The organism is Streptomyces atratus (assembly GCF_040655115.1).
Taxonomy (GTDB): Bacteria; Actinomycetota; Actinomycetes; order Streptomycetales; family Streptomycetaceae; genus Streptomyces; species Streptomyces atratus_D.
On record NZ_JBFAJH010000057.1, the window covers coordinates 1 to 41099 of the forward strand.

A 41099-nucleotide genomic window follows, 5' to 3' on the forward strand; every position below is an offset into this window, starting at 1 on the left:
GCGCTGGACAGCTGGGTGAACCTGAACCTGGTGGAGACGCGGACGTGTCCCGGCGGCGTGGTCCTGACCAGGTACGAGACGAGGCGCTGAGCAGCAGCACCCACGCGTGTCCTGTCGAATTGCATCTGTCGGATAGCGAGCCGTTGACCTGCTGGGATGCCAGGCCGTTTGAGAAGACGGAGGCTCGGGGTTCTCAAACGACCTGGCTTTCGTGGAGGGTGGTTCACAGAACAGCCCAAAGGCGGCAGCAGGTGAGACAGGCCTGCGGGACCCCCGACACCCCGGTGCAACCGGTTGTCAGTGCTGTTCGGCAGGGTGTGCATGTGACGAATCGAGACGAGGAGCGTGGCGCCCCCATCTGGTCTGGACTGCCTTCGACGGCCAGAGAGCTGCTCATGGCAACTGAATGGGGCGCCCTGCAGCATGCATATGGGAGCGCCGAGGACACCCCGCCGTACCTGTGTCAACTCCTGAACGAGGACCCCGAGGTGCAGGCCGAGGCACTGGGAATGCTCGATATGTCCGTGCTGCATCAAGGATCCCTGTACAGCTCCACCCCGCCGGCCGCACTGTTCGTCGCAGCGATCCTGACCCACCCCCAGACTTTGGCCGAGCACGAGAGCTTCTTCCCCTGGGACGACCGGACCCGACCGCTACGGGCCGCACTACTCGACTGGCTCGGCCAGATTGCCCACTCGGCCTCCTACGGCGAGGACCCCGGCAGCGAGGATGAGTACGGGGATGAGTACGACGGCGAGGACGAAGACGAGCTCGAAGCGATCCACGCATGCCGGAGTATCCGACGCGAGCTCTACGACGCGGTCGAACCGTTCCTCGACGATCCGCATCCGGACACCCGAGAGGCAGCCCTCGGAGCGGTCACCCTGCTTCTGAAGGCACCCGACCTTGCCGAGCTCGTTCCCCGCGTCGCCCACCGCCTGCGTAGCGTTCTCGCAGCGGACGGCAGCCGTCGAGAACGCTCCTCCGCAGCTCTGGCCATGGGCGCCTGGGGCCAGGACACCACCGGCCTCCTCAACGATCCTGATCCAGCCGTGCGCACCTGCGCCGCTCTGGCCACCGGATGCGCGCACATGCCACGCGCCACCGCCGTCCTGCTCGAAGCCCTGCAAAACCCGGTCGAGGCAGACCACTGGTTCCCCGACCCACTCCCTCAATTCGACGGCTGGCTCCGCTTCACCCTCCTGAAGGCCGTCCTTGACCGCGTCGACGCCTTCGAAGACCTAGCTCCGGCGGCCATGGCCCTGATACCGCTCGCCAGCGACTACTCCGTCGACCGCGACTGGGGTCCGCTGCTCGTCAAAGCCTTCCCCACCGGCTACAGCCCCGGCCTGTCACTGTCGGCCGCGCAACGAGAGCTTCTGCAAGCCGTCACCGCCAATGACAACTGCTGGGGGAACATTGGCAACAAATTCCGCTGGCTCAGGGAAGCCGGCCTGCCAGAGCAGCGCGACGCCATCCGAGCCCTGCTCTGATGGCTGATGGCGCGGGCAGAGGTGGACGTGGGCGGGTGAGAGGGTAATGACCACGGAAGCGGTGGGGCTGCGGCGGGCTGTGCAGCAGCGACAGGGGCGGCTGATCAGCTGTTCCGTTCGCCGCCCGGGACCATGCGGGCTGAGGAAGTCGGCGAGCGCGGGCAGGGCCCGGGCGAGCTGGGATGCTGGGCGTCCGGAGAGTGTGGCCAGGCGTTCGGGTGAGTGGGGAGTCCAGCCTGCGGTGGTGTTGCTGAGAGGGAAGACTCCGGCGGCAGCGGTCCCAGGAGGCGGGCGAGGCACTCAGGCTTGGGCTCCCCCGGCAGGGCCCGGGACCGGCTGCCGCTGCGGTAGCCGGTCTCCACCTCCAGCAGATGCGCCATCCGGATCCGGGCCCGCGTCAGGTCGTGCTCTGAAAGATCTTCATCACGCTGCCGCTGCCGCCCACTGTTCATCACGGCCTCACCACCGGGTAGATCCACGCGGCATCGTCCAGCGGCAGAGTCAGATCCATCGCCAGTCGGCCGTGCCGGAGCAGGTGAACGGCGTGCGAGCGGGCCACGGCCGGAAGCGAGGTCTCCTTCACCAGTTCGCCGAACCGCCGCGGGCGTTCCCTGGCCAGCTCCAGGAGTTCGTTTTGGAGCCCGAGCCGGTCGGACATCGGGCGCCGCCGCGCGGACAGAGCGTCAAGGCCGGTCAGCACCTGGCGGCGCCAGCCGGACGCCACCATGTAGTGCCATCCCACTGCAACAGCCGCCCGATCCGTCGCGGCGAACTTCACCAGATCCTTGTCTTTGACCAGATGCGTGGGCCGGACGTCGATCAGCAGAGCCGTTTCGGGCAAGAGCACCAGGAAGTCGGGGGTGTGGTCCTGGCTGGCGCCATCCGAGGTGGCGAACTTCAGCTTGAACGGCTGTGACAGCACCTCGGTCAAGGCGCCGACGAAGTCCAGGGCGAGCAGCAGATTCCGCTCGGCCAGGCTCTCGAAGTCATGCATCCGCCCTGTGGCCAGCAGGTACTGCAGTCCGGGGCGGTGCCGCTGCCTCGCCCGCCAGGTAAACCCGCGTACCGGCACCGATGCGACTGCCGGGAAACTCGCCATCTCCTTGACCGGACAGATCACGTCCGCCTGCTCGGTCTTCCACCGCACCGTCCACCGACGCGTCCATCCCGGCCCCATGTCCAAGCTTTCCGCGACTGCTGGATCGATGGGGTACGGCGCAACGAGCTCGCGCAAGGAACAGCTATGCGACCACACCGGGCGGGGCTCGCTTCCCGGCGTGCAGACCGAGGCCTTCATGCCTCCAGCACAGTAGGGCTGCCAGCATCTTGTAGCGGCTTCACGTGAAGACTGTGTAGTGCGACGACGGGACCGCTACCCTGCCCGCCAACTGAGCAGCTCAGTCCCGCCAGGTCATGTGCTCAGCCGCCAGATCGGCTGCACAGTCTCATGAACCGCAGCTTGAACTGTCGCCCGGCTTTGCATAAACCTGCGGCGATGCGTATAGTCATGCCATCGATGAGGAGGATTCCGATGGCGGTACGTGCGGCAGTGGCAGGGGCGAGCGGGTATGCCGGCGGGGAGCTGCTCCGTCTGCTGCTCGCTCACCCCGAGGTGGAGATCGGCGCTCTCACCGGAAACACCAACGCCGGCCAGAAGCTCGGCGCGCTGCAACCGCATCTGCGGCCGCTCGCCGACCGGGTGCTCCAGCCGACCACGCCCGAGGTCCTCGCCGGGCACGACGTCGTCTTTCTCGCCCTGCCGCACGGGCAGTCCGCCGCCGTCGCCGAGCAGCTCGGTGACGAGGTGCTCGTCGTCGACATGGGCGCCGACTTCCGGCTGAAGGACGCCGGTGACTGGGAGAAGTTCTACGGGTCGCCGCACGCCGGGACCTGGCCCTACGGTCTGCCCGAACTTCCCGGTGCCCGTGCCGCGCTGGTGGGTTCCAAGCGGATCGCGGTGCCCGGCTGCTATCCGACGGCCGTCTCCCTCGCGCTGTTCCCGGCATACGCGGCCCAGCTCGCCGAGCCCGAGGCCGTCGTCGTCGCCGCGTCCGGTACCTCCGGGGCGGGCAAGGCGGCCAAGCCGCACCTGCTCGGCTCCGAGGTGATGGGCAACATGTCCCCGTACGGCGTCGGCGGTGTCCACCGGCACACGCCCGAGATGATCCAGAACCTCAGCGCCGCCGCGGGTGAGCCGATCACGGTCTCCTTCACGCCTACCCTCGCGCCCATGCCCCGCGGCATCCTCGCCACGTGCAGCGCGAAGGCGAAGCCGGGCGTGAGCGCCGAGTCCGTACGTACCACCTATGAAAAGGCCTTCGCGGACGAGCCGTTCGTCGACCTCCTTCCCGACGGACAGTGGCCCGCCACCGCGTCCGTGTACGGCTCCAACGCCGTGCAGATCCAGGTCGCGTACGACGAGGCCGCCGGTCGGATCGTCGTCATCAGCGCCATCGACAACCTCGCCAAGGGCACCGCGGGCGGCGCCCTGCAAAGCATGAACATCGCCCTCGGACTTCCCGAGGACACAGGTCTTTCCACGATCGGAGTGGCACCGTGAGCGTCACGGCAGCACAGGGGTTCTCGGCGGCGGGTATCGCCGCGGGAATCAAGGAGAGCGGTAACCCGGACCTGGCCCTCGTGGTCAACAACGGTCCGCGCCGCGCCGCCGCGGGAGTCTTCACCTCCAACCGCGTCAAGGCCGCCCCCGTCCTCTGGTCGGAGCAGGTACTCAAGGGCGGCGAGGTCACCGCTGTCGTCCTCAACTCCGGTGGTGCCAACGCCTGTACGGGCCCGCAGGGCTTCCAGGACACGCATGCCACCGCCGATAAGGCCGCCGAGGTCCTCATCGGTCACAGCGCCGGTGAGATCGCCGTCGCCTCGACCGGGCTGATCGGTACGCTGCTCCCGATGGACAAGCTGCTGCCGGGCATCGAGACTGCCGCTGCGGCGCTCAGCGAGCACGGCGGCGAGAAGGCCGCCATCGCGATCAAGACCACGGACACCGTCCACAAGACCGCCGTCGCGGACGGCGAGGGCTGGACCGTCGGCGGCATGGCCAAGGGCGCGGGCATGCTCGCACCGGGGCTCGCCACGATGCTGGTCGTCCTCACCACCGACGCCGACGTCGATGCCGCCGGTCTCGACTCCGCACTGCGCGCCGCGACCCGCACCACCTTCGACCGGGTCGACTCCGACGGCTGCATGTCGACGAACGACACCGTGCTGCTGCTGGCCTCCGGGGCAAGCGGGATCACCCCGGAGCAGGGCGAGTTCGCGGAGTCCGTACGGGTCGTCTGCGCCGACCTGGCCCGGCAGCTGATCGGTGACGCCGAGGGTGCCTCCAAGGACATCCGGATCGAGGTCATCAACGCGGCGACCGAGGACGACGCCGTCGAGGTGGGCCGATCCATCGCGCGCAACAACCTCCTGAAGTGCGCCATCCATGGCGAGGACCCCAATTGGGGCAGGGTGCTCTCCGCGATCGGCACGACGAAGGCCGCCTTCGAGCCCGACCAGCTCAATGTCGCCATCAACGGCGTCTGGGTCTGCAAGAACGGCGGCGTCGGCGAGGACCGCGACCTCGTCGACATGCGCTACCGCGAGGTGAAGATCACGGCCGACCTCGCCGCAGGCACCGAGTCGGCCGTCATCTGGGCCAACGATCTCACCGCGGACTACGTCCACGAGAACAGCGCGTACAGCTCATGAGTACCGCGAGGAAGCACACCGCACTGCCGAAGGCGCAGATCCTCATCGAGGCGCTGCCCTGGCTGACGCGGCACAACGGCAAGACCGTCGTCATCAAGTTCGGCGGCAACGCCATGGTCGACGAGGAGTTGAAGGCGGCCTTCGCGCAGGACGTCGTCTTCCTGCGGCAGGCCGGACTCAAGCCCGTCGTCGTGCACGGCGGCGGCCCGCAGATCAGCGCCCAGCTCGATAAACAGGGCCTGGTCAGCGAGTTCAAGGCCGGCCTGCGCGTCACCACGCCCGAGGCGATGGACGTCGTGCGGATGGTTCTGGCCGGACACGTCCAGCGCGAGCTGGTCGGCCTGCTCAACCAGCACGGTCCGCTCGCCGTCGGCATGACCGGCGAGGACGCGCACACCATCACCGCCACCCAGCACCGGCCCACCATCGACGGTGAACTCGTCGACATCGGCCGGGTCGGTGAGATCACCGCCATCGACACCGGGGCCATCCAGGCGCTGCTGGACGACGGCCGGATCCCGGTCATCTCCTCCATCGCCCGGTCCGCCGACGACAACCACGTCTACAACGTCAACGCCGACACCGCGGCCGCCGCACTCGCCGCCGCGCTGAATGCCGAGACCCTGATGGTCCTCACCGACGTCGAGGGTCTCTACGAGGACTGGCCCAACAGCGACGACGTGATCAGCCGGCTCACCGCCGGCGAGCTGGAGAAGCTGTTGCCGGAGCTGTCCAGCGGCATGGTCCCGAAGATGCAGGGCTGTCTGTACGCCGTGCGCAACGGCGTCGAGACCGCCCGTGTCATCGACGGCCGGGTCCAGCACTCGATCCTGCTGGAGATCTTCACCGACGAAGGAGTCGGCACGATGGTCGTGCCGGACGCAGAGCCAGGGACAGAGGGGGAAGCATGACCAACGCCGAGCTTTCACAGCGGTGGCAGGGCTCGCTCATGGACAACTACGGCACCCCGCAGCTCTCCCTGGTCCGCGGCGAAGGCGCCCACGTGTGGGACGCCGACGGCACCGAGTACCTCGACTTCGTCGGCGGTATCGCGGTGAACGCGCTGGGTCACGCACACCCCGCCGTCGTCGAGGCCGTCTCCGCCCAGATCGCCTCCCTCGGCCATGTCTCCAACCTCTTCATCGCCGAACCGCCCGTCGCCCTCGCCGAACGGCTGCTGCAGCTTTTCGGACGGACCGGCCGGGTCTACTTCTCCAACTCGGGCGCCGAGGCCAACGAGGCCGCCTTCAAGATCGGCCGGCTGACCGGGCGGACCCATATGGTCGCCACCGACGGCGGTTTCCACGGCCGGACCATGGGGGCCCTCGCCCTCACCGGCCAGCCCAAGAAGCGCGAGCCGTTCCTGCCGCTGCCCGGCGACGTCACGCATGTCCCGTACGGGGACGCGGAAGCCCTCCGGACCGCGGTGACCACCGAGACCGCGCTGGTGATCATCGAGCCCATCCAGGGCGAGAACGGTGTGGTCGTCCCGCCCAAGGGCTACCTGGAGGCCGCCCGGGAGATCACCCGGGCCACCGGCACCCTGCTCGTCCTCGACGAGGTGCAGACCGGTATCGGCCGGTGCGGCCACTGGTTCGAGCACCAGGCCCACCAGAGCGTCGAGCCGGACATCGTCACCCTCGCCAAGGGCCTGGGCGGCGGGCTGCCGATCGGCGCCACCGTCGCCTTCGGTGCCGCGGCCGACCTGTTGAAGCCCGGTCAGCACGGCACGACGTTCGGGGGCAACCCGATCGCCTGCGCCGCGGGTCTCGCCGTGCTCGACACCCTCGCCGCCGGTGGCGCCCTGGACCGGGTGAAGCGGCTCGGCGAGCGGATCCGGGAGGGTGTCGAGGGGCTGGGGCACCCGTTGGTCGACCATGTCCGCGGCTCCGGACTGCTCCTGGGTATCGTGCTCACCGAGCCCCTCGCACCTCAGGTGCAGCAGGCGGCTCAGGGAGCCGGACTCCTGGTGAACGCGCCCGCCCCCGATGTCGTGCGGCTGATGCCGCCGCTGATCATCGGTGACGCAGAGGTGGACGCGTTCCTCGAGGCACTGCCCGGCGCTCTCGACGCGGCACACGGGGACGGACCATCCGGAGAGAAGCGCTCCGGAGAATGAGGCGACGACGATGACCGAGGCGCAGGAATCCGAGTACGGCGGGCAGTCCGTGCCGCAGACCCGCACCGCACGCCACCGCCGGATCGTGGACATCCTGAACCGGCTGCCGGTGCGCTCCCAGAGCCAGCTGGCCAAGCTCCTCGCCGACGACGGGCTGAGCGTCACCCAGGCGACGCTCTCCCGCGATCTGGACGAACTGGGCGCGGTGAAGATCCGTAACACCGGCGGCGAGCTGATTTACGCGGTGCCGAGCGAGGGCGGTTTCCGCACCCCGCAGGCGCCGCTCGGCGAGTCCGCCAAGGAGGAGCGGATGCGGCGCCTCTCCGCCGAACTGCTCATCTCGGCGGAGGCCTCGGCCAACCTCGTGGTGCTGCGTACGCCTCCGGGCGCGGCCCAGTTCCTGGCCTCGGCCATCGACCAGGCCGAGCTGCAGGACATCCTCGGCACGATCGCGGGCGACGACACGCTGATGCTGATCAGCCGCGACCCGGCGGGCGGTCAGGCACTCGCCGACCACCTGCTGCGGCTGGCGCAGAACGGCCGCTGAGCCCGAGCGGGCCTTTCTTCCGGATCGGGACGGACCTGCGGGCCCGGGAAGATCCGGGAGAGGGGCCTGGGCGCCCGGATCAGTAACCAGTGATCGCGGTGGGGCCCGAACGGGTCCCGATCGCGATGTGCGGCCGACGGTCCGGGTCCGCCCAGGCGAGGATCCGGTCCATCGCCGCCGCCGGTACCGAGCCGCAGCCGGCAGTCGCCCCGTCCCCGTTCACATGCAGAAATATGCCCGCACCCCGCCCGCGTACCGGCCGGTCGTAGTTGAATCCGACCACCAGCGCGCGGGCGTACTGCGTCCCGTACGCGATCAGGTGTTCGGCCTCGCTCGCCCGGCAGTCAGCGGGCAGCGGCTCCACCCAGCGGTTGTAGCGGCTCCACCCAGCGGTTGTAGCGGGACGCCTCGTTGTCCTGGCACCACCACGACCGGTCGCCGACCCGGCGGTACGGGTAGTCGGTCCCGGCCGGGGCGGCCTTGATCCCGAAGGCGTACGGCAGGTCGTACAGACCCGTGGGCGTGGTGTTCGTGCCCTGGACCCGCTGCTTCCCCTCGGTCAGCCCCTTCGCCCCGAACCGGGCCGACGCGGACCCCATCCGCACCCACTCCCCCGACCGCAGGTTCCACCAGCTCACGGTCCCCGTGGTGGATCCGGTGCCGGAGGCCTCGGCGGTGATCAGCTGTGTGCCCCCGCCCGTGTCGGCCATCCGCTCCGGTAGCGGCGGCGTGGCGGCGGGCCGCGCCGCGACCGAACCCACGAGGGCGAGCAGAACCGAACCGGTGATCAGTGATATGCGCATGCCCCGGACCGTAGACGCGACTCCACCGGCCCGCCCCCGGGCCTGCTCCGTACGGACCAGTGCCCGGCGGCTCATCCCGCGGCGGGCATGCCCGGCAGCGGGAGCGGCAGCCCCGGGAGGCCGTCGATGCTGGTGGCGATGTGCTCCTTCTTCTCGAAGTACTCGCTGAGTGAGGCGTCGTCCTCGCGGGCGAAGCGCTGGGCGTGCAGCGGCCGGTCCTCGTCGTAGAACATGAAAGGCACGGCGAATCCGCAGGTGTCCCGGATCAGCTCGGCCGTCACCACGATGATCGCGCGCAGCCCGTGCGGTGTGGGGTCGACGCCGGGGAAGTGGGCGAGCAGGCCGCTGAACCGCGGGTCGTCGCGGAAGACGGGCTCGCCGTGGCCATGCACCCGCACGATGTTCGGCGGCCCCTGGAAGGCGCACCACATGAGGGTGATGCGGCCGTTCTCGCGGAGGTGCGCCACGGTCTCCGCGTTGCTCCCGGCGAAGTCCAGATAGGCCACGGTCCGATCGTCGACGACCGTGAAGGAGCCGCTGACGCCCTTGGGGGAGAGGTTGACCGTGCCGTTCCCGTCGAGGGGCGCGGTCGCCGTGAAGAAGATGTGCTGCTCCTCGATGAAGGTCCTGAGCCGACCGTCGATGCGTTCGTACGTCTTTCCCATGGGGCGATTATTGTCGCCGCGTCGGCGGGTGGCGGGGGTATTTCAGGGCGTGGGACGCGTCCCTCGTCGCCTCCTGGGCGGCCCGGTGGCGCGCCGCCGATCGATACCTTTGACAAACCATACGGAGGACTGCATAGTTATACCCATCAGTGATTGCACCGTAAGGAGAAACCCGTGACCGAGCGCGTCGTACTCGCCTACTCGGGCGGCCTGGACACCTCCGTCGCCATCGGCTGGATCGCCGAGGAGACGGGCGCCGAGGTCATCGCCGTTGCCGTGGATGTCGGCCAGGGCGGCGAGGACCTGGATGTCATCCGCAAGCGCGCGCTCGCCTGCGGTGCCGTCGAGGCCGAGGTCGCGGACGCCAAGGACGAGTTCGCCGAGGAGTACTGCCTCCCGGCGATCAAGGCCAACGCCCTGTACATGGACCGCTACCCGCTGGTCTCCGCACTCTCCCGGCCGACCATCGTCAAGCACCTCGTCGCCGCCGCCAACAAGCACAACGCCGGCATCGTCGCCCACGGCTGCACCGGCAAGGGCAACGACCAGGTTCGCTTCGAGGCGGGCATCTCCGCCCTCGGCCCCGACCTGAAGTGCATCGCACCGGTCCGCGACTACGCGATGACCCGGGACAAGGCGATCGCCTTCTGCGAGGAGAAGAACCTCCCGATCGCGACCACCAAGAAGTCCCCGTACTCCATCGACCAGAACGTCTTCGGACGCGCCGTCGAGACGGGCTTCCTGGAGGACATCTGGAACGCGCCGATCGAGGACATCTACGAGTACACCGAGAACCCGGCCGCCCCGCGCGAGGCCGACGAGGTCGTCATCTCCTTCAAGGAAGGCGTCCCGGTCGCCATCGACGGCAAGCCCGTCACCGTCCTCCAGGCGATCCAGCAGCTCAACCAGCGGGCCGGCGCCCAGGGCATCGGCCGGATCGACATGGTCGAGGACCGCCTCGTCGGCATCAAGTCCCGCGAGGTGTACGAGGCCCCGGGCGCGATCGCACTGATCACCGCCCACCAGGAGCTGGAGAACGTCACCGTCGAGCGCGAGCTGGCCCGCTACAAGCGGCAGGTCGAGCAGCGCTGGGGCGAGCTGGTCTACGACGGCCTGTGGTTCTCCCCGCTCAAGCGCGCCCTGGACGGCTTCATCGACGAGGCCAACCAGCACGTCACCGGCGACATCCGGATGACGATGCACGCCGGCCGCGCCGTCGTCACCGGCCGGAAGTCCAGCGAGTCGCTGTACGACTTCAACCTCGCCACCTACGACTCGGGCGACACGTTCGACCAGTCCAAGGCGCAGGGCTTCATCGAGATCTTCGGCCTCTCGTCGAAGATCGCCGCGAAGCGTGACCTCTCCTGACCCCCAGTAGTTACGTCACCGCCTCCCCGACCCTCCGTGCGGGGAGGCGGTCGCACATCCACCCCCTTGCATTTCCGAGGAGCACGCAGTGAGCAACGGCACCGGCAACAGCGACGTACGCCTCTGGGGCGGCCGTTTCGCCGACGGCCCGGCCGAGGCGCTGGCCAAGCTGTCCGCCTCCGTCCACTTCGACTGGCGGCTCGCGCCGTACGACATCGCCGGCTCCCGCGCCCACGCGCGTGTCCTCAACAAGGCGGGCCTGCTCACCGCGGACGAACTGACCCGCATGATCGCCGGTCTCGACCAGCTCGAAGCCGATGTCGCCGACGGCTCCTTCACCGGCACCATCGCCGACGAGGACGTCCACACCGCGCTGGAGCGCGGCCTGCTGGAGCGCCTCGGCAAGGACCTCGGCGGCAAGCTGCGCGCCGGCCGGTCCCGCAACGACCAGGTCGCCACGCTCTTCCGGATGTACCTGCGCGACCACGCCCGGATCATCGGCGGTCTGATCGCCGAGCTCCAGGACGCCCTGGTCGGTCTCGCCGAAGCCCACCCGGACGTAGCCATGCCGGGGCGTACGCACCTCCAGCACGCCCAGCCCGTCCTTTTCGCCCACCACGTCCTGGCCCATGTGCAGTCCCTGTCCCGGGACGCCGAGCGGCTGCGGCAGTGGGACGAGCGCACGGCTGTCTCCCCGTACGGCTCCGGCGCACTCGCCGGTTCGTCCCTGGGGCTCGACCCGGAGGCGGTCGCCGCCGACCTCGGCTTCGAGCACGGTTCCGTCGCCAACTCCATCGACGGCACGGCCTCCCGCGACTTCGTCGCCGAGTTCGCGTTCATCACGGCGATGATCGGCGTCAACCTCTCGCGGATCGCGGAGGAGGTCATCATCTGGAACACGAAGGAGTTCTCCTTCGTCACGCTGCACGACGCCTTCTCCACCGGCTCGTCGATCATGCCGCAGAAGAAGAACCCGGACATCGCGGAGCTGGCCCGCGGCAAGTCCGGTCGGCTCATCGGCAACCTGACGGGCCTGATGGCCACGTTGAAGGCCCTCCCGCTCGCGTACAACCGCGACCTCCAGGAGGACAAGGAACCGGTCTTCGACTCCTGCGACCAGCTCGAGGTCCTGCTGCCCGCCTTCACCGGCATGATGGCCACGCTCACCGTCAACCGCGAACGGATGGAGGAGCTCGCACCGGCCGGCTTCTCGCTCGCCACGGACATCGCCGAGTGGCTGGTCAAGCAGGGCGTCCCGTTCCGTGTCGCGCACGAGGTCGCGGGGGAGTGCGTCAAGGAGTGCGAGCAGCAGGGCATCGAACTCGACGAACTCACCGACGCGCAGTTCGCGAAGATCTCCGAGCACCTCACCCCCGAGGTCCGCACGGTCCTCAACGTGCAGGGCGCGCTGGCCTCCCGCAACGGACGCGGCGGTACGGCCCCGTCGGCCGTCGCCGCCCAGCTCGTCGAGGTCAAGGCCGACCTCGCCGTCCAGCACGCATGGGCGACCGCGAAGAGCTGACCGCGGCCCGAGCGCGGGCGACGAGGTGGGGAGCGGTCGTGCGCTCCCCGCCTCGTCGCGTCCGTAGGGGCGGGCGACCGAACGGCGACGCGGGGGTCCGGGGTGTGGCCGACCACCACGTCACCGCCGAACGGTGAGGACGCCGACACCCGCAACTCGCCGGGCCGATGAGCATCGGTCCGCTCCCGCCGGTGCCCCGTCCGGCCGAAACTCCCGGGCGGCAGGGAAGCTGCCCTGCCGGCCGGCCCCGACCGGGTCTCCGCAGATCCGAGGGGCGAGGTCATGGCCGGACCGGCCCGCTCCCGTCCGGCGAAGGCCCGGTCGACCGTGTCCCGCGGCTGGACGTACGCGAATCCGGCTGAGTTAGGTTGGCGGGGAGCACCCCATCGACGAGGAGCCCACGATGCCCTTCGGACGCCTGGCCTCGGCCACGACCCCGACCGCCCATATCGGGCTCGGCCTGGCCGCGGTCGGCAGGCCCGGCTACATCAATCTCCACCGCGACCGGGACCTGCCCGAGGACCGGAGCGTCGAGGCTCTGCGCGAGCGCACCCATGAACTGCTCGACGCCGCCTATGCCCAGGGCGTCCGCTACTTCGACGCCGCGCGCTCCTACGGCCGCTCCGAGGAGTTCCTCGGCGCCTGGCTGGCCGCCCGTCCCGAGGTACGTGATGTCGTCGTCGGCAGCAAGTGGGGCTACACCTACACCGCCGACTGGAGCATCGACGCCGAGGCGCACGAGGTCAAGGACCACAGCCTCGCCACGTTCGAGCGCCAGCGCGCCGAGACCGAGGCGCTGCTCGGTGACCGGCTCGACCTCTACCAGATCCACTCCGTGACGGCCGACAGCCCGGCCCTCACCGACAAGGATCTCCACGCGCGGCTCGCCGAGCTCGCGGCCGGCGGAGTCAGCGTCGGCCTCTCCACCAGCGGCCCCGCCCAGGCGGACGCCATCCGTGCCGCGCTCACCGTCAGGGTCGGCGGCGAACCCCTCTTCCGTACCGTCCAGGCCACCTTCAACGCCCTGGAGACCTCGGCCGGTCCTGCGCTCGCCGAGGCGCACGACGCCGGGCTGACCGTGATCGTCAAGGAAGCCATGGCCAACGGCCGCCTCGCCGGAACGGATGCCCCCGCGATCGTCCAGGAGATCGCGGCCGAGGCGGGCCTCGGAAGTGACGCGGTCGCGCTCGCGCTGGTACTGCACCAGCCGTGGGCCGGCGTCGTGCTCTCCGGCGCGGCGACGGTCACCCAGCTCGCCGGCAACCTTCACGCCCCGCTCCTCGGCCTCGACGAGGAGCGCCGGTCTCAGCTCGACGCGCTGGTCGAGGAGCCCGAGGCGTACTGGCGCCACCGCGCCGGGCTGCCCTTGAGCTGACCGGCGGCGCACCTGCCGATTCCTTGATCACCGGCCGTTCTGTCACATCGGCGCCGTTCCATGCGTCAACGCGGTGACGGCACGCGACGGAGGAACGGGTCTGTGGACGAGAACGAGTTTCTGGCAGCACGCTTCGAGGAGAACCGGCCCCATCTGAAGGCCGTGGCCTACCGCATGCTCGGCTCGCTGAGCGAGGCGGAGGATGCCGTCCAGGAGGCATGGATCCGGCTCAGCCGCTCCGACGACCGGCAGATCGACAACCTGGGCGGCTGGCTGACCACCGTCGTCGGCCGGGTCTGCCTGGACATGCTGCGTTCCCGTCGGTCCCGGCGCGAGGAGCCGCTGGAGGCACAGACACCCGACGGGCACACCCCCGATCCGGTCCTCGGCCCGCAGCCAGGCAGCGACCCCGAGCAGCAGGCGCTGATCGCCGACTCGGTCGGACTCGCACTGCTCGTGGTGCTGGAGACGCTGGACCCCGCCGAGCGGCTGGCGTTCGTGCTGCACGACATGTTCGCGGTGCCGTTCGACGAGATCGGGCGCATGGTGGACCGCACCCCGGCCGCGGCCCGTCAGCTCGCCAGCCGGGCGCGGCGCCGGGTCCAGGGCGTGGACCTGGTGCCCGACCCCGATCTCAACCGCGGGCGCGAGGTCGTCGAGGCGTTCCTGGCCGCCGCCCGGGGCGGCGACTTCGACGCACTCGTCGCCGTGCTCGACCCGGACGTGGTGGCAGGGTCCGACGGCGGCGCGGGTGGCGCGGGTGCCCCGTCGCTGGTGCGCGGAGCCGCGTCGGTGGCCCGCCAGGCGATGATGTTCGCGCCCTTCGTCCGGTCCTCGCAGATGGCTCTCGTCGACGGGGCCCTCGCGGTCATCTCGACCAGCGAGGGACAGCGGTTCTCGGTCATGCGGTTCACGATCGAGCGCGGCAGGGTCACCGAGCTGTACGTGATCAACGACCCGGCCCGGCTTCCGGAGCTGGATCTGACCGTGCTCAACGACTGAGCAAGGCCCGGGGGCGGACCGGGGCTCAGTTCTCGTCCCGGTCCGCCGCCCACCGTGCGAGCGCGTCGAAGTCGGCGCGTTCCAGCCCGATCCGCGGATCGATCCGGAGCAGCAGCGACCGGCCCGGTCCCTGTCGGTCGATCCACGCCCGGTCCCGCTCGGTCATCTCGTCGTCGACCCACGCGAACGGCCGCCCGGCCGCGTACTCCACGACGTACTGCGTCTTCCGGAGCGTGCCGTCCGGCGCACTGCCGTGTATCGCCGGCCAGTCGATGTACGGCAGCGGCGGCAGCCCGAGATGCGGGCCGATCCACTCGTTGGCCTCGTCCTCGGCCCTGCACTCCCGAAGCTGCCGCGAACTGACAAGTAGCTCTACGTAACCAGCGGAGCTCGGTACTCGGTTCCTGAGCACCGCATTTGTTATGTCAGCACCCATGCTGCCATCAAGGTCGTTCATGGCTGTTACGGTCCTGTCATGACTCGCCGTGATCGCGCCTTGGAGCTTCTGCGTCAACACTCGGCGCTGGCTGGTGTCGCGGCATTCCCGTTCGACTTCGACCTCGATCGCGCCGAGCACGGCGAGGCGGTGCGGCTGGCATCCGGGACGGCTCTCCAGGTGGTGGCTGGAGACGACACCGGTGGGAGCTACTTCGTGTGCTCGAACGGTGAAGTTCTCTATGCCAGCTCCGAGGGCGAGGCCGGCCTGGTCGGCGACAGTGTGGACGAGGCCCTCGAAGTATTGATCGGCCTACCGGGCTGGCGGGACTACACAGACCTCGACCTCCACGCCGACATTGCTGAGCTGGAGGCTGCCGTTGCCCGGACCGAGGAAAGCATCCGTGGCTCCTACGCCTCGCAGCTCGATCTCGATCGCAGCCGACTTCTGGCCGGGCTTGGACTTCGCCAGCTCCCGCAGCTGGAACTGATCCGGCGGCTGCACCGGTCACTACTTCGCACTGAGCCGGACTTCATACTGCTCAATGCGGACGAGGGGTGCGCCTATGCCCTGCTTGACCGGCTCCCGCGCCCGCCTCTTTGGAAAACCGCCCTCGCTCCTGGGCGAGCAGATCTCGTCATGCTTCGCTCGGACCGCACCCGCTGGGCCGAGGTCGCGGACGATCCGGCGCGCCGCGCAACCTTGCTTCGAGCGGCCCAGTACGACCGCCAAACCACCGACCTCCCGCTTCTGCGGGAGGTGCTCCGAGCCGAGGCCCAGCTCGGCCACACCGAAGAGCTACGTCTGGCTGCGGTTCTGGTAGGTCTGCACGGGCACGCCGAGGACTACGAGCTGATCCAGTCGCTCCGTATGGCCAACTCGGACGTCTACTACGGGCTGGGGGGCTTCCCGGAGGCGGCACAGGACTTGAGCGCGTGGGCGACCGCGTTCGATGTCTCCAACCATGGTCAAGACCCGGCGGAAGAGGATGAGCTCGCTTGGGCCGAGCTGGCCCGTCGCCAGGGCCGAACCGAGCTGGCCCGCAGCATCCTGCTACGACTGCTGGATGATGCGGGACCGCGTGACGCACCGCTCCTCGGGCACCTCGCCGGACAGTTCACGAGGCTCGGGGACTTCATCCAGGCTGCACGCGCGCGGAAGCTGCATGCCTCCCTCCAGGACGACCCGCAGCAACGTGGGGCCTCGATGCTCAGCCTCGCCACGCTGCAACGACGGGCCGGCGATGCCGAAGCGGCCTGGAAGTCGTTGCAGCGTGCCGTCGCGGAGCTCGACGGTCCTCCGCCAACGCCCCCTACCGACCAACTCGCACTGGACCTGAACCTCCATGAGCAGGAGCGCCGCACCGTTGCCTGGCGCGGCCTCCGGCTTGGCCATAGAGCTGCTGAGGAGCACTTCCTCGTCGCGCGCGCCGCAGTAGCGACGGGGCTGTCCGCGACCGCGCGTGCAGCACTGGCGGCAGGCATCGCCGTACTGGGCACACTCACGCGCCCAACCGATGATCTCCGCGGGCTAGCCAATGCGGTGACGGAGGAGTTGGAGGGCCGGTAGGGGCGGCGCAGAACACCGGCGTTGCCGTCAGGTTCGGCGAGCAGTGATCTGGGCTGCAGAGTGTGCGCTACATCCCATGCGTTCCCCTGATGTCAGTATTCGAAGTCGGCTGCGCGGATGTCCGCAGTTCCATGCACTGCGGTCTCGTGGCTGATCATTACTCCGCCAGTAGATTCTTTTGGAAGACCGTAGAGCTGTGCCGGACTCCCATACCCACGCTCAGGTACAAGTTGAGTGCGCCGGTTTCTGAGTGCGTCCCGAGGGTGCACGCCTGCCGTCCCTGCTGATGGAAGCTGCGGAACGCGGTGTGGAGCAGGAGACGGGCGATGCCCCGGTTGCGGTGATCGCGGCGGACCGCGACTTGCTCGATGCAGCCCTCGCCGGTGTCTGGGAGATCCAGCGAGATCGCAACGCCGACCAGTTGGCCATCGGCGAACGCCAGCGCTGACATCGCGGGGGCGAAGGTGGGGCGTTCGACGGTGTGCCGGGCCCACTCCTGGTAGGTCTTGCGCCGCTGCTGCCATTCGTCGAAGGCATCCTCGACAACTTGGTGTGCGTCGTGCTCGTCGCCAGGGCCGAACGGCCGGACCGTGATGCCTGCGGGAGGCTCAGGCACGGTCGGTTCCTCCGGCATGCGGAACTCCAGCAGCCATTCGGTCACCATCGGCTCGTAACCGCGCGAGCGCAGCAGTGCGACAGCATTTCTGTCGTTGTCCGGGACGGTCTGGACGATTCGCGTGCTACCCGTCTGCCGGGCGCGGGCCTCGGCCCAGTCCAGGAGCGCACCACCCAGACCGCGGCCGCGGTGCTCGGGGTGGACGTCCACCTCCGAGCGCCGGTTCACCCAAGCCCGAGCGGCCAGCTGCCCTGCCCGGTCGTGGATCAGTCGGGTATCCAGCTCTGGGGCCAGACCCGGTCTGGCCAAGTCGGCGGCGATGCGGCCGAGATCGGTATGCGCCTGCCCGTAGAGCTCCCGCTCGCAAACCGTGACCAAGCGATGGATATCGCCGAGGTCGTCGGCAGTGGTCGGGCGCGCTCGGTATCCCGGCGGCAACCCCAGCATGAGATCTGACAACTGTGGACACTCCTCGCCGGGCGGCAGTACCGGAGATCGATCCCGCCTCATAGCCCAGTGACCAGCGTAAAGAAAGGGGTCCGACACGGTCATCACGATCCCTCGGTCGAGGCGGCGGGGTTCACTTCCGCCAGGTAGCGGTGCAGGGAGGTCTTGGGGATGCCGGTCTTGCCCGCGATCTCGCCGAGGCTGCTGCCTTGCTGCTTCAGCAGCCGCGCGTACTCGATCTTGTCGGCCGGGTGGGCGACGGGGCGGCCGATGCGGCGCCCAGCTGCTTCGGCGACGGCGCGGGCGTGGGCGGCGCGCTCGGCGGTGAAGGTGCGCTCCATCTCGGCGAACAGGGCCAGCAAGAGGAAGGCGATGCGGCCCAAGCCCTCGTCGGCGGTGTTGATCGGCAGGGGGTCGGCCAGTGAACGGACCCCGATCTGCTTCTCGTTGAGCTCGTAGACGAGGTTGAGGACTTCGCGCAGGTTCCTTCCGAACCTGTCGAGCGTGTAGACCACGATCGTGTCACCGGGACGGGCGTAGGCGAGCAGCTCGGTCAAGCCGGGGCGCTCGACGGTGGCCCCGCTCTTCTTGTCGGCGTAGATCTGTTGGTCCGGGATGCCTGCTGCCCCGAGGACGTCGAGTTGGCGCTCCAGACTCTGTTTGGTGGTGGAGACGCGGGCGTACCCCAGTTCGAGGCCGCCGGAGGGGTGACGGTTGTCGGTTCCCATGGGCTCGAACCGTACCGGAAACCGGCTCCGTACGAGCCTTCCGGAACACTTCTTGTGGAACGACTTCCGGAACGTTTGGCGGTGCGATCGGCCCAGGACGCAAGCCGTCTGACGGGGCGTATGATGTCCCGTTCCACTTCCAAGGATGTGGAACGCGGGGTCAGGTAAGATCCACGCGGCCGAGTTCACGGGCGCTGGGAAGGAAGCCGGCGGGGACGCCGACGCCGAACAGGAAGGCGCGCTGTTCTTGAACCGGTCGAGGGCGCGGCAGCCGAGGGTGAGCAGGACCAGGAGCTGCCGGGCGGCGTCACGGTCTTTACGCGCCAGGGCGAGTGCCGCCTCCATCTGAGTCATGGCCTCCTGCCAGGAACTGCGATGCTGTGCAGGCCGGTCGCTTTCGTAGATGTGCCGGTGCTCCGGCCGCAGCGTGGAGGCGAGGCGGCCGGAAGCGATGATGGTCCCATCGGCGACCAGGCGCAGGGCGGTGCCCGCGGCGTGCAGCCGGTCGCGGCGGCCCTTGCGGGTGGTTTGCAGCTATCAGGCCCCAGGCAGGTTGATGATGTAACCGTTGGAGGAGTCCCCGCGCATGGAGCGCGCCAGCTCGGAGACGTGCCTTGCCTGGGCGGCGGAGAGGCGCCGCGCCTCCCACAGCAGAGCCGCGGCGTCGACCGCCTGCGGGGCCGGGGGTGGTGGCACCTCACACAGGTAGACGCCCGTCAGCACAGCCAGTTCCTGGGCGTCGATCCCCAACAAGGCTGCGAAGTCGATCACCAAGCGGGGCGTCAACTCCTTGCGACCGGAGCCGATCACACCGTAGGTGGACGCCGACAGGTGAGTGGGCGTCACGACCGCCAAGGTCTTCCCCATGCCCGTCCAGCTCAGATTGCGGTACTGGAGCATGCGGATGACCGAACCGCCCGGATCGGCAAGGGGTGCGAGCCGCTTCGGGGCGAAGACGGAAAGTCGTTTCTCCTGCGGCAGTGAACGGATGAGCTGCAGGAGTTCGCGCCGTGCCGTTACTGGGAGGCGCGCTGCGTCCATCACGATGTACGGTGCCCACCGCTCGGCCCCGGCGTCCAACGGTGCCATGTCGTCCGGGACCGCCTGTCCCGCGAGGATGATCAGATCGACGGTGTGGAATCCCATAGCGGGCGCGATCCGTCGCAGCAGCCCCTCGCTTGGGGCTTCCCCCGCGAGCACCGCTCGGACCTCGTTTGCCGTCAACCCGGCGCGATCGGCCAGCTCCTGCACGCTGAGCTCTCTGTGGTCCAGCAGCCACGCCAGCATCACGCTGAAACCGGGGTGCCCTGTCATGCCCGCAGCCTAGTCAGACGCGCAGGCGCAGCGTCGCTTTCGCCGGGATCGGCAGACCCAGGCGACCGCTTGTTCGCAAGGGTGTCAGGGGCGCGCAGTGGCCAGGGCGATCATGCGGTGCATGGCGGTCGTCGGAATCGGCGGCCTCCGGAAAGCGCACCTCCACCTCGAAGGACTTCAGCAGCAGCGCGAAGCCCAGCCGGTTCGCCCCCGACTTGTTCCGGAGCCGGTCCTGGTCCTCCTCCAGCGGCGTCCAGGCCTCGATCAAGTCCTCCGGTTCTCACTCATGGCGCGCATGGTCCCGCCTTCCCGCGGGGAGGGGCGACGCATTATTCAGTGAGACATTCGTGTCTCATATGGGTTAGTGTCGTCTTATGACTTTTGACCGTGAGCGGGTGCTGCGCAGCGCCGCCGCCCTGCTGACCCGCAGATCGACCGCCACCATGGACGAGGTCGCCCGGGCGGCGGGTATCGGGCGCGCCACCCTGCACCGGCATTTCTCCGGACGGGACGCCCTGGTCAGGGCATTGGAGAACCTGGGGATCCAGGAGTTCGAAGCGGCCCTGGACGCCGCCGTGCTCGACGAAGGAACATCGGAGGAGGCGCTGCGCCGGCTGATCGCGGCCGTCGAACCGAGCGGCGGACTGCTGTCCTTCCTCGTCACCGAGAACCAGCTCTTCGAGGGCGAGGAGGTGAACGACGGCTGGAACCGGCTGGACGCGCGGGTCTCCGCCTTCTTCCGGCGCGGTCAGGAGCGCGGCGAGTTCAGGATCGACCTGACCCCGGCGTGGTTGACCGAGGCCCTCTACGGACTCGTCTCCACCGGCGCCTGGGCCGTCCAGGTGGGCCGGGTCGCCGGACAGGACTTCCAGTACATGATCGTCGAGTTGCTGCTCGGCGGAGCACGCCGGAGCGTGGAGCAATGACCGGCATCGACCAGCACACGGAGACCTCGGACGAACTGCGCCGCCCCGGGCGGTGGATCGCGCTGGCCGTCCTCGTCCTCGCCGTGCTGCTGGTGGCCGTCGACGCCACGGTCCTCGGTCTGGCGACACCGTTCCTCACCGAGGATCTCAAGCCGACCGGCACCCAGCTCCTCTGGATCGGCGATGTCTACTCGTTCGTCATCGCCGGACTCCTGGTCTCCATGGGCAGCCTCGGTGACCGCATCGGCCGCAAGAAGCTGCTGCTGAGCGGCGCCACCGCGTTCGGTGCGGTCTCCGTGCTGAACGCGTACGCGAGCAGCCCCGAGATGATGATTCTGGCGCGGGCGCTGCTCGGGGTCGCGGGCGCCACCCTGATGCCGTCCACCCTCGCCCTGATCCGCAACCTCTTCAACGACCCGCGCGAGCGCAGCTTCGCCATCGGCGTCTGGGGGGCCATGGCATCGGCGGGCGCGGCCGTGGGTCCCGTCGTCGGCGGATTCCTGCTCCAGCATTTCTGGTGGGGCTCGGTCTTCCTGATCAATCTGCCGGTGATGGTGGTCCTCGTGGTCGTTGGCATCCGCATGATCCCCGAGTCGAAGAACCCGGCGCCCGGCCCCTGGGACCTGGTCAGTGTGGCGCTCTCCCTGGTCGGCATGATCGGTGTCGTGTACGCGATCAAGGAGCTGGCAGCGCACGGGGTGAGCTGGGAGGTCGCCGTCTCCGGCATCGGTGGTGCGGGCGCGCTGTACTGGTTCGTCCGCAGGCAGCTGAAGCTCCCCGCGCCGCTGCTGGACATGCGGCTCTTCCACCACCGGGGCTTCTCGGGTGCGGTCCTCGCCGACCTGCTCACCATCCTCGGCCTGTCCGGACTTGTCTTCTTCCTCTCCCAGTTCCTGCAACTGGTCCAGGGGCGTGGACCGCTGGAGGCCGGGCTCGCCGAACTGCCCGCGGCCGTCGGCGCGGTCGCCTGCGGTCTGATCGCAGGCATGACCGCTCGCCGTTTCTCGGTTCGGTCCGTGGTAACCGCGGGGCTGGCGGCGGTCGGCGTCGCGCTCGCCGCCGTCACCTTCGTCCACCAGGAGACCGGCTATCCGCTGATCGGTCTGCTGCTGCTGGTCGTCGGTATCGGTGCGGGCTTCGCTTTCACCGTGACCTCCGACGTGATCCTCTCCAGCGTCCCGAAGGAGCACGCGGGCTCCGCGTCGGCGGTCTCCGAGACGGCGTACGAACTCGGCGCGGCCCTCGGTATCGCTCTGCTCGGCTCCATCGTCACCGGCGTCTACCAGGACTTCGTCACCCCGAACGGCGTCCCGGCCGAGAACGCCGCGGCCGCCCACGAGTCACTGGGCGGCGCGGTCGAAGCGGCCCACGGCCTGCCGGAGGCGCAGGGGAACGCACTGGTCTCCGCCGCGCAGGACGCGTTCGTCGACGGGCTGCACATCGCCGCGGGCATCGGCGCGGTGGTCCTGCTGGCGACGGCCGTCGCCTCCTGGTTCCTGCTGCGCGGTCAGGCGCTGGAGGAGGAGATCGAACACCCGTAGCGCTGTCCGGGACCCCCTTGCCCCTGCGGCCATTCGGGTTGTCCTGAGATACGGAAGGGCCCGTACCGCCGAACGCGGTACGGGCCCTTCCACACGTCGTGCGGATCAGGCGGCCTTCGCCTTCGTCGCATACATGTCGACGTACTCCTGGCCGGACAGCCGCATCACCTCGGCCATCACGGAGTCCGTCACCGCCCGCAGCACATAGCGGTCGCGGTCCATGCCCTCGTACCGGGAGAACTCCATCTGCTCGCCGAAGCGGACCGTCACCTTGCCGGGACGGGGCAGACCGGCACCACCGGGCTGCAGCTTGTCCGTGCCGATCATCGCGAACGGCACCACCGGCGCGCCCGTCATCAGCGTCAGCCGTGCGATGCCCGTACGACCGCGGTAGAGGCGGCCGTCGGGGGAGCGGGTGCCCTCCGGGTAGATGGCGAACGCCTTGCCCTCCTCCAGCACCCGACGGCCCGTCATCAGCGCCGCGACACCGCCGCGTCCGCCGTCCCGGTCCACCGGGATCATGCCGCAGCCGGTGAAGAACCAGGCCATCAGCCGGCCCTTGAGGCCCTTGCCCGTCACGTACTCGTCCTTGCCGATGTAGAACACCGGCCGGTCGCAGCAGATCGGCATGATCATCGAGTCGATGAACGTCAGATGGTTGCCCGCGAGGATCACCGGACCGTCGCCCGGAATGTTCTCCACGCCCTCCACCTGGGGGCGGAACATCAGGCGCAAGATCGGTCCGAGCACTGCCTTGATGAGTGCGTGTCGGGACAACGGTTCCTCCGGTGTAGTGGCCGGGCCGGCCGAGGCGCGGGATGGTGACGGTCCATGCAGGTGAGGACGATACTCGCGGGTACTCGCTGATCGCACATCGGGTTCATCGAGTCGACACGCAGTGTTGACGTGTGTTTCCGCCATGTTCGTCCATGAGCTGCCCTCCCGACGGTGTGGCTGCCTACGATCGGGCCTCGCTCGACGGTGCCACACATCACATGCGAGGGAGCATTCATGACAGAGCGTGCGCAGGCGAATCCCGGTCGGCGGACCGTCCTGGGAGCGGGAGCGGCCGTACTCGGCACGGCCGCGCTCGGACTTCCCGGCACGGCGGACGCCGCCGAGCGGTCCGGTGGCGACGGCGGCGGCCACGGCGACCGGCTGGACCTTCCCGTGCCGACCGTCATCGGCCACCGCGGGACGAGTGGCTACCGGCCCGAGCACACCCTCGGTTCGTACCAGCTGGCCCTCGACATGGGCGCGCACGTCATCGAGCAGGACCTGGTCCCGACCAAGGACGGTCATCTCGTCTGCCGCCACGAGAACGACATCACCGCCACCACCGATGTATCGGCCCACCCGGAGTTCGCAAGCCGCAGGACCACCAAGAAGGTCGACGGGGTCTCCCTGACCGGCTGGTTCACCGAGGACTTCACCCTCGCGGAGCTGAAGACGCTGCGCGCCAAGGAGCGCATCCCGGGCAACCGCCAGAAGAACACCCTTTACGACGGTCGCTGGGAGGTCCCCACCTTCGAAGAGGTGCTCCAGTGGGCCGACCGCGAGGGCCGCAGGCGCGGCAAGCAGATCTGGCTGTACGTCGAGACCAAGCACCCCACCTACTTCCGCGGCCTCGGGCTCGGCCTGGAGGAGCCGCTCGCCAAGCTGCTGCGCCGCTACAGCCGCCACCGCACGCAGTCGCCGCTGATCCTGCAGTCCTTCGAGCCCAGCAGCATCCAGCGGCTGGCGAAGCTCGTCGCCTCCCCGCGCGTCGTCCTGCTCTCCGGCGCCGGATCGCGGCCCTGGGACTTCGTGGCGGCCGGCGACCCGCGCACGGTCGACGACCTGGTGACCCCCGCGGGACTGCAGTGGATGGCGTCCTTCGCGCAGGGCATCGGCCCCACGCTGGACCTGATCATCCCCAAGGACGCGTCGGGCCGGCTCACCACACCGACCTCCCTCGTGCGGGACGCGCACGAGCAGGGCCTGATCCTGCACCCGTACACGATGCGCAACGAGAACTCCTTCCTGCCCGCCGACTTCCGGCGAGGCACCGACCCCAACGCGTACGGCGACGCATTCGGCGCGTTCCGGACGTACTTCGCGACCGGTATCGACGGGATCTTCTCCGACAACCCGGACACCGCTCTGCTCGCCGCCGAGGAGTTCACGAAGAACTGACACACCGCCCGCGTCAGCACCCGGCCGGGCATGCCCCGGTCGGGTGACGCGCCCCGCGGACGGCAACCGACCGTCCGTGGCGGCGCGTCGGGTGAGGCATGACGCTTCCCGCAGACGCCCCGGCCGCCGTCGTGCACGCCCTGTACCCACTCGTCAGCGCCGAGGCGACGGCCGAGGCCGGCTGTGCGGCAGCGGGTGCGGCCGTCGAACCCGCTGATCTCGAACAGACCGTCTGGCTGCGGCTGCTGGAACTCCTCGCGGACCGGACACCGCCGGCCGACCCCGCCCGCTGGGTCCGCGACACCGTACGGGAGGAGGCGCGCCGCGCCCGCCGTACCGCGCGGCGCGAACGTCCGTACGCCGACGGGACCATCCCGGATCCGGCCGACTGCCCCGAGCGGTCCGCGGTCGGCGCCGACGAACGCCGCGCGCTGCACGCCGCGGTGGAGCGGCTGCCCGGACGGTGCGCGAGCCTGCTGGCGGCGATGCTCGCCCCGGGCGACTCCACGTATAAGGAAATCGCAGGGAAGTTGGGTATGTCACAAGGCAGTTTGGGGCCGGTCCGTTCCCGATGCCTTGGATGTCTGCGCAGAATGCTCGCGGCGGAGGTTGTCGTTCCTGAACCGCGGGGATAGGAGCAGGGGACAACCGGTGGACAGGTGAGCGGGAGGCATGCACACATGGGCATGAGTGTGATCATCTCGGCGGCGACCGCGGAGGACGCCGAACAGATACTGAAGCTCCAGTACCTCTGTTTTCAGAGCGAGGCGGAGCTCTACGGGAATTACCGCATCGACCCGCTGGTGCAGACCCTCGACTCGGTCCGTGACGAAGTGGCCGCGAACCTGGTGTTCGTGGCACGGCTCGGTGACGAAGTCGTCGGTTCGGTACGTGGATCCACCGATCCGGACGGCACCGGAGAAATAGGGAAGCTCTGTGTGCACCCCCGGCTCCAGAGGCACGGGCTCGGCGCCCGGCTGCTGAGCGCCGCGGAGTCCGCACTCGCCGACCAGAGGTCGGCCACCCGCTTCCGGCTGCACACCGGGCACCGCGGCGAGACCAATCTGCGGCTCTACCGGCGAGCGGGTTACGCACCCGTGGGCAGCGCCACCGGCCAGGACGGTGTCCGGCTGATCCTGTTGGAGAAGGACGCTGCCGCGAAGGCCTTCGTCGCCAGCGCCTAGCCAGAGCGCGGACGTTACGCGTTCTTCGCGCGACGCAGCCAGATCATCCCGGTGACCGGCAGGATCACCGGGATGAACAGGTAGTCCCTGCCGAGGTACGACCAGACGGTGGCGTCCGCGAAGGCGGACGGCTCGATCAGTGTCCACGTACCGACGATCAGTACGCCCGCGAGCTCGGCGGCGCAGCACACCAGCGCCGTCCTGCGCGCCTTCTCGCCACCGCGCACCAGCGAGTACGTGATGAAGCCGTACACCAGGGCGGCGACGGCCGACAGCACATAGGCGAGCGGCGCTCTGCCGAAGTCCAGGATCATCTGGACGATCGCGCGGGAGGCGGCGGCCACGGTGAACACTCCGTAGAACCAGACCAGGACGCGGCCGGGTCCGGTGCCCAACTGGAAGCCGGTCTTCTCGCGGGCGGCGCGGCGATCGGTGTCGGTCACGTCAGCTTCCCCAGATGTCGTAGAGCCGTACTTCCAGGACGGCCAGTACGACCGCACCCGCCGCCACCGTCACCGATCCCCAGCGGGTCCGCTCCGTCAGCGAGAGGAACCCCGCTGCGGGCACGGCCGCGAAGGCGCCGAGCAGATAACAGATGAAGATCGTCATGCCCTGCTCCGGCCGCTCGCCCCGGGCCAGCAGCACGATCCCCACCGCCAACTGGGCCAGCGCCAGCAGCGACACCGCGGCCATTCCGATGAAGTGCCAGTCCTTGGTCGGCTGGTCCCGGTAGGCGGCGAAACCGCACCAGGCGGCGAGGGCGAGCGCGGCCACGGCGACCGCGACCGTCAGGGCGACAAGCATGAGGCGAGGGTATTACGGACCGAACGGTGTCCTGTGTGCGCCCCCACGCCCGGACTGCCGGTGCGGACGCGCGTGAAGGTCCATGCCCGGGTGCTGCTTCCGACGCCGGCGATCAAGGCCGTGGCCTTGGCCACAACGCAGGACCGGTCCGGGCCGATCGCGGATGCGGCCCCATCGCCCAGCCGCCGTATCGGCGCAGGTCGCGGACGGTGCCGCCGGGATCACGGCCGTTCGACGCGGCGGTCCACGGACCGACCAGGGCTGTCCGCTATTCGGACAGGCGGACTGGGGGGAACGCGACGTCTGTTTTACTTGCCCCATGACCACGACGAGCAGCCGCATCCTTGCGACCGAGGCGATCACCGCGCCCGGTGCCCGTTGTATGTGTCGAATGCGCGCCTTCTGAGGGCCCCCGCCTGAGCCTCGCGCCCCGAAGCGAGACCGAGCCCCTGCCGTCCGCACCCAGCGGAACGAGCCTGCCCCCGCATGCGCTGCCACCGGTCACCTGCCGCCCGCAGCCCTGCCGAGACCCACGGGCCCGAACATCCGAGTCCGAACCGTCTCATCAGACGAACGCCCCGTGCCCGGCGGACACCGCGCCGTGCACTCGACAGTGACGGAAACCCTGTGATCACCACTACGGGCCTCACGAAGGTCTACCAGTCGCGCGGCCGTGAGGTCACCGCCCTGGACGGCGTCGACCTGCACGTCCGCGAGGGTGAGGTGTACGGCGTCATCGGACAGAGCGGCGCCGGTAAATCCTCTTTGATCCGCTGCATCAACCTGCTCGAACGCCCCACCTCCGGCACCGTTACCGTGGCCGGCCAGGACCTCACCGCCCTCGCGGGCCGAGGCCGCCGGGCCGGCAAGGAGCTGCGCGAGGCGCGCAGCCGTATCGGCATGGTCTTCCAGCACTTCAACCTGCTGGCCTCGCGCAACGTCCAGGACAACATCGAGCTGCCGCTGGAGATCCTCGGCGTCCAGGGCCGGGAGCGCACCCGCAAGGCCCTCGAACTCCTCGACCTGGTCGGCCTCGCCGACAAGGCGAAGGCGTACCCCGGCCAGCTCTCCGGCGGTCAGAAGCAGCGCGTCGGCATCGCCCGCGCCCTCGCCGGGGATCCCAAGGTGCTGCTCTCCGACGAGGCGACCTCCGCCCTCGACCCCGAGACCACCCGCTCCATCCTCCAGCTGCTGCGCGACCTCAATCAGCAGCTCGGCCTGACCGTCCTGCTGATCACGCACGAGATGGACGTCGTCAAGACGATCTGCGACTCGGCCGCGCTCATGCAGAAGGGCCGCATCGTCGAGTCCGGCACCGTCGGCGAACTGCTCGCCACCCCCGGCTCCGAACTGGCCCACGAGCTGTTCCCGGTCGGCGGTACGGCCTCCGGCCCCGACCGCACGGTCGTCGACGTCACCTTCCACGGTGAGGCGGCGTCCCAGCCGGTGATCTCCCAGCTTTCCCGTACGTACAACATCGACATCTCGATCCTGGGCGCCGCGATGGACACCGTCGGCGGCAACCAGATCGGCCGGATGCGGATCGAGCTGCCCGGCCGCTTCGAGGAGAACGTCGTACCCATCGGCTTCCTGCGCGAGCAGGGCCTGCAGGCCGAGGTCGTGGACACGGCCGCCGCCGGCAGCATCCCCGTGCAGACGCCCGCCCCGCTCACCCGGACCCCGCTCACCAAGGAGGTGGCCAAGTGACCTGGTCCGAAATGCAGCCGCTGCTGTCCCAGGGAACCGTCGACACCCTCTACATGGTGTTGTGGTCCGCGCTCGTCACGGTCCTCGTCGGACTGCCCCTCGGCGTGCTGCTGGTCCTCACCGACAAGGGTGGACTGCTCCGGAACACCGTGGTGAACAAGGTCATCGGCGTGATCGTGAACATCGGCCGCTCGCTGCCGTTCATCATCCTGCTGATCGCCCTGATCCCCTTCACCACCTGGGTCGTCGGCACCTTCATCGGCCCGACCGCGATGATCGTGCCGCTCGCCGTCGGCGCCGTCCCGTTCTTCGCCCGGCTCGTCGAGACGTCGATCCGTGAGGTCGACCACGGGCTCGTCGAGGCCGTCCAGTCGATGGGCGGATCCATCCCGACGATCGTCCGCAAGGTCCTGCTGCCCCAGGCACTCCCGTCGCTCGTCTCCGGGATCACCACCACCGTCATCGTGCTCATCGGGTACTCCGCGATGGCCGGCGCGGTCGGCGGCGAGGGGCTCGGATCCAAAGCTGTCACCTACGGATTCCAGCGCTTCGACAACCGGTTCATGCTCATCACCGTCGCGCTGCTCATCGTCATCGTGACCGCGGTCCAGCTCATCGGCGACATCGCCGTGCGCCTGCTGGCCCGCCGGGGCCGCACCGCCTCCTGAGACTTTCTCTCCGCTCGCAAGCCCGAACTCCTTGTCCGGGCGCACCACCTCACCACCAGAAAGAGGCACTTTTCGTGCGTAAGAACATCAAGATCACCGCAGCTGCCGCCGCCACCGCCGCCCTTGCCTTCGGCCTCACCGCCTGCGGTACGTCGTCCGACCCGGCCTCCAAGAGCGAGACCGGCGCCAAGGCCGACACCTCCAAGGCGCTCGTCGTCGCCGCGTCCCCGACGCCGCACGCCGACATCCTGAACTTCGTCAAGAAGAACCTGGCGGCCAAGGCGGGGCTCAAGCTCGAGGTCAAGGAGTTCACGGACTACGTCCTGCCGAACACCGCCACCGAGAACGGCCAGGTCGACGCCAACTTCTTCCAGCACCAGCCGTACCTTGACGACTTCAACAAGAAGAACAACACCCACATCGTCGCGGTCGCCAACGTGCACCTGGAGCCGCTCGGCCTCTACTCCAAGAAGGTCAAGGACCTCAAGGACATCAAGGCCGGCCAGACCATCGCCGTACCGAACGACACCACCAACGAGGGCCGCGCCCTCCAGCTCCTCGCCGCGAACGGCCTGATCACCGTCAAGGACGGCGTCGGCACCAACGCCAAGCTCAGCGACATCACGGACAAGAAGGGCCTGGAGTTCAAGGAGCTGGAGGCGGCGACCGTCCCCCGCGCCCTGAACGATGTCGACGCCGCCGTCATCAACGGCAACTACGCCATCGAGGCCAAGCTCAAGCCCGCCAAGGACGCCCTCGTGCTGGAGAAGGCCGACGGCAACCCGTACGCCAACATCCTCGCCGTGAAGGAGGGCAACGAGAAGGACGCCCGCGTCCAGAAGCTCGTCAAGCTCCTCCACTCCGACGAGGTCAAGAAGTTCATCGAGGACACCTACCAGGGCGCGGTCATCCCCGCGTTCGGTGCCCTCGGGAACTCCTGACCCCGTACCGCACCTGCGTGGCCGAGCCCCGCGCACCCCACCGGGTGCGCGGGGCTCCGCCGTGCGGACCCGGCCATGCACAAGGTCGGTCCGATGCTGCATGCTGTGCCTTTACACGGTCTTCGGCATGGAGCTGCGCATGACTTCCACCTTTCCGTCCATCTCCATCAGCACGGATCGGTTGGTGCTGCGCCCCTTCGACATGGCCGACGTCCCCGCGTACGTCGAGATGATGAACGACGAACTCGTCACCGCCTGGACCGAGGCACCCCACCCCTACACCCAGGTCGACGCCGAACGCTGGGTCCGCAGGATCGCTCCTGCCCAGCGAACGAGCGGTGACGGCATCGTCTTCGCCGTCACCGAATTCCTCACCCAGCGCCTCGTCGGCTCGATGCGGCTGCAGAACACCGACTGGCGCACCCGCGCCACCGAGGCCGCCTACATCACGGCACCCTGGGCCCGCGGCGAGGGATACGCCACCGAGTCCGTCCTGGCCGTCGCCCAGTGGCTCTTCCGCGACCAGGGCTTCGAACGCATCGAACTGCGCACCGCCGCCGACAACACCGCCTCCCAGCAGGTCGCCCAGAAGCTCGGCTGCATCAGCGAGGGCATCCTGCGCAACGCCCGGATAGCGCGCACTCAGACCGAGGACGGCGGCTGGACCGACATCAGGACCGACCTGATCGTCTGGGGCCTGCTCCCCGAGGACCTCGACGGAGTCGCCGAGCAGTTGGCCGACGCGGGCGGCTACGGCACCCACAGCGACTGGAACTGACGCCGGGTACCACTGGTCCGGACCGCGCAGCGACCGGATACTCTCACCCTGCCCGCCCTCTCGCGGGCAGCCCGCCTGCGACAACTCCAGGAGACTGACGACAGATGGCCGACCGGGTCACGGTGATCGGCTGGGACGGCTCGCCACTGACCGCGGTGGCCACGGCCGCGCTCTCGGCCGCCACCCTCGTCGCGGGCGCCGCCCACCACCTCGCTCTCCCCGAAGTCCCGGCAGCCGCCGAGCGGATCCGTCTCGGCTCCATCGACCTGGCAGCCCGCAGGATCGCCGGCCACCGCGGCAGCGCCGTGGTCCTCGCCGACGGCGACCCCGGCTTCTTCGGGGTCGTACGCAACCTCCGCGCACCCGAACACGGCCTGGAGGTCGAAGTCGTGCCCGCCGTGTCGGCCGTGGCCACCGCGTTCGCCCGCGCCGGCATGCCCTGGGAGGACGCCCAGATCGTCGTCGCCCACCCCCGCACCCTGCGCCGCGCCGTCAACGTCTGCCGCGCCCACCACAAGGTCGCCGTCCTCACCTCGCCCGGTGCGGGCCCCGCCGAACTCGCCCTGCTCCTCGACGGAGTCCACCGCACCTTCGTCATCTGCGAGGAACTCGGCACCGCACGCGAACAGGTCACCGTCCTCACCTCCGACAAGGCCGCCGATCACGTCTGGCGCGACCCGAACGTGGTGATCGTCATCGGCGGCGGACCCGAACAGCAGACCGTCGGCGCCTGGATCTCGGGCCGCCACCCGCACGGCGTACGGGGCTGGGCGCTGCCCTCCGACGCCTACCCGGACAGGGCCACCGCCCCCGAGGGCGAGTCCCCGGGGCTGCGCGCCGCCCAACTCGCCCGCCTCGGCCCGCGTACCGGTGACCTCGTCTGGGACGTCGGCTCCGGCAGCGGTGCCCTCTCCGTGGAGGCCGCGCGGTTCGGTGCGGCGGTCCTGGCGGTCGACAGCGACCCGGACGCCTGCGCCCGGACGGCCGCCGCCGCCCGGGCCTTCGGCGTACAGCTCCAGGTCGTCCAGGGCCGCGCACCCCATGTGCTGGAACGGCTGCCCGAGCCGGATGTCGTACGGATCGGGGGCGGCGGCGTCCCCGTCGTCACCGCCGTCGCCGACCGCCGGCCCGAACGGATCGTCACCCATGCCTCGACCCGTGACGAGGCCGAAGCACTCGGGGCCGCACTCACCGAGAACGGATACACGGTCGGGTGCGCACTCCTCCAGTCCGTCGAACTCGACACGTCCGCATGGTCGGAGCGCGAACGCTCGGTCGTGTTTCTGCTCTCGGCGGTGCGATCGGACCTTGCCCCCTGACCGGGTCGGCTTACTGCGCGAGGTAGGCTGGCCGATCGTTGCACCGCACCTGGACGTTCGTCGGTTCGTTCGTCAATGTCCGGAAAAGGGGACCGTTTTGGGCCTCGTTGTGGTACGGCAAACTCCGGGGGACGCGCAACGTGGCGCAGCCCACAGCGAGCCGTGGCAGAACTACCTGCCGCGGCGGCGAACGGCCGCGAGAATGATGTACGTCCGCGTCCGATTCGTGCCGCGCGGCGAGCCCGCTCGTTCTTCATGACGAGCACCGGCGTGCCGTGTTCGGGCGTCCCGGGCGAAGGGCCGAAGGAGCACTGACGATGGGCGAGGGGTACGCATGAGTGACACCGGCCAGATCCCGGGCGAGGGACTGCCGGAGAACGCAGGCATGGTGGAGCAGCCGGGCGTCCCCGCCCCGGGTGCGTACACCTTCCTCGATCCCTCCGAGCATGCGTCCGAGGACGACGATCTCCTGCTGATGCCGAGCCCGCAGGGCGCCTGGAGCGACCAGCAGGTGGCCCCGGCCCCCGGTCAGCCGGCGGACGGCGGGGCCGTGCAGGCCCAGGCGCCCGTGGTCGAGCAGGCCGCCTACCGGGAGCAGCCGCAGGGTCGGCCCGCCATGCAGGCCGTACAGGCCCAGGGGCCCGTGCAGGTCCAGACGCCGGACCCCGCTGTGTACGCCGTGCAGCAGGCGGTGGCCGGGGCGATGTCTGTGACCGGGCAGGGTACGCACGAGTCCGGCGGCCGCGACTCGGGCGCCGTCGATCTCAATGGCGTACGTATGCCGGCACAGGTCCCCGTTCCCGCACAGGCTGCGGTGGCGCAGGGCGCGGCACCCGTACGCCGACCGCTGCACCGCGGTCCGGCCTCGGGCGAGTCGACGCCGTCGTACGGCGGGACGCCGACCGGCGGAGTGGTCCGTTCGCTCGCCGACCGCGGACCCGCGGGCGCGCCGCAGACCCCGGTGCCCACACGGCACGCGGGACCGCCCACCACCGGTCCCGAGTACTTCGACCAGCCGGGCGCCGAAGCGGCTGTACTGCCGGGCCCGCAGCTCGGCGAGATCCCGCCGCAGGGCGGGAGTCCGTGGGCGGCCCACGCACCGGAGCAGGTCGCGGCGCCCGTGGCCGCGGAATCCGTCGCAGAAACGGTCGTTCCGGAGTTCGTCGAGCCCGCCCCGGTCGCCGAACCGACTGCAGAGCCGGTGGCCGAGCAGGCCGCCGTGACGGCTGCGGCCGAGGTTCCGGTCGAGCAGTCCGTGGAGGCTCCCGCTCAGGTGGAGACGCCGGTGGAAGCAGCGACCGCGGGCCAGTTCGTGCCCGTGCAGGGGTCGGTGCCGACCACCCCGCATCTGGCCCCGACGCCGGTCGCGGAGCCGGTCGCGGCATTCGAGCCCGCACCCGAGCCCCAGCCCGAGCGCGTGGCGAGCGCCGTCGAGTCCGCACCCGCTCCGGTCATCGAGACCCCCGGGACCACCGAGACCCCCGGGACCACCGAGACCGTCCACCCGGTCGAGGCGGTCGACGCACCGGCGCCCGAGCCGGTCGCTGTCCCCGAGCCGGTCGCTGTCCCCGAGCCGGCTGTGGTCCCCGAGCCGGCCGTGGTCTCCGAGCCGACCGTCGTCCCCGAGCCGGCCGCCGCTGCGGAGAAACCCGCCCCCGTACCCGTCCTCGTGGCCGAGGCCGCGCCCGCGACGGTGACCGCTCCCGAATCGGAGCCCGAAGCCGGCCCCGAGGTCATCGAGACCCCGGACCTCACGGCCCCCGTGGCCCCCGCAGTGGCCGCCGAGTCCGCAGAGGTCTCCGGGCACACGGAGTCGGCGGACACGGAGCCCGACGCGGACCAGCGGCCCGTCGAACCGGTCCGGGCCCCCGCCGCGGCAGAGCCCGAGACCGTGGAGGCCGCCGCGGAGACCTCGGCTCCCGCCTCCGCACCCGCCCCCGGTTACGACGACGCCGAGCGCGAAGCCGTGCTCCGCGTGATGCGCGAACGCCGCGACATCCGCAACGGCTTCCGCAGCGACCCCATCCCGCACGAGGTACTGCTCCGCGTTCTCGAAGCGGCGCACACGGCGCCCAGCGTCGGCCACTCGCAGCCCTGGGACTTCGTCGTCATCCGGTCCGCGGAGACCCGCCGCTCCATGCACGAACTGGCGCAGCGTCAGCGCGACGCCTACGCCAAGTCGCTGCCCAAGGGCCGGGCCAAGCAGTTCAAGGAACTGAAGATCGAGGCGATCCTCGACACCCCGGTCAACATCGTCGTCACCGCCGACCCCACCCGCGGCGGCCGCCACACGCTCGGCCGGCACACCCAGCCGCAGATGGCCCCGTACTCCTCGGCCCTCGCCGTCGAGAACCTGTGGCTCGCCGCCCGCGCGGAGGGCCTCGGCGTCGGCTGGGTCAGCTTCTTCGACGAGCGCGAGATGGTCCGCGCCCTGGGCCTGCCCGAGCACTTGGAAGTCGTCGCCTATCTCTGTGTCGGATATGTCGACGAGTTCCCCGAGGAGCCCGAACTGATGCAGGCGGGCTGGTCCAAGCGCCGCCCGCTGTCCTGGGTCGTCCACGAGGAGACGTACGGCCGCCGCGCCCTGCCCGGCGAGGAACCGCACGACCTGCTGCAGGAGACCATCTCCAACATCCGCCCGCTGGACGCCAAGGCGCTCGGCGAGGCCTGGGAACGCCAGAAGCGGATGACCAAGCCGGCCGGTGCGCTCGGCATGCTGGAGATCATCTCCGCACAGCTCTCGGGTCTGTCCCGGATGTGCCCGCCGCCCATCCCGGAGCCCGCGGCCGTCGCGATCTTCGCAGGGGACCACGGGGTGCACGCCCAGGGCGTCACCGCGTGGCCGCAGGAGGTCACCGGCCAGATGGTCGCCAACTTCCTCGGCGGCGGCGCGGTCTGCAACGCGTTCGCGTCCCAGGTCGGCGCCGAAGTGTGCGTGGTCGACGTCGGCGTCGCCACGGAGCTGCCCGCGACACCCGGCCTGCTGCCCCGCAAGGTGCGCGCCGGCACGGCCGACTTCACCACCGGACCCGCCCTCACCCGTGAGGAGGTCCTCTCGGCCATCGAGGTCGGCATCGAGACCGCCCGCGACCTGGTCGCGGCGGGCAACAAGGGCCTGCTCACCGGCGAGATGGGCATCGCCAACACCACCGCGTCCGCCGCACTGATCTGCGTGTACACCGGCATGGACCCGGCCGAGGTGACCGGTCGCGGCACCGGCATCAACGACGAGATGCACGCCCGCAAGGTCGACGTGGTCCGCCGGGCCCTCGAACTGCACCAGCCCGACCCGGCCGACCCGATCGGTGTACTGGCCGCGGTCGGCGGCCTGGAGCACGCCGCGATGGCGGGCTTCCTGCTCGGCGGCGCCTCACTCCGCACGCCCGTCATCCTGGACGGCGTGAGCGCGGGCGCCGCGGCCCTGGTGGCCCGGGCGATCGCCCCCGAGGCCCTCGCCGCATGCATCGCCGGCCACCGCAGTGCCGAGCCCGGCCACGTAGCCGCGCTCAACAAGCTGGGTCTGCGCCCGCTGGTCGACCTCGACCTGCGCCTCGGCGAAGGAACGGGCGCGCTGCTGGCGCTTCCGATCGTCCAGAGCGCGGCGAGGGCGATGCACGAGGTGGCGACGTTCGACTCGGCAGGCGTCTCCGAGAAGTAGCGCGCGGACACGGTCGGCCCGGCCCGCGCCCCGGGCGCGGGTCCGGGGCGGAACCACGGTTCCGGGCAGGGGCGGGCAGGGGGCAGCTCCGTGCAGCGGCCCCCACCCGCCCCACCGGCCCGCCCCGCGCCCCGACGCACCCCGTATCGTGGACCCACGCGCCACAAAGCCGCACGTCACAGCCGCTCCACCGCCGCAGCGGCCCGCACCCCGCATTGCACGAGGAGCACGCACCGCCATGGCCGAGCACGCCGATCACCCCGCGTACCCCGTCGGACTGCGCCTGAGCGGGCGCCGCGTCGTCGTCGTCGGCGGCGGCCAGGTCGCGCAGCGCCGCCTCCCCGCGCTCATCGCGGCGGGTGCCGACATCACCCTCGTATCGCCGTCCGCGACCCCGTCCGTCGAGGCGATGGCCGACGCCGGTGAGATCCGCTGGGAGCGCCGCCGGTACGAGGACGGGGACCTGACCGACACCTGGTACGCGCTCATCGCCTCCGACGACGCCGCCGCGAACGACGCCGCGTCCGCCGAGGCCGAGCGCACCCGCACCTGGTGCGTGCGCAGCGACAACGCCGACGTGGCCACCGCCTGGACCCCGGCCACCGGCCGCAGCGAGGGCGTGACCGTCGCCGTCCTCTCCACGGACGCCCAGGGCCGCGACCCACGCCACTCCGCCGCCGTCCGCGACGCCATCGTCGAGGGCCTGCGCGACGGCACGCTCGCCGCCCCGCACCACCGCACCCGGCCCGCCCCCGGTGTCTCCCTGGTCGGTGGCGGACCCGGTGACCCCGACCTGATCACCGTGCGCGGCCGTCGCCTCCTTGCCGAGGCCGATGTCGTCATCGCCGACCGGCTCGGTCCGCGTGACCTGCTCGACGAACTGCCGCCGCACGTCGAGGTGATCGACGCGGCGAAGATCCCGTACGGCCGCTTCATGGCGCAGGAGGCGATCAACCAGGCGCTCATCGAGCACGCCAAGGCGGGCAAGGCCGTCGTCCGGCTCAAGGGAGGCGACCCGTTCGTCTTCGGCCGGGGCATGGAGGAGGCGCAGGCGCTCGCCGCCGAGGGCATCCCGTGCACCGTCGTCCCCGGCATCTCCAGCTCGATCTCCGTACCCGGCGCGGCCGGAATCCCCGTCACCCACCGCGGGGTCGCCCATGAGTTCACCGTCGTCAGCGGTCATGTCGCCCCCGACGACGAGCGTTCACTGGTCGACTGGGCGGCGCTCGCACGGCTGCGCGGCACCCTCGTGCTGCTGATGGCCGTCGACAAGATCGGCGCCATTGCCGAGGCCCTCATCGCCCACGGCAAGTCCCCGGACACCCCGGTCGCCCTGGTCCAGGAGGGCACCACGGCATCCCAGCGCCGCGTCGACGCGACCCTCGCGACCGTCGGCGAACGAGCCGTCGCCGAAGAGGTACGGCCCCCGGCCGTGATCGTCATCGGCGACGTCGTCGCGGTCGGTACGGACACCGGCCCGAACCCCGCCGAGTAACCAGCGGTAACGGATCTTTTTCCAATCCGTTGGCACCACACACCGGACAAGGCAGTATCAACCTGTGGCAGATCTCATCACCGTCGACGACCCCGACGACCCCCGCCTGCGCGACTACACGGGCCTGACCGACGTCGAACTCCGACGCAGGCGGGAGCCGGCCGAAGGCCTCTTCATCGCCGAGGGCGAGAAGGTGATCAGACGCGCCCGGCACGCAGGGTACGAGATGCGGTCCATGCTGCTCTCGGCGAAGTGGGTCGATGTCATGCGCGACGTCATCGACGAGGTCCCGGCCCCCGTGTACGCGGTCAGCCCGGAGCTCGCCGAACGCGTCACCGGCTACCACGTGCACCGCGGCGCGCTCGCCTCCATTCAGCGCAAGCCGCTGCCGACGGCCGAGGAGCTGCTGGCGACGACCCGCCGCGTCGTCGTCATGGAGGCGGTCAACGACCACACCAACATCGGCGCGGTGTTGCCTTTGGGTCTACAAGAGCGTGCTGGTCAATGTCGTATTGCGATCTTCGAGGATATCGTTGATCACGCCAATCTGGGTGCGGCCTTCCGCAGTGCGGCGGCTTTGGGAGTGGATGCCGTATTCCTCACCCCGCGTTGTGCCGACCCCCTTTACAGGCGGGCCGTGAAGGTGTCCATGGGGGCTGTCCTCGCGGTCCCGTACGCCAGGTTTGAGTCATGGCCGCGTGACGCCGATGTCGTCCGGAAGGACGGCTTCGTGCTTGCGGCCCTCTGCCTCTCGGGAAGGTCCATTACTCTCGACGAGCTCGCCGGTCGCCGTTACGAGAAGCTTGCGCTGATGTTGGGCACGGAGGGGGAGGGGTTGTCGGCCGGAGCGCTACTGGCTGCCGACGAGCATGTACGCATCCCGATGGATGCCGGTGTCGACTCCCTGAACGTGGCCGCTGCCTCGGCTGTCGCCTTCTATGCCACCCGGCCGACCGAGGTATGACTGACCCCGGATGATGAGGATCAAGAGCCTGCCTGATGCGGCGTTCCGAGGTGCTGGACAGCGGCGGGACAGCAGGCATCCAGTCAGCGCGGCGGCGAGGCCGGCCAGCCCGGCCGCCGCGAAGCCGCCCGCTGGCACGGAGAGGTCGATTGCCACCCCGACGATCGGGGATCCGAGCGCGAAACCCGCACTCTGCGCCGAGGATTGCAGACCTGTCGCCTCACCCCGCACGCTGGCCGGCGCCAGTCGGCTCACCGCGTCGGCCACCGCGGAAAGGGTCGGCGCGGTGAGAAACCCGGTGCCGACAACGGCCACGCACAACCAGGGCCAGTCGTGGGCAAGCCCTGCGGGAATCGTCACGAGCCCGAGCTCCGGTGAACTTGCCGAGCCCGACCAGGCGTTCAACGCCGTGATCCGAGCAGTCCACGCCGTCCACGCTGTCGCCGAACGTGCCAACGCCCTGCTGAAGGTCACTTTCAAGGCCCTGAGCAGGGTCAGTCTCGACCCCGCGGCCATCACCCGGATCGCCCGAGCTGCCCTCGTCCTGCTCCAGCTCGAACACGGTCGCCGACCGCGCGCTGAGCTGGGGACTGGTCGATGAGCTGAGCCCGGTCGACCCACCCCGCATCTGAGCCGCAGCCGCGGCTCGCTCGCAGGCCGTATACCACCTGTGTGACGTGGTGCTTGCAGAACCCGACGAGACCGGTGAACATCCCCAGTTGTGGGTCTGTACGTCAACGGTGTGTCTTCGAGTAGGAGGTGACACCTGATGGCAGGCGTGACCGTGTCGGCTGGGCCGTGGAGGAAGTACAGCCTGCGGGGCTGAAGCCGGAGGCTCCGGACGATCAGCTGATCAGCCATCTGGTTGACAGACATCCCATGAGCTGGCGTGTCAAACAGCAAGTGCGTGGGCCCGGCGGGACCAGGCGGTCGCCCCGTCGCACGGCTGCCGGTCGCTCAGCTCGAACGGATGCCCTAGCCTCGGCAGGTGACGCTCTACTTCGATCCCCTGGCAATCCTCGGCAACGACCGCGAGGCCTTTCGGGGCCGTTGGGAGGACCGGCTGTGGCTCAACGTTCCCGGGCCCTTCTACGGCGGGGAGACCGACACCTGCTGGACGGGACGGCTTTCAGCGCCCGCCCACGTTCTCTACGGGGGCGAGTACCTCAGCGAGTACGTCTATCGCCAGCCCAGGACGTCTGCGGACACCGCCCTGCTGGTCGAAGCTGCAGACAGCGACCCGTTCCTCGGGTACGGCTGTGACGGCGACTCGCGATGGACGCCGGATACGGTCCGGGAGTGGTGGCGCAACCGCGGCCAGGTCGTGCAGTACCTGTCCGACCAGCGGAGCACGTGGGATGAGAGCGATGCCGCAGCGCGCCAGAACGTGGCCGCCGCCGTCCGCGACTTCGAGTCCTACATCGCCGCAGGGCTGGCATCTGACCTACGGATCTACCTCTACTGGCTGGAGGAGCGACAGTCTCCCGTCCCCGATGACCTGTTGCCCGAGCTGTAGCCGAGGGCACTTCGCGGCAACACGGCCACCGATCCAAGAGGATCGGCCCTTCCCATGAGCTGGAGCGTCAAGCGGCGAGTGCGTGGGCTCGGTGGGACCAGGCGATCGCCTCGTCGTACGGCGTACCGGTTTTGAGGCAGCCATGCAGGATGCCGACGAGCCGGTTGGCGAGTTGGCGTAGGGCGGCGTTGAACTCGATACCGCCGACCCGTTGCTGCTCGTAGTAGGCCCTGGCGCCGGAGGAGACCCGTAGCGCGGAGAAGGCCTGGGCGATCAGGGCGTCGATGAGCCGGTCGTTGCGGACGAACCGCGCGGTCACGACCTTCTTCTTACCGGAGGCGCGGGTGATCGGGCTGGTGCCGGCGTAGTTCTTGCGGGCCTTGGCACTGGCGTACCGGTGAGGGTCGTCGCCGAATTCTGCGAGCACCCGGGCGAAGTAATCCTCGACCTGCCCGTGCAAGAAGTTGACCTGCTGACCAGCATCGCGATGAGCACGCGTACGGAGGCGGCGTAGGTCGCAGTGACAACGGCGGGCTTGCCCAGGTGCTTGGCGCGCAGTACGGCTTGGATCTTGGTGGTCTTGTCGGGGATGTTGCGTCGGCGGGCGCGCTTGAGGGCGGCGCTGATCTGCGTGGTCGTCAGCTTCGCAGCGGCTACAGGATCAGGTGCCTTGGCCAGCAGTTCCAGGGTGTCGGGGGCGTCCACGTCCTCGAACGCCTCCAGGGCGGCGGGGAAGTAGTCGAGCAGGGCGTGCCGCAGCCGCTGTGTGGTGCGAGTACGTTCCCAGATCAGGGTCTTATGCGTGCGCGTCACCACTTTGACCGCTTCGGCGTCAGCGGTGTCCCCGGAGATCGGGCGGAGCTGGTGGGAGTCTGTGCGCACCATGTCAGCGAGCATGTGCGCGTCGGCCCCGTCGCTCTTGGCTCCTGACACCGCCAGGCGTTGCCTGCACAGGGAAGCCTGCAGTGGGTTGACCGCGTACACCGTGTAGCCAGCGGCGACGAGTGCCTGCACCGACGGACCGCGATCAGTCTCGATCCCGATCACCACGGCGGCCTCGCTGTTCTCGCCGAGCTCTGCACCGATCATCGCGTGCAGCCGTTCGATGCCGGCCACGCCCTCCGGCAGCCGGGCCTTGGACACCCGGTGGCCTGCGGCGTCCATCAACTCGACGTCGTGGTGGTCCTGGGCCCAGTCATCCACAAGGAACAGCAACTTGTCCTCCGTCATTGACCTCGATCGGCAGTAGCCCGCAGGAGAACCATCAGCGACCTAATAAGGCTGTGCTCACGCCACAACTGGGCGGGCACGGCATGCCATCAGCGATTTCGCTCCTGGCCGACCGGCAGGGGCACGATCTGTCAACAGGACTCGATGTCCAGGGAAAAGAGAGTGCTCACCTGCTGGCGGCTACCAGGCGCCGAGTCTGCCGGATGGAGCCTCGGTAGGACTTATTAGGGCCAAGGCGGGTGGGATCAAGCCGACCGGCGAGGGCGGGCTGCTGCAGCAGCTGACGGAGAAGGCCTCGAGCCGCTGACCGCCGCAGTCTGGCCCAACGACCACACCGGCCCGACCGTCTTTCGCTCACTGACCGCCTACGATCACCAACCACAGACATTGATACTCGTAAGTGGGTTCCGGTGGTCGTGGCTCCACCACTGACTGACGCCCTGCTGGGCTGTCCTCCGGTTGTTCTGTCCGGCTTCCG

36 protein-coding genes and 3 pseudogenes are annotated in these 41099 nt (G+C 69.7%); 26 read left to right on the forward strand and 13 right to left on the reverse strand.

What is annotated here, in order from left to right:
- Both AB0I23_RS35285 and AB0I23_RS35290 read left to right on the forward strand, forming a co-directional pair.
- Window positions 1–90: pseudogene (locus AB0I23_RS35285) on the forward strand (dihydrofolate reductase family protein); the annotation flags it as partial.
- A 305-nt stretch (window positions 91–395) separates the two neighbouring features.
- On the forward strand, window positions 396–1493 hold the full coding sequence (locus AB0I23_RS35290) for a HEAT repeat domain-containing protein (RefSeq protein WP_359115885.1): 1098 nt from the start codon (window positions 396–398) through the stop codon (window positions 1491–1493).
- A gap of 451 nt (window positions 1494–1944) precedes the next feature.
- Here the strand turns inward: AB0I23_RS35290 and AB0I23_RS35295 are convergent, their stop codons facing one another.
- A complete protein-coding gene (locus AB0I23_RS35295) occupies window positions 1945–2640 on the reverse strand; it encodes a TnsA-like heteromeric transposase endonuclease subunit (protein ID WP_359115887.1) in 696 nt (231 codons plus the stop codon).
- 384 nt (window positions 2641–3024) lie between these two features.
- On the opposite strand from AB0I23_RS35295, the gene argC reads away from it, so the two are divergent.
- Genes argC through AB0I23_RS35320 form a run of 5 tightly spaced genes read left to right on the forward strand, consistent with a single transcriptional unit; the run spans window position 3025 to window position 7870 of the window.
- The gene (gene argC / locus AB0I23_RS35300; protein WP_359115890.1) at window positions 3025–4053 is read left to right on the forward strand and encodes an N-acetyl-gamma-glutamyl-phosphate reductase; all 1029 of its coding nucleotides are present in this window, start codon (window positions 3025–3027) and stop codon (window positions 4051–4053) included.
- A complete protein-coding gene (gene argJ, locus AB0I23_RS35305; protein WP_359115892.1) occupies window positions 4050–5204 on the forward strand; it encodes a bifunctional glutamate N-acetyltransferase/amino-acid acetyltransferase ArgJ in 1155 nt (384 codons plus the stop codon). The genes argC and argJ overlap by 4 nt, the downstream gene beginning before the upstream one ends.
- Window positions 5201–6115, forward strand: a complete 915-nt coding sequence (gene argB / locus AB0I23_RS35310) for an acetylglutamate kinase (protein WP_359115895.1) — start codon at window positions 5201–5203, stop codon at window positions 6113–6115. Before argJ ends, argB begins: the two co-directional genes overlap by 4 nt.
- The gene (locus tag AB0I23_RS35315) at window positions 6112–7323 is read left to right on the forward strand and encodes an acetylornithine transaminase (RefSeq protein WP_359115898.1); all 1212 of its coding nucleotides are present in this window, start codon (window positions 6112–6114) and stop codon (window positions 7321–7323) included. The genes argB and AB0I23_RS35315 overlap by 4 nt, the downstream gene beginning before the upstream one ends.
- Window positions 7324–7333: 10 nt before the next feature.
- Window positions 7334–7870: an arginine repressor gene (locus tag AB0I23_RS35320; protein WP_037698928.1), complete on the forward strand. Its 537-nt coding sequence runs from the start codon at window positions 7334–7336 to the stop codon at window positions 7868–7870.
- Window positions 7871–7949: 79 nt separating this feature from the next.
- Here the strand turns inward: AB0I23_RS35320 and AB0I23_RS35325 are convergent.
- Both AB0I23_RS35325 and AB0I23_RS35330 read right to left on the reverse strand, forming a co-directional pair.
- Window positions 7950–8673 (reverse strand): annotated as a pseudogene (locus AB0I23_RS35325) (L,D-transpeptidase family protein).
- A 71-nt stretch (window positions 8674–8744) separates the two neighbouring features.
- Window positions 8745–9338 carry a pyridoxamine 5'-phosphate oxidase family protein gene (locus AB0I23_RS35330; protein ID WP_359115900.1) on the reverse strand — a complete coding sequence of 198 codons (594 nt, stop codon included), beginning with the start codon at window positions 9336–9338 and terminating at the stop codon, window positions 8745–8747.
- 174 nt (window positions 9339–9512) lie between these two features.
- Here AB0I23_RS35330 and AB0I23_RS35335 point away from each other — a divergent pair, with 174 nt between their 5' ends.
- The 4 genes from AB0I23_RS35335 to AB0I23_RS35350 all read left to right on the forward strand — a co-directional run bounded on the left by AB0I23_RS35335 (window position 9513) and on the right by AB0I23_RS35350 (window position 14605).
- On the forward strand, window positions 9513–10706 hold the full coding sequence (locus tag AB0I23_RS35335; protein WP_359115902.1) for an argininosuccinate synthase: 1194 nt from the start codon (window positions 9513–9515) through the stop codon (window positions 10704–10706).
- 88 nt (window positions 10707–10794) lie between these two features.
- Entirely contained in the window at window positions 10795–12228 is a 1434-nt protein-coding gene (gene argH, locus AB0I23_RS35340) for an argininosuccinate lyase (RefSeq protein WP_359115905.1), read from the forward strand.
- Between the two features lie 403 nt (window positions 12229–12631).
- Window positions 12632–13603 carry an aldo/keto reductase gene (locus tag AB0I23_RS35345; RefSeq protein ID WP_359115908.1) on the forward strand — a complete coding sequence of 324 codons (972 nt, stop codon included), beginning with the start codon at window positions 12632–12634 and terminating at the stop codon, window positions 13601–13603.
- A 102-nt stretch (window positions 13604–13705) separates the two neighbouring features.
- Window positions 13706–14605: a sigma-70 family RNA polymerase sigma factor gene (locus tag AB0I23_RS35350; RefSeq protein ID WP_359115911.1), complete on the forward strand. Its 900-nt coding sequence runs from the start codon at window positions 13706–13708 to the stop codon at window positions 14603–14605.
- A gap of 25 nt (window positions 14606–14630) precedes the next feature.
- Here the strand turns inward: AB0I23_RS35350 and AB0I23_RS35355 are convergent, their stop codons facing one another.
- The gene (locus AB0I23_RS35355) at window positions 14631–15062 is read right to left on the reverse strand and encodes a hypothetical protein (RefSeq protein ID WP_359115914.1); all 432 of its coding nucleotides are present in this window, start codon (window positions 15060–15062) and stop codon (window positions 14631–14633) included.
- An 18-nt stretch (window positions 15063–15080) separates the two neighbouring features.
- On the opposite strand from AB0I23_RS35355, the gene AB0I23_RS35360 reads away from it, so the two are divergent.
- On the forward strand, window positions 15081–16610 hold the full coding sequence (locus tag AB0I23_RS35360) for a tetratricopeptide repeat protein (RefSeq protein WP_359115917.1): 1530 nt from the start codon (window positions 15081–15083) through the stop codon (window positions 16608–16610).
- A gap of 157 nt (window positions 16611–16767) precedes the next feature.
- Here the strand turns inward: AB0I23_RS35360 and AB0I23_RS35365 are convergent, their stop codons facing one another.
- The 4 genes from AB0I23_RS35365 to AB0I23_RS35380 form a co-directional block, all read right to left on the reverse strand.
- Window positions 16768–17673 carry a GNAT family N-acetyltransferase gene (locus AB0I23_RS35365; RefSeq protein WP_359115920.1) on the reverse strand — a complete coding sequence of 302 codons (906 nt, stop codon included), beginning with the start codon at window positions 17671–17673 and terminating at the stop codon, window positions 16768–16770.
- Between the two features lie 104 nt (window positions 17674–17777).
- Window positions 17778–18401 (reverse strand): recombinase family protein, encoded by a 624-nt coding sequence (locus AB0I23_RS35370; protein WP_359115922.1) that lies wholly within the window; start codon window positions 18399–18401, stop codon window positions 17778–17780.
- Between the two features lie 537 nt (window positions 18402–18938).
- On the reverse strand, window positions 18939–19715 hold the full coding sequence (locus AB0I23_RS35375; protein WP_359115925.1) for a hypothetical protein: 777 nt from the start codon (window positions 19713–19715) through the stop codon (window positions 18939–18941).
- Window positions 19716–19728: 13 nt separating this feature from the next.
- Window positions 19729–19983 carry a hypothetical protein gene (locus AB0I23_RS35380; RefSeq protein ID WP_359115928.1) on the reverse strand — a complete coding sequence of 85 codons (255 nt, stop codon included), beginning with the start codon at window positions 19981–19983 and terminating at the stop codon, window positions 19729–19731.
- A 106-nt stretch (window positions 19984–20089) separates the two neighbouring features.
- On the opposite strand from AB0I23_RS35380, the gene AB0I23_RS35385 reads away from it, so the two are divergent.
- Both AB0I23_RS35385 and AB0I23_RS35390 read left to right on the forward strand, forming a co-directional pair.
- Window positions 20090–20641, forward strand: a complete 552-nt coding sequence (locus AB0I23_RS35385) for a TetR/AcrR family transcriptional regulator (protein ID WP_359115930.1) — start codon at window positions 20090–20092, stop codon at window positions 20639–20641.
- On the forward strand, window positions 20638–22182 hold the full coding sequence (locus AB0I23_RS35390; RefSeq protein WP_359115933.1) for an MFS transporter: 1545 nt from the start codon (window positions 20638–20640) through the stop codon (window positions 22180–22182). The genes AB0I23_RS35385 and AB0I23_RS35390 overlap by 4 nt, the downstream gene beginning before the upstream one ends.
- A gap of 105 nt (window positions 22183–22287) precedes the next feature.
- Here AB0I23_RS35390 and AB0I23_RS35395 read toward each other — a convergent pair whose 3' ends face one another.
- On the reverse strand, window positions 22288–22959 hold the full coding sequence (locus AB0I23_RS35395) for a lysophospholipid acyltransferase family protein (RefSeq protein ID WP_266987816.1): 672 nt from the start codon (window positions 22957–22959) through the stop codon (window positions 22288–22290).
- A gap of 234 nt (window positions 22960–23193) precedes the next feature.
- Between AB0I23_RS35395 and AB0I23_RS35400 the strand changes: the two genes are divergently transcribed.
- The 3 genes from AB0I23_RS35400 to AB0I23_RS35410 all read left to right on the forward strand — a co-directional run bounded on the left by AB0I23_RS35400 (window position 23194) and on the right by AB0I23_RS35410 (window position 25541).
- Entirely contained in the window at window positions 23194–24357 is a 1164-nt protein-coding gene (locus AB0I23_RS35400) for a glycerophosphodiester phosphodiesterase (RefSeq protein ID WP_359115936.1), read from the forward strand.
- A 98-nt stretch (window positions 24358–24455) separates the two neighbouring features.
- On the forward strand, window positions 24456–24992 hold the full coding sequence (locus AB0I23_RS35405) for a sigma-70 family RNA polymerase sigma factor (RefSeq protein WP_359115939.1): 537 nt from the start codon (window positions 24456–24458) through the stop codon (window positions 24990–24992).
- Between the two features lie 45 nt (window positions 24993–25037).
- Window positions 25038–25541, forward strand: a complete 504-nt coding sequence (locus tag AB0I23_RS35410; RefSeq protein ID WP_359115941.1) for a GNAT family N-acetyltransferase — start codon at window positions 25038–25040, stop codon at window positions 25539–25541.
- Between the two features lie 14 nt (window positions 25542–25555).
- On the opposite strand, the gene AB0I23_RS35415 is transcribed toward AB0I23_RS35410, so the two are convergent.
- Window positions 25556–25984, reverse strand: a complete 429-nt coding sequence (locus AB0I23_RS35415; protein WP_359115944.1) for a hypothetical protein — start codon at window positions 25982–25984, stop codon at window positions 25556–25558.
- A 1-nt stretch (window position 25985) separates the two neighbouring features.
- Window positions 25986–26345 carry a hypothetical protein gene (locus tag AB0I23_RS35420; protein ID WP_359115946.1) on the reverse strand — a complete coding sequence of 120 codons (360 nt, stop codon included), beginning with the start codon at window positions 26343–26345 and terminating at the stop codon, window positions 25986–25988.
- Window positions 26346–26972: 627 nt separating this feature from the next.
- On the opposite strand from AB0I23_RS35420, the gene AB0I23_RS35425 reads away from it, so the two are divergent.
- The 8 genes from AB0I23_RS35425 (at window position 26973) to AB0I23_RS35460 (ending at window position 37875) form a co-directional block, all read left to right on the forward strand.
- Window positions 26973–28052 (forward strand): methionine ABC transporter ATP-binding protein, encoded by a 1080-nt coding sequence (locus AB0I23_RS35425; protein WP_359115949.1) that lies wholly within the window; start codon window positions 26973–26975, stop codon window positions 28050–28052.
- Entirely contained in the window at window positions 28049–28720 is a 672-nt protein-coding gene (locus tag AB0I23_RS35430; RefSeq protein ID WP_359115951.1) for a methionine ABC transporter permease, read from the forward strand. Before AB0I23_RS35425 ends, AB0I23_RS35430 begins: the two co-directional genes overlap by 4 nt.
- A gap of 74 nt (window positions 28721–28794) precedes the next feature.
- Complete coding sequence (locus AB0I23_RS35435; protein ID WP_359115954.1) at window positions 28795–29661, forward strand: MetQ/NlpA family ABC transporter substrate-binding protein; 867 nt, start codon at window positions 28795–28797, stop codon at window positions 29659–29661.
- Between the two features lie 100 nt (window positions 29662–29761).
- Complete coding sequence (locus AB0I23_RS35440) at window positions 29762–30439, forward strand: GNAT family N-acetyltransferase (protein WP_359115956.1); 678 nt, start codon at window positions 29762–29764, stop codon at window positions 30437–30439.
- Window positions 30440–30543: 104 nt separating this feature from the next.
- Window positions 30544–31758, forward strand: coding sequence for a precorrin-6y C5,15-methyltransferase (decarboxylating) subunit CbiE (gene cbiE / locus AB0I23_RS35445; protein WP_359115959.1), 1215 nt, complete (start codon window positions 30544–30546; stop codon window positions 31756–31758).
- A 334-nt stretch (window positions 31759–32092) separates the two neighbouring features.
- Window positions 32093–35416, forward strand: a complete 3324-nt coding sequence (gene cobT, locus AB0I23_RS35450; RefSeq protein WP_359115962.1) for a nicotinate-nucleotide--dimethylbenzimidazole phosphoribosyltransferase — start codon at window positions 32093–32095, stop codon at window positions 35414–35416.
- Window positions 35417–35654: 238 nt separating this feature from the next.
- Window positions 35655–36911, forward strand: coding sequence for a uroporphyrinogen-III C-methyltransferase (gene cobA / locus AB0I23_RS35455; RefSeq protein WP_359115964.1), 1257 nt, complete (start codon window positions 35655–35657; stop codon window positions 36909–36911).
- A 64-nt stretch (window positions 36912–36975) separates the two neighbouring features.
- Complete coding sequence (locus tag AB0I23_RS35460; protein WP_359115966.1) at window positions 36976–37875, forward strand: TrmH family RNA methyltransferase; 900 nt, start codon at window positions 36976–36978, stop codon at window positions 37873–37875.
- On the opposite strand, the gene AB0I23_RS35465 is transcribed toward AB0I23_RS35460, so the two are convergent.
- The gene (locus tag AB0I23_RS35465; protein WP_359115969.1) at window positions 37762–38349 is read right to left on the reverse strand and encodes an MFS transporter; all 588 of its coding nucleotides are present in this window, start codon (window positions 38347–38349) and stop codon (window positions 37762–37764) included. The two genes, AB0I23_RS35460 and AB0I23_RS35465, sit on opposite strands and share 114 nt — an antisense overlap.
- Window positions 38350–38863: 514 nt before the next feature.
- Here AB0I23_RS35465 and AB0I23_RS35475 point away from each other — a divergent pair.
- Entirely contained in the window at window positions 38864–39391 is a 528-nt protein-coding gene (locus AB0I23_RS35475) for a ferredoxin (protein ID WP_359115972.1), read from the forward strand.
- Window positions 39392–39458: 67 nt separating this feature from the next.
- On the opposite strand, the pseudogene AB0I23_RS35480 reads toward AB0I23_RS35475, so the two are convergent.
- Window positions 39459–40606, reverse strand: a pseudogene (locus AB0I23_RS35480) (IS110 family transposase).
- Window positions 40607–41099 lie beyond the last annotated feature (493 nt).

Coding starts and splice junctions, on each gene's coding strand:
- AB0I23_RS35390 (WP_359115933.1), top strand. CDS start 20,638: ATGACCGGCATCGACCAGCACACGGAGACCTCGGACGAACTGCGCCGC.
- AB0I23_RS35440 (WP_359115956.1), top strand. CDS start 29,762: ATGCTGTGCCTTTACACGGTCTTCGGCATGGAGCTGCGCATGACTTCC.
- AB0I23_RS35355 (WP_359115914.1), bottom strand. CDS start 15,062: ATGAACGACCTTGATGGCAGCATGGGTGCTGACATAACAAATGCGGTG.
- cobT (WP_359115962.1), top strand. CDS start 32,093: ATGAGTGACACCGGCCAGATCCCGGGCGAGGGACTGCCGGAGAACGCA.
- cobA (WP_359115964.1), top strand. CDS start 35,655: ATGGCCGAGCACGCCGATCACCCCGCGTACCCCGTCGGACTGCGCCTG.
- AB0I23_RS35330 (WP_359115900.1), bottom strand. CDS start 9,338: ATGGGAAAGACGTACGAACGCATCGACGGTCGGCTCAGGACCTTCATC.
- AB0I23_RS35385 (WP_359115930.1), top strand. CDS start 20,090: ATGACTTTTGACCGTGAGCGGGTGCTGCGCAGCGCCGCCGCCCTGCTG.
- AB0I23_RS35315 (WP_359115898.1), top strand. CDS start 6,112: ATGACCAACGCCGAGCTTTCACAGCGGTGGCAGGGCTCGCTCATGGAC.
- cbiE (WP_359115959.1), top strand. CDS start 30,544: ATGGCCGACCGGGTCACGGTGATCGGCTGGGACGGCTCGCCACTGACC.
- AB0I23_RS35410 (WP_359115941.1), top strand. CDS start 25,038: ATGGGCATGAGTGTGATCATCTCGGCGGCGACCGCGGAGGACGCCGAA.
- AB0I23_RS35345 (WP_359115908.1), top strand. CDS start 12,632: ATGCCCTTCGGACGCCTGGCCTCGGCCACGACCCCGACCGCCCATATC.
- AB0I23_RS35320 (WP_037698928.1), top strand. CDS start 7,334: ATGACCGAGGCGCAGGAATCCGAGTACGGCGGGCAGTCCGTGCCGCAG.
- AB0I23_RS35400 (WP_359115936.1), top strand. CDS start 23,194: ATGACAGAGCGTGCGCAGGCGAATCCCGGTCGGCGGACCGTCCTGGGA.
- AB0I23_RS35375 (WP_359115925.1), bottom strand. CDS start 19,715: ATGACAGGGCACCCCGGTTTCAGCGTGATGCTGGCGTGGCTGCTGGAC.
- AB0I23_RS35420 (WP_359115946.1), bottom strand. CDS start 26,345: ATGCTTGTCGCCCTGACGGTCGCGGTCGCCGTGGCCGCGCTCGCCCTC.
- argB (WP_359115895.1), top strand. CDS start 5,201: ATGAGTACCGCGAGGAAGCACACCGCACTGCCGAAGGCGCAGATCCTC.
- AB0I23_RS35365 (WP_359115920.1), bottom strand. CDS start 17,673: ATGCTGGGGTTGCCGCCGGGATACCGAGCGCGCCCGACCACTGCCGAC.
- AB0I23_RS35370 (WP_359115922.1), bottom strand. CDS start 18,401: ATGGGAACCGACAACCGTCACCCCTCCGGCGGCCTCGAACTGGGGTAC.
- AB0I23_RS35360 (WP_359115917.1), top strand. CDS start 15,081: ATGACTCGCCGTGATCGCGCCTTGGAGCTTCTGCGTCAACACTCGGCG.
- AB0I23_RS35290 (WP_359115885.1), top strand. CDS start 396: ATGGCAACTGAATGGGGCGCCCTGCAGCATGCATATGGGAGCGCCGAG.
- AB0I23_RS35405 (WP_359115939.1), top strand. CDS start 24,456: ATGACGCTTCCCGCAGACGCCCCGGCCGCCGTCGTGCACGCCCTGTAC.
- argC (WP_359115890.1), top strand. CDS start 3,025: ATGGCGGTACGTGCGGCAGTGGCAGGGGCGAGCGGGTATGCCGGCGGG.